General features: G+C 66.1%; 41 protein-coding genes and 1 tRNA gene (1 of these 42 only partly in view). 16 read left to right on the forward strand and 26 right to left on the reverse strand.

Annotated elements, in window-relative coordinates; translation table 11 throughout:
- From RXV90_RS04305 to RXV90_RS04335, 7 genes are all read right to left on the reverse strand, one after another.
- On the reverse strand, nucleotides 1-576 hold the 5' portion of the coding sequence (locus tag RXV90_RS04305; protein ID WP_316647097.1) for a hypothetical protein. Its footprint begins 246 nt before the window's first position; only the first 576 of its 822 coding nucleotides appear in the window; it begins with the start codon at nucleotides 574-576; its stop codon lies off the left edge, out of view.
- Between the two features lie 134 nt (nucleotides 577-710).
- Complete coding sequence (locus tag RXV90_RS04310; protein WP_316647098.1) at nucleotides 711-1,586, reverse strand: RDD family protein; 876 nt, start codon at nucleotides 1,584-1,586, stop codon at nucleotides 711-713.
- The gene (locus RXV90_RS04315; protein ID WP_316647099.1) at nucleotides 1,583-2,587 is read right to left on the reverse strand and encodes a stage II sporulation protein M; all 1,005 of its coding nucleotides are present in this window, start codon (nucleotides 2,585-2,587) and stop codon (nucleotides 1,583-1,585) included. Before RXV90_RS04315 ends, RXV90_RS04310 begins: the two co-directional genes overlap by 4 nt.
- Nucleotides 2,587-3,774: a DUF58 domain-containing protein gene (locus RXV90_RS04320; protein WP_316647100.1), complete on the reverse strand. Its 1,188-nt coding sequence runs from the start codon at nucleotides 3,772-3,774 to the stop codon at nucleotides 2,587-2,589. Before RXV90_RS04320 ends, RXV90_RS04315 begins: the two co-directional genes overlap by 1 nt.
- A gap of 92 nt (nucleotides 3,775-3,866) precedes the next feature.
- On the reverse strand, nucleotides 3,867-4,823 hold the full coding sequence (locus RXV90_RS04325; protein ID WP_316647101.1) for an AAA family ATPase: 957 nt from the start codon (nucleotides 4,821-4,823) through the stop codon (nucleotides 3,867-3,869).
- Entirely contained in the window at nucleotides 4,810-6,099 is a 1,290-nt protein-coding gene (locus tag RXV90_RS04330) for a hypothetical protein (RefSeq protein WP_316647102.1), read from the reverse strand. Before RXV90_RS04330 ends, RXV90_RS04325 begins: the two co-directional genes overlap by 14 nt.
- Entirely contained in the window at nucleotides 6,096-6,800 is a 705-nt protein-coding gene (locus tag RXV90_RS04335; RefSeq protein WP_316647103.1) for a DUF4129 domain-containing protein, read from the reverse strand. Before RXV90_RS04335 ends, RXV90_RS04330 begins: the two co-directional genes overlap by 4 nt.
- A gap of 165 nt (nucleotides 6,801-6,965) precedes the next feature.
- Here RXV90_RS04335 and RXV90_RS04340 point away from each other — a divergent pair, with 165 nt between their 5' ends.
- From RXV90_RS04340 to RXV90_RS04365, 6 genes are all read left to right on the forward strand, one after another.
- Nucleotides 6,966-8,147: an acetyl-CoA C-acyltransferase gene (locus RXV90_RS04340; RefSeq protein ID WP_316647104.1), complete on the forward strand. Its 1,182-nt coding sequence runs from the start codon at nucleotides 6,966-6,968 to the stop codon at nucleotides 8,145-8,147.
- A gap of 175 nt (nucleotides 8,148-8,322) precedes the next feature.
- Complete coding sequence (locus tag RXV90_RS04345; protein ID WP_410482342.1) at nucleotides 8,323-9,426, forward strand: ABC transporter ATP-binding protein; 1,104 nt, start codon at nucleotides 8,323-8,325, stop codon at nucleotides 9,424-9,426.
- A complete protein-coding gene (locus tag RXV90_RS04350) occupies nucleotides 9,423-10,349 on the forward strand; it encodes an ABC transporter permease (RefSeq protein WP_316647106.1) in 927 nt (308 codons plus the stop codon). The genes RXV90_RS04345 and RXV90_RS04350 overlap by 4 nt, the downstream gene beginning before the upstream one ends.
- Nucleotides 10,342-11,196 (forward strand): ABC transporter permease, encoded by an 855-nt coding sequence (locus RXV90_RS04355; protein WP_316647107.1) that lies wholly within the window; start codon nucleotides 10,342-10,344, stop codon nucleotides 11,194-11,196. The genes RXV90_RS04350 and RXV90_RS04355 overlap by 8 nt, the downstream gene beginning before the upstream one ends.
- Nucleotides 11,197-11,210: 14 nt before the next feature.
- The gene (locus RXV90_RS04360) at nucleotides 11,211-12,242 is read left to right on the forward strand and encodes an ABC transporter substrate-binding protein (protein ID WP_316647109.1); all 1,032 of its coding nucleotides are present in this window, start codon (nucleotides 11,211-11,213) and stop codon (nucleotides 12,240-12,242) included.
- A gap of 82 nt (nucleotides 12,243-12,324) precedes the next feature.
- Entirely contained in the window at nucleotides 12,325-13,983 is a 1,659-nt protein-coding gene (locus RXV90_RS04365; RefSeq protein WP_316647111.1) for an amidohydrolase, read from the forward strand.
- Nucleotides 13,984-14,404: 421 nt separating this feature from the next.
- Here the strand turns inward: RXV90_RS04365 and RXV90_RS04370 are convergent, their stop codons facing one another.
- From RXV90_RS04370 to RXV90_RS04430, 13 genes are all read right to left on the reverse strand, one after another.
- Entirely contained in the window at nucleotides 14,405-15,955 is a 1,551-nt protein-coding gene (locus RXV90_RS04370) for a TRAP transporter large permease (protein ID WP_316647112.1), read from the reverse strand.
- Nucleotides 15,952-16,449, reverse strand: coding sequence for a TRAP transporter small permease subunit (locus RXV90_RS04375; protein WP_316647114.1), 498 nt, complete (start codon nucleotides 16,447-16,449; stop codon nucleotides 15,952-15,954). Before RXV90_RS04375 ends, RXV90_RS04370 begins: the two co-directional genes overlap by 4 nt.
- 53 nt (nucleotides 16,450-16,502) lie before the next feature.
- Complete coding sequence (locus RXV90_RS04380; protein ID WP_316647116.1) at nucleotides 16,503-17,588, reverse strand: TRAP transporter substrate-binding protein; 1,086 nt, start codon at nucleotides 17,586-17,588, stop codon at nucleotides 16,503-16,505.
- 370 nt (nucleotides 17,589-17,958) lie between these two features.
- A tRNA-Pro gene (locus tag RXV90_RS04385) sits at nucleotides 17,959-18,035 on the reverse strand.
- Between the two features lie 49 nt (nucleotides 18,036-18,084).
- Nucleotides 18,085-19,047: a DMT family transporter gene (locus RXV90_RS04390; RefSeq protein ID WP_316647118.1), complete on the reverse strand. Its 963-nt coding sequence runs from the start codon at nucleotides 19,045-19,047 to the stop codon at nucleotides 18,085-18,087.
- Nucleotides 19,048-19,166: 119 nt separating this feature from the next.
- Entirely contained in the window at nucleotides 19,167-20,267 is a 1,101-nt protein-coding gene (gene leuB / locus RXV90_RS04395; protein ID WP_316647121.1) for a 3-isopropylmalate dehydrogenase, read from the reverse strand.
- Between the two features lie 48 nt (nucleotides 20,268-20,315).
- Complete coding sequence (locus RXV90_RS04400; protein WP_316647172.1) at nucleotides 20,316-21,368, reverse strand: endonuclease/exonuclease/phosphatase family protein; 1,053 nt, start codon at nucleotides 21,366-21,368, stop codon at nucleotides 20,316-20,318.
- On the reverse strand, nucleotides 21,365-22,222 hold the full coding sequence (locus tag RXV90_RS04405; protein ID WP_316647123.1) for a hypothetical protein: 858 nt from the start codon (nucleotides 22,220-22,222) through the stop codon (nucleotides 21,365-21,367). The genes RXV90_RS04400 and RXV90_RS04405 overlap by 4 nt, the downstream gene beginning before the upstream one ends.
- A gap of 313 nt (nucleotides 22,223-22,535) precedes the next feature.
- A complete protein-coding gene (gene leuD, locus RXV90_RS04410; RefSeq protein ID WP_316647124.1) occupies nucleotides 22,536-23,141 on the reverse strand; it encodes a 3-isopropylmalate dehydratase small subunit in 606 nt (201 codons plus the stop codon).
- Nucleotides 23,142-23,302: 161 nt separating this feature from the next.
- On the reverse strand, nucleotides 23,303-24,709 hold the full coding sequence (gene leuC / locus RXV90_RS04415; protein WP_316647126.1) for a 3-isopropylmalate dehydratase large subunit: 1,407 nt from the start codon (nucleotides 24,707-24,709) through the stop codon (nucleotides 23,303-23,305).
- Nucleotides 24,710-24,907: 198 nt separating this feature from the next.
- Nucleotides 24,908-25,171, reverse strand: coding sequence for a DUF7218 family protein (locus RXV90_RS04420; RefSeq protein ID WP_316647128.1), 264 nt, complete (start codon nucleotides 25,169-25,171; stop codon nucleotides 24,908-24,910).
- A gap of 75 nt (nucleotides 25,172-25,246) precedes the next feature.
- On the reverse strand, nucleotides 25,247-25,456 hold the full coding sequence (locus RXV90_RS04425) for a helix-turn-helix domain-containing protein (protein WP_316647129.1): 210 nt from the start codon (nucleotides 25,454-25,456) through the stop codon (nucleotides 25,247-25,249).
- Complete coding sequence (locus RXV90_RS04430) at nucleotides 25,456-25,980, reverse strand: DUF2975 domain-containing protein (protein ID WP_316647130.1); 525 nt, start codon at nucleotides 25,978-25,980, stop codon at nucleotides 25,456-25,458. The genes RXV90_RS04425 and RXV90_RS04430 overlap by 1 nt, the downstream gene beginning before the upstream one ends.
- An 85-nt stretch (nucleotides 25,981-26,065) precedes the next feature.
- Here RXV90_RS04430 and RXV90_RS04435 point away from each other — a divergent pair, with 85 nt between their 5' ends.
- Nucleotides 26,066-26,569: a hypothetical protein gene (locus RXV90_RS04435; RefSeq protein ID WP_316647131.1), complete on the forward strand. Its 504-nt coding sequence runs from the start codon at nucleotides 26,066-26,068 to the stop codon at nucleotides 26,567-26,569.
- A gap of 19 nt (nucleotides 26,570-26,588) precedes the next feature.
- Here RXV90_RS04435 and RXV90_RS04440 read toward each other — a convergent pair whose 3' ends face one another.
- The gene (locus RXV90_RS04440) at nucleotides 26,589-27,014 is read right to left on the reverse strand and encodes a hypothetical protein (RefSeq protein ID WP_316647132.1); all 426 of its coding nucleotides are present in this window, start codon (nucleotides 27,012-27,014) and stop codon (nucleotides 26,589-26,591) included.
- A 71-nt stretch (nucleotides 27,015-27,085) separates the two neighbouring features.
- On the opposite strand from RXV90_RS04440, the gene RXV90_RS04445 reads away from it, so the two are divergent.
- The 6 genes from RXV90_RS04445 to RXV90_RS04470 all read left to right on the forward strand — a co-directional run bounded on the left by RXV90_RS04445 (nucleotide 27,086) and on the right by RXV90_RS04470 (nucleotide 36,221).
- Nucleotides 27,086-28,447 carry a mechanosensitive ion channel family protein gene (locus tag RXV90_RS04445; protein ID WP_316647134.1) on the forward strand — a complete coding sequence of 454 codons (1,362 nt, stop codon included), beginning with the start codon at nucleotides 27,086-27,088 and terminating at the stop codon, nucleotides 28,445-28,447.
- Between the two features lie 63 nt (nucleotides 28,448-28,510).
- The gene (locus RXV90_RS04450) at nucleotides 28,511-30,316 is read left to right on the forward strand and encodes an autotransporter assembly complex protein TamA (protein WP_316647136.1); all 1,806 of its coding nucleotides are present in this window, start codon (nucleotides 28,511-28,513) and stop codon (nucleotides 30,314-30,316) included.
- Nucleotides 30,316-34,545, forward strand: coding sequence for a translocation/assembly module TamB domain-containing protein (locus tag RXV90_RS04455; RefSeq protein ID WP_316647137.1), 4,230 nt, complete (start codon nucleotides 30,316-30,318; stop codon nucleotides 34,543-34,545). The genes RXV90_RS04450 and RXV90_RS04455 overlap by 1 nt, the downstream gene beginning before the upstream one ends.
- A gap of 278 nt (nucleotides 34,546-34,823) precedes the next feature.
- Entirely contained in the window at nucleotides 34,824-35,198 is a 375-nt protein-coding gene (gene rsfS, locus RXV90_RS04460; RefSeq protein ID WP_316647138.1) for a ribosome silencing factor, read from the forward strand.
- The gene (rlmH, locus tag RXV90_RS04465; protein WP_316647139.1) at nucleotides 35,198-35,668 is read left to right on the forward strand and encodes a 23S rRNA (pseudouridine(1915)-N(3))-methyltransferase RlmH; all 471 of its coding nucleotides are present in this window, start codon (nucleotides 35,198-35,200) and stop codon (nucleotides 35,666-35,668) included. The genes rsfS and rlmH overlap by 1 nt, the downstream gene beginning before the upstream one ends.
- Nucleotides 35,669-35,699: 31 nt before the next feature.
- Nucleotides 35,700-36,221, forward strand: a complete 522-nt coding sequence (locus RXV90_RS04470; RefSeq protein ID WP_316647141.1) for a DinB family protein — start codon at nucleotides 35,700-35,702, stop codon at nucleotides 36,219-36,221.
- Here the strand turns inward: RXV90_RS04470 and RXV90_RS04475 are convergent.
- The 3 genes from RXV90_RS04475 to RXV90_RS04485 all read right to left on the reverse strand — a co-directional run bounded on the left by RXV90_RS04475 (nucleotide 36,212) and on the right by RXV90_RS04485 (nucleotide 39,825).
- Nucleotides 36,212-36,940 (reverse strand): metallophosphoesterase family protein, encoded by a 729-nt coding sequence (locus RXV90_RS04475; protein WP_316647142.1) that lies wholly within the window; start codon nucleotides 36,938-36,940, stop codon nucleotides 36,212-36,214. The genes RXV90_RS04470 and RXV90_RS04475 overlap by 10 nt on opposite strands.
- Before the next feature lie 38 nt (nucleotides 36,941-36,978).
- Nucleotides 36,979-38,571: a phosphoglycerate dehydrogenase gene (serA, locus tag RXV90_RS04480; RefSeq protein ID WP_316647143.1), complete on the reverse strand. Its 1,593-nt coding sequence runs from the start codon at nucleotides 38,569-38,571 to the stop codon at nucleotides 36,979-36,981.
- Between the two features lie 99 nt (nucleotides 38,572-38,670).
- The gene (locus tag RXV90_RS04485; RefSeq protein ID WP_316647144.1) at nucleotides 38,671-39,825 is read right to left on the reverse strand and encodes a phosphoserine transaminase; all 1,155 of its coding nucleotides are present in this window, start codon (nucleotides 39,823-39,825) and stop codon (nucleotides 38,671-38,673) included.
- Between the two features lie 113 nt (nucleotides 39,826-39,938).
- On the opposite strand from RXV90_RS04485, the gene serB reads away from it, so the two are divergent.
- On the forward strand, nucleotides 39,939-40,808 hold the full coding sequence (gene serB, locus RXV90_RS04490; RefSeq protein WP_316647145.1) for a phosphoserine phosphatase SerB: 870 nt from the start codon (nucleotides 39,939-39,941) through the stop codon (nucleotides 40,806-40,808).
- On the opposite strand, the gene mutS is transcribed toward serB, so the two are convergent.
- A complete protein-coding gene (gene mutS / locus RXV90_RS04495) occupies nucleotides 40,784-43,441 on the reverse strand; it encodes a DNA mismatch repair protein MutS (protein WP_316647146.1) in 2,658 nt (885 codons plus the stop codon). The two genes, serB and mutS, sit on opposite strands and share 25 nt — an antisense overlap.
- Before the next feature lie 179 nt (nucleotides 43,442-43,620).
- Between mutS and RXV90_RS04500 the strand changes: the two genes are divergently transcribed.
- The gene (locus tag RXV90_RS04500) at nucleotides 43,621-45,876 is read left to right on the forward strand and encodes an NADP-dependent malic enzyme (protein WP_316647147.1); all 2,256 of its coding nucleotides are present in this window, start codon (nucleotides 43,621-43,623) and stop codon (nucleotides 45,874-45,876) included.
- 76 nt (nucleotides 45,877-45,952) lie between these two features.
- Here RXV90_RS04500 and msrA read toward each other — a convergent pair whose 3' ends face one another.
- Nucleotides 45,953-46,624, reverse strand: coding sequence for a peptide-methionine (S)-S-oxide reductase MsrA (msrA, locus tag RXV90_RS04505; RefSeq protein WP_316647149.1), 672 nt, complete (start codon nucleotides 46,622-46,624; stop codon nucleotides 45,953-45,955).
- 139 nt (nucleotides 46,625-46,763) lie between these two features.
- On the opposite strand from msrA, the gene RXV90_RS04510 reads away from it, so the two are divergent.
- Nucleotides 46,764-47,477: a sulfotransferase-like domain-containing protein gene (locus tag RXV90_RS04510; RefSeq protein ID WP_316647152.1), complete on the forward strand. Its 714-nt coding sequence runs from the start codon at nucleotides 46,764-46,766 to the stop codon at nucleotides 47,475-47,477.
- The last annotated feature ends 140 nt before the right edge of the window (nucleotides 47,478-47,617 follow it).

The following is a 47,617-nucleotide window of genomic DNA, read 5'->3' on the forward strand; positions in this document are numbered from 1 at the left end:
GATCATCAGGCCGACGATCGGCCAGCGGTAATCCTTCGTCAGCGAGCGGCTGCGGCCCAGCGCCTTGAACCCGGCACGCTCGACGACGATCGCGGGCACGAAGACGCTCAGCATCGCGTAGATCCAGAGGCCCGGGATCACGAAGAGGAAGAAGCCGATCATCGCGATAACCGTGACGATCAGCGTCAGGATCGAAATCGGGATGATGTTGCTGAGGGCTGCCTTGATATAGGTGCCGGTCCGCGCGCTGCGGCCAAGCTTGGCGTCATAGGCCAGAAGCACCATGGCCCCGATCAGAAGGCCGTAGCCGGCGAACTGAAGCAGCAGCATCAGGAAGATGCCCACCACGTCCATCGCGCCGACGACCTCGGGGCCCGCCAGGGGATCGCCCGAGCCGGCCACCATGTCGAACCCGACGATCAGCCCCGAAAGGGCCATCGTCGCAAAGGTGATGATGAACCCCAGTGAAATGATCTGAACGATCCGCTTGAAGAATATACCGAACGTATCCCCGATGATTTTCCCGACGCCCAGGCTTTCGCCCGCACCGGCGTAATCTGCTGTCATATCTGCCATAACCTTGTCCTTCCGGTTCCCGATTGCAGTGCGCACCCCGCGCGCGGGCAGGGTGATCGCCGAAATGCGGCCAGAATGCGCACGGTCAGGCGCAGAACTGGCTCGGGACAGCCGGAGTTGCCTTCATACAACACTTACTCGCTCTCATCCGCCGTGGCGTGGTACTTGTCGCTCCGGCGGTCACCGAACAGCTGCCGCGCCTCCAGGTGGCGGCGCTGGGCGCGATAGAAATCCGACAGGAAGCGCCCGTGATCCTCGGGGTTCACCGCTTCGGCATAGCCGATCTTGAGCCGGATCGCCTCGACGATAGATGTGATTTCACGCACCAATGTCGCCGATTTCGCCTCTGGCCGTTCGATCTTGCGCAGTATCGCCTCAAGCGTCTGAAGCTCGAACGCCCCGTAATGGTCAAGCTGGTGGGTCTGGAAGCTGAAGCTCTGGCTTTCCAACTCCACCGGCGCCGTCGCGGCATCGGGAAGGAGGATCGCCACGGGCTTCCGGATCACCACGGTGCCGGCGAGAATGTCGCCGATCCGCTGCCGCTTCCGGTTCGTCATCGGCACGATCAGCGCGATCAGTGTCACAAGGCCCGAAACGATGGCCGACACCGGATCCTGCTGCACGTTCACCAGCAGGAAAAGGATCGGCAGAAACACCTCCGCCTCCTTCGTCAGGTTCCGCGCGACGACGGCATAGACGCTCAGCGTCCGCCCCTCCGCGCTGATCACCTGAAGCCCGAGCATCCGCTTGCCCAGCGTCGCGCCGTTCCAGATCAGTTCGGTGATCGTGTAATACGGGATCCGCACGAAGAAAAAGGCCAGCGAGGCAAAGCCCACAAGCCACCAGCCGAAGGTGAAAAGCTGGGCCAGAAGAAGCACAAGCGCCCCGATCGCCAGAAGCGTCAGCACGAGATCGAGAAGCTGCGCACCCAGCCGTGCGCCGAGGCTCGCCACCTCGAACCGGATCGGCACGCCTTCGGGCGGCGTCACTTCCATGACGTTCCCGATCACGTCCGCGCCCCCCGGCCAACGCCCAGAAGCCACAACAGCCACAGCGCCCCGATCCCCCAGCCGATGGTGTAGCGCAGCGTCATGTCCTGCACCGTCTGCCGCGCGAACCCTTCGAGAATCGCGGCGGCGAACAGCATCAGCGCGGCGATCAGCGCCAGTTTCACCGCATCGCGCCCCTGGTGGCGCAGCGCATCGCGCCGGGTCATCTGGCCCGGAAACAGCACCGCTGAGCCAAGCCTGAGGCCCCCCGCGGCGGCGATACAGATCGCCCCGATCTCGGTCACCCCGTGGATCGACAGCCAACCGCCGATATCCCAGCCCAGCCCCCGATCGACGTGAAGCGCCAGGAAGGCCCCCAGCAACGCGCCGTTATAGACGGTCAGAAGCACCGTGGGCAGGCAGAGGAACGCGCCCAGCCCGAACACGAAAATCGCGATCCGGGTGTTGTGGGAAAAGAGGAAGCTTGCAAAGCCCAGGAACCCGCCGCTGTCGTGATCGCCATAGATCCCTTCGCGCAGGGTCTCTGTCGAGGCGCCGGGCCCCCGTCCGCCGGCCAGTTCCGGCGGGACGAAGACGTGATACCAGCTTTGATCCTGCACATAGAGGCCATAGCCGATCGCAACGCCCAGAAGCATGCAGAAGACCGCCAGCACGATGTGAAGAAGCGAGGCGCGGAACGCCTGCGGCGCGCCCGATGCCAGGAATTTCTGCACCACGCCGCCCACCGTCGCCTGCGGCGCATAGACGGCAAGATAGGCCCGTGCCACCAGCGCATCGAGGTATTCCAGAAGGTTCTTGTCGAGGGAAATCTCGCGCGCCACCGACAGCGAATTCGCCGCCTGCTGATAAAGCCGCGCCATCCGCTGCGCCTCGGTCCAGCCCAGCGAACGCACGCCCTTCTGCTCGGATTTCCGCACCAGCATCTCAAGTTGCCGCCAATCCGCCTCGCGCTCCCGCCGGAAGCGAACGGATCGGATCGCCGCGGCGCTCACCGGATCCATCAGATCACCTCCCTGAGCTTGAGGTCGAGATAGGCGGAGATCACCCGCGTCGTCACCGTCCCCGGCGCACAGTCGAGCACGGTGATCCCAAGCCGGTTCAGCGCTTCAAGCACCCGCCGCCGTTCCGCCAGCGCATCGGCGCGGACCACGGCGCGGGCCACGTCGTCGAGGCCAACGGCTGCCCCCGCCCCGACCTTCGCCTCGTCCGGATCACGGATCGCAACGAAGAGGATCGCGTGCCGCCGCGCCAGAACGCCCAGATTCTCTACCAGAAGTTCCGCCGTCGTCGTATCCACGAAATCCGAAAAGACGACGAGAAGGCTGCGCCTGGGCGAGCGGGCGTTCAGTTCGGCGAAGGCCAGCGTGTGGTTCGCCTCCGCGCCCGCATAGTCGATTTCGGCGCTGAGCGACCGGATGCGCGCGAAGGCCAGCCGCCCCGGTTCGGGCGGCGCGTAGATCCGGGGCCGCGCGTCATAGGCGAAGAACCCCGTCAGGTCGCCGCCCACCGCCGAGGCCCAGGCCAGCGCCAGCGCGGCGTTGATCGCATGGTCGAGTTTCGGCAACCCGCCGATCTCTTCCCGCATCAGCCGCCCGCAATCGACGCAGACGACGACATGGTGGTTGCGTTCGGCGCGCATATCCTTCGCCACGAGCGATCGGTGCCGCGCGCTGCGCTTCCAGTCGATGGAACGGATATCCATCCCCGGCACGAAATCCCGAAGCTGGTGAAACTCCGATCCCTCGCCGATCAGGGCATTCTCCTTCACGCCGTAAAGCTCGGATTTCACCCGCACGGTGATCTCGCCGCTCTGAACGGGGCGGATATCGGGAACGACAGCCACGCTCAGTTCCGGCGTGACGCTCGGTACCAGTTCGAACAGGGCGAACCGGCTGGGCCAGGTCAGCCAGATCGCCCCGATCTCCCACATCCCCCGGCGCACGCCCCGGAACGGCACGCTGAGGAAGGCGCCGTCCATGCCCGCCTCGCGCGGCTCCGGCGTCAGCCCCCCGGGCCAGTCGACGGCGACCTCCACGCCCTGAAGTTCGCGATTGCATTCGATCGTCAGGGCCGCGGTCTGCCCCACGAAAACCTCCGCCGGCGCGTCGATCCGCACATTGGGGCGTACGCGAAGCGCCAGGACGAGATCCACCACCGCCGCGATGCCCAGCATCAGCCACAGGAACACCGGGCCCTGCCGCGGGATGTCCAGCGCGATGGCCAGCGCGGTCAGCGCCAGCGCCCCGGCGGTCAGCCAGAGCAGGCGGGGGGCGGGACGGATCAGCGCGGGGCCTCCACCAAGTTCAGGATGTTTTCCAGAACGTCCGCCGGATCGCGCCCCTCGATCTCCGCCGTCGGGCCAAGGACGACGCGGTGCCGCATCGCGGGCGTGAAGAGCTGCTTCACATCGTCGGGGATCGCGTAGTCGCGCCCGTCGAGCGCCGCGGCCGCCCGCACCGCACCGGCCAGCGCATCCGCCGCGCGGGTCGAGGCGCCATGCGCGATATCCGCCGCCTCCCGCGTCGCGCGCACAAGTTTCAAGATGTATTCGACGATATCGTCGCTCAGCCGGATCGTGTCGATCAGCGCCCGCGCCTCCGCCAGCCCCGCGCGGCTCAGCACCGTCTGGGCGGCGTTGGCGCGCTGGGTGAAGCCCAGGGGTTCCGCCGTGTGCCGCCTGAGGATCTCAAGCTCTTCCTCGAGCGACGGGAAATCCACCACCAGTTTGAACAGGAACCGGTCAAGCTGCGCCTCGGGCAGGGGATAGGTGCCCTGCTGCTCGATCGGGTTCTGCGTCGCGATGACGAAGAAATCGGGGCCAAGCGAATTGTCCGTCCCGTCGATCGTCACCACGCCCTCGTTCATCGCCTGCAGAAGCGCGGCCTGCGATTTCGGCGGCGCGCGGTTGATCTCGTCGGCAAGCAACACGTCGCAGAAGACCGGCCCCTTGGTCAGCCGGAATTCGTTGGTCTGAAAGTCGAAGAGCGACGTGCCCAGCACATCCCCCGGCATCAGATCGGGCGTGAACTGGATTCGCCCGAAATCAAGGTCGAGCGTCCCCGCCAGCGTGCGCGCCAGAAGCGTTTTCGCTGTGCCGGGTGGCCCTTCGAGAAGTACGTGCCCCCGTGCGAAAAGCGCGATCATCAGGTGATCGATCAGGTGCGCCTGGCCGTGCACGGTCTTGCCGATTTCGCCGCGCACCGTCTCGGCCATCTGTTTCAGGTCATCTAACGTCATGGGTCACCTGCTCGATATCTCGTTCAAATCGTTCAATCCGTTCCGCGGCGGCGCCTGCGCCCGATCCGCTTCGCAAGGCCGCGGCACTGGCGCGCAAGTCCCGCGCCGCCTCGGGTTTCTGCCGTTCGAGGAAGGCCCAAAGCGCCCGTTCCGACGCGCCCGCCTTCAGCCCGAACACCCGCTCCGCCAGCCTGAGAAGCCGCGCATCCGCATAGGCCCTCAGAAGGGCCGGCGTGTCGCCCGTCAGCCTCAGAAGCCGTGCCTGCGCCTCGACCGACACGCTGCGCGCCGCGCCAGGCCCGTCGCGGAACGGCCTGATCGGCGGGCCGAACCGCACGCCCGCACGCCAGAGCGACAGCACCGCCGCAATCACCAGCCCGAGCCAGAGCACCGCGAAGGGCCGCCCGAACAGCGCGAGGAAATCCGACCACGTGCGCGGCGTGGCCTCTGCCGTGTCGCCGCTGCGGGTCCAGAACCCCTCGGAATAGTCGATCAGGATGTCCTGGCCCCCGCTCAGGTCCTTCAGAAGCCCCGCCGCCACCTCTGCCGTCCCGCCCAGCCTCAGTCCGTGGGTGTTCAGAAGATCGGGGTCGGAGACCACGATCGCCTCGGCCTGCCAGTCGCTTTCATCCCCAAGCGTCACGGTGCAACGGCCTGCGATCATCGCGGGCCCCGGCCCGACGCGGGGTGCGGGTGCTTCGATCAGCGGGGTACAGCCCGGCGCGGTGAAACTGCGCGGCAAATAGATTTCGGCAGTGCCGTAGTCGCTCGGGATCGTAACGAATCCCCCCTGATCGGTGCGCAGCCGCGCCTCTTTGCCCAGCATCCTCTGCAACAGAAGCTCGGCCCGAAGCGGCGTGTTCAGGAAATCGGAATGCGCGGTGCCCGAAAGCCGCACGCTCGACTGCCACTTCGGCAGCACGATCACGGTCGGAATGGTTTCCGCCTTGCGAGCGACGATCTGCCAGTCGGTATTGCGCTCGTCTTCCTGCTTCAGAAGCGCATCCCGGGTTTGCGGCGGCGCGCGGTAGGTGCCTGGCTCCAGATCATAAAGGGGCAGCACCCTCAGCCCGATCTCGGATGGATCCAGCGGATAGCCGCCCCGGAACGTCCGTGCCGGCACCCCGCTTGCCAGAAGCTGATAACGCAGGCCCTCGAACCCTGTGGCCGACTGGATGAGATCGCGTTCTGACGACCGGATCAGCATCCCGATCCCCACGAGCGCCAGAACGATCGCCCCGCCGATCAGCATATTGGTGCTGTCGCGCCCGCTCATGCGCCGGCCTCCCGGAAGACCGGCACCATCGCCTGAAGGTGGCGTTCAAGCTGATCTTCGCTGATGGGGCGCCCGCCGAAATGGGCAAGCTCGGCATCGCGGGCCAGTTGCGAAAGCTGCGATCGGAACGGCCACGACGCCGGGATGCGGCGCATCGCGTCCCGCACCGTCCAGCTCGGGTCTAGCCGAAGGCCCGCCGCCCGCGCCGCAAGCGACAGCGCCGCGGCGAGCAGGCGGTTCAGCGCCTCGCCCCTGTCGGCAATCGCGCGGATCGCCTCCAGCGCCTCGATGCGGTCGTCGCCCATGGGCCGCCCGTCGCTCTGCCCGGGTGTAACCGTCGCTTCGCCATCCTCGCGCCTCAGCCCGATCACGCTGATCGACCCGAACTTCATGGTCAGCGCCAGGATCGCCAGAAGGATTGCCACGATGATCATGACAGTCGTCCAGTCGATTTCCCTCGGGTCGCCGCGCTCTGTATTTTCGGGCGGCAGTCTTGGGGTGACGGTCAGCTCCGGCGCAGGGCGGTCGGGATCGAAATAGGTGATCTCGGGTTGCAGCCAGCGCCAGCGCACCGTTTCCAGGTAGGCCGCGCCCGCCGGTTCCATCTCGACATCGAGCGGGCGCGCACGATCGGACTGTGCCGCGAGGGGCGGCGCCGCCAGGCAGAGCACGAAAACGAGGGCCAGTCTGCTCTTTATCATTGCGCGCGACGCTAGGCGCGGCGCCCCCGCCGATCAACGCCGCGTGTCGCCGGAGGGCAGAGTTTTTGCAGAACCGCTGCATTCCTGCTCCATCCCGCCTTGCGGAAGCGCGTCCGAGGCGACACTCTCGCCCCTGACCCACCCATTGACCACCGGAGAGAAACCATGTCCGACCCCGTCGTGATCGTTGGCGCCGCACGCACCGCCATGGGCGGGCTTCAGGGCGTGTTTGCCGGGCTCTCAGCGCCCGAACTCGGGGCAGCCGCGATCTCGGGCGCGCTCGAAAACGCGCGCGTCGCGCCCGACGAGGTGGACGAGCTTCTGATGGGCTGTGTCCTGCCCGCCGGTCAGGGACAGGCCCCGGCGCGGCAGGCAGGGTTCGGCGCGGGTCTGCCGGAAGGTGTGCCCGCCACGACGCTCAACAAGATGTGCGGCTCCGGCATGAAGGCCGCGATGATGGCCCACGATCAGCTGGCGCTCGGCAATGGCGAAATCGTCGTGGCGGGCGGGATGGAAAGCATGACGAATGCCCCATACCTCCTGCCCAAAATGCGGGGTGGCGCGCGCCTGGGCCACGGGCAGGTGATCGATCACATGTTCCTCGACGGGCTTGAGGATGCCTATGACAAAGGCCGCCTCATGGGCACCTTCGCCGAGGATTGCGCCGAGAAATATCAGTTCACCCGCGAAGATCAGGACAGCTACGCGCTGGCCTCTCTCGATCGGTCCCGGCGCGCGATATCCTCCGGCGCCTTCGCCGCCGAGATCACGCCCGTCACGGTGCGAAGCCGGGCGGGCGAAGCTGAGGTGGCCGAAGACGAACAGCCCGGCAACGCCCGCCCCGAGAAGATCCCGCATCTGAAACCGGCTTTTCGTGAGGGCGGCACGGTGACTGCCGCCAACTCCTCGTCGATCTCCGACGGGGCGGCGGCCCTTGTCCTGATGCGCGAGAGTACGGCGAAGGCCCGCGGCCTCACGCCCCGCGCCCGCATCCTCGGCCACGAAAGCCACGCCCAGGCGCCGGGCTGGTTCACCACCGCCCCGGTGCCCGCGATGAACCGGCTGATGCAGAAGGCGGGCGTTTCCGTCGGCGATATCGACCTCTGGGAAGTGAACGAGGCCTTTGCCGTCGTCCCCATGGCGGCCATGGCAGAGATCGGCATGGCGCACGACCGGCTGAACGTGATGGGCGGGGCCTGTGCGCTGGGCCACCCGATCGGGGCCTCAGGCGCGCGCATCGTGGTGACGCTTCTCAACGCGCTCGAGCGCCGCGACGCGACGCTCGGCATGGCCGGGATCTGCATCGGCGGCGGCGAAGGCACGGCGCTTCTGATCGAGCGAATGTAGCGGGACCGAAACTGCTGAAACAACATGCGGTTTCCCCGCTGTGCCGCGCCTTGCCGGGGCAGGCTGGCGCCCGTGAAGCATCATATTTGAGAATGGGCTTTCCTTGCGCTGTCGGAACGATCTAACATTTCCATGAAGATGGGCGCCTCAGAGCGCATAGTCCGGGGGATACAAACTGACCAGTAACGATGGCCGCAGTGCCAGCGTAGCGGTTAGCGCACGGTCCGTTGTCAAGGAATTCGGCAGCGGCAATTCGGTCGTGCGCGCGCTGGACGACGTCGATATCGATATCCGCGAGAACGAATTCTTCACGCTCCTGGGCCCATCTGGCTGCGGCAAGACAACGCTTCTGAGGATCATCGCGGGGTTCGAACTGCCGACAAGCGGCACCGTCCTTCTGGGCGGAAAGGACATCACCGCCCTGCCACCCAACGAACGGCCGGTGAACACGGTGTTCCAGTCCTACGCGCTCTTCCCGCATATGACCGTGGCGCAGAATATCGGGTTCGGGCTTCGGATGCTCGGCGAACCAGCCGGGAAAATCGACGAACGCGTGTCCCGCATGCTCCGCCTCGTCCAGATGGAGCCGATGGCGGACAGGCGCACCGATCAGCTTTCCGGTGGGCAGCAACAGCGCGTGGCACTGGCCCGCGCGCTGGCCCCTGCGCCGAAAGTGCTTCTGCTCGACGAACCGCTCGCGGCGCTCGACCTGAAGCTTCGGAAGAACATGCAGATCGAGTTGAAAAGCCTTCAGGCCGAAACCGGCATCACCTTCATCTTCGTCACCCACGACCAGGAAGAAGCGCTGACGATGTCGGACAGGATCGCCGTCATGCGCTCGGGCCAGATCCTTCAGGTCGGCAGCCCGCGCGAGATCTACGATGCCCCGACCCACCGGTTCGTGGCCGACTTCATCGGCGAGATCAACATCCTGAGCGGCCAGATCGGCGCGGCTTCGGGCGACCGGGCCAAGGTGACGCTGAAGGACGGCACCGCGCTCGAAGCCCGGACGCCTGAGGGCTGGACGGGCAGCGGCGAGGTGGCCGTCGCGGTCCGCCCCGAAGCGGCGCGATTGGCGGTGGGCGGCGAAGCGGCGACGATCGAGGGCACGCTTGAAAACCTCGTCTATTTCGGCGCGGCAAGCCATCTGCACCTGCGCCTCGGCACGGGCGAGGAGTTCGTGATCCGGCACTCGGGCGCGACACCCGGCCTGTCGCTGACGCCGGGGGCGCGGATCGGCGCCGTGATCCCGCCCGATCAGGCCCGGGTGCTCGAGTGAGCGAGGAAAGCCTCCTCCACGCCCGCGCCGTCACGGCCCGGCGCGAACGCCGGACACGGCAGTTCCTCCTTGCGCCCGCGATCGTCACGATCCTGGCGATCAGCGTCCTGCCGCTTGGCATCACGGTGATCTATTCCTTCCTGACGCCCGGCACCTATGGCGGCGTGACCTGGGAGTTCTCGGCCGACGCCTATGTGCAGTTCCTCTTCGAGGAAGACATCTTCGACGGCACGCTTGCCTTCAACGATGCCTATATCTCGATCTTCCTGCGCTCGATCGGTCTCGCCCTCGGGGCGACGCTGGGCGCGCTGCTCCTGGGCTTCCCGACGGCCTATTTCATCGCCACGAAGCCACGCGATCAGCGCAACTTCTGGCTTTTCGTCATCACCCTGCCGTTCTGGACGAACCTTCTTATCCGCACCTACGCGATGCTTCTGATCATCCGCGACGAAGGCTTCGTGAACATCGTGCTGATGGGGGTGGGCCTGATCGACCGGCCTCTGTCGATCCTCTACACCGACACCGCCGTCTTCATCGGGCTGATCTACACCTACCTGCCCTTCATGGTCCTGCCGCTTTACGCGAGCCTCGAAAAGCTCGATTTCCGGCTGGTCGAGGCGGCCTACGATCTTTACGGCAACCGCTGGCAGGTGCTGCGCAACGTCATCGTGCCGCTGGCGAAACCCGGGATCGTCGCAGGCTGCATCCTCGTCTTCATCCCCGGCCTCGGCGCCTACATCACTCCCGAGCTTCTGGGCGGCGGCAAGAAGCTGATGATCGGCAACATGATCGCGATCCAGTTCGGCTCGTCCCGGAACTGGCCCTTCGGATCGGCCGCCGCGCTGATCCTGATGGCGCTCGTGGTGATTGCGCTTCTGATCTATGCCCGCGCCGCCGGGCGGGAGGCGCGCGCCCATGGCTGAGATGACGGCCCCCGCAGCGCCCGCCTCTACCCGCCGCTACAAGGCGCGCGATCTGAAGGCCATGCCCGGCTTCAAGACAGTGGCCTGGCTTTGCATCTTCTGCCTTTACCTGCCGCTCACCGTGCTGGTGATCTTCTCTTTCAACGACAACCGTTCGGTCGTGAAATGGACGGAGTTTTCCTGGCGCTGGTACGCCGCCGCGATGGAAAACGACGGGATTCGCGCCGCAGCCTGGATGTCGGTGAAGGTCGCCGCCGTGGCGACGATCCTGTCGACCATCGCCGCCACCATGGCGGCCCTCGCCACCGCCCGCGGCGCGGCCTTCCGGGGCAGTGCGCTGGCCTACGGCATCATCAACCAGCCGCTCATGATCCCCGAAATCGTGACGGCCATCGCCACCCTTTCGCTCTTCTCGATCGTCAAGCAGGTCACGGGGATCACCGGCGTGGGTTATCTCATGGCCGCCCATACCGCCTTCTGCATCCCCTTCGCCTACATGCCCATCCGCGCCCGGCTTCAGGATATGACGCTGACGCTGGAACAGGCCGCCGCCGATCTTTACGCCACGCCTTGGCAGGCCTTCCGCCATGTCACGCTGCCGCTTCTCGTGCCCGGCATCGTCGCCGGCGCGATGCTTGCCTTTGTCGTTTCGCTCGATGACGTCATCATCACGCTGATGGTGGCCGGACCGGGCGAAACCACCCTGCCCATCTACATCCTCGGCGCCATCCGCCGCGGTATCACGCCCGAGATCAATGCCGTCTCGACCATTCTGGTCGGCGTCTCGGTGCTGCTTGTCGTCCTGCTCTTTTTCGTACAGCGCAGGATGCAGAAATCAGACGGCTGAACAGGAGAGGAACCATGAGTAAGACCATCAAGATACTGGTGCAGGCCTCGGCCGTCGCCCTGATTGCGGGCACCGCCGCCGCCGAGGGCGAACTGAACATCTACAACTGGGGCAATTACACGAGCCCCGAGATGATCGAGAAGTTCGAGCAGGAGTATAACGTCGAGGTCAACCTCGACAGCTACGACTCGAACGAAACCATGCTCGCCAAGGTGCAGGCCGGGAATACCGGCTACGATATCGTCGTGCCGGGCGACTACATGATCAAGGTGATGATCGAACAGGGCCTTCTCGAAGAGGTGAAGCCGAACGAGATGGAGAATTTCGGCAATGTCGATCCGAACTGGGTCGATGTCTGGTGGGATCCGGGCCGGAGTTACTCGATCCCCTACCAGTGGGGCACGACGTCCTTCACTGTCGATACCGCCGTTTATGACGGCGACATCAATACGCTCGCGCTCATGTTCGACCCGCCGGAAGAACTCAAGGGCCGCATCAACATGCTCAACGACATGAACGATGTGATCAACGCAGGGCTCCGCTACCTCGGCTATTCCCGCTGCAACGGCAACGAGGAAGAGATGCGCGAAGTGCTCGATCTTCTTCTCGAGGCCAAGCAGCACTGGCGCACGATGGATTATTCGACCATCGAAAAACTGACCTCGGGCGATGTCGACCTGTCGCAGAACTGGAACGGGGCCGCCATGCGCGCCCGTGCCCAGCGCCCGACGCTGGAATATGCCTATCCGAAGGAAGGCTTCACGGGCTGGATGGATAACGTCGCAGTTCTGAAGGGCGCGCCGAACCTCGAAAACGCAAAGCTCTTCATGAACTTCATGATGGATCCCGAGAATGCGGCGATGACCTCGAACTTCGCCCGTTACGCCAATGGCATCAAAGGATCTGACGAATTCATGGATCCCGAGATGCTCAGCGCCCCTGAAATCGTGATGCCCGCCGGCGCGCCGGCGCCCGATTTCGTCACCCCCTGCCCGCAGGAGGTCGTCGACCTCTACAACCGCGTCTGGACGCGGCTGAAGCAGTAAGAGACCGGGCCGGCGCGGGGCACTCCTGCGCCGGGCACCCCTTCTTTCCCAGACATAGGCGTGCGGTCGAAGGAGACAGGCCATGACGGCTGAAACCATCATCGTGAACGGTGCGGTGCGGACGATGGATCCCGCGCATCCCGTGGCCGAAGCCGTTGCGATATCGGACGGCTGCATCCTCGCCATCGGCACCACGGCCGAAATCGAGGCGATGGCCACCGGCGGCACCGCCCGCATCGATGCAGGCGGCGGCAGCGTTCTGCCCGGCTTCATCGAAAGCCACGCGCATCTCTTCATCGGCGGGGCCGAGCTTGAAAACCTGCAACTCGACAATTGCGCCGACGCGAAGCTCATGGGCGAGATGATCCGCGATTTCGCGGCCGCCCATCCCGACCGCCCGATGGTCGTCGCACAGGCCCCCGATTACGGCGTCTTCGGCGACCGCGCGCCCCGCCTTCTTCTCGACGAGATCCTGAAGGACAGGCCGCTCGCCCTTGTCGCGCACGATCACCACACGGTCTGGGCCAACACCGCCGCGCTCGAGGCCGCGGGCGACCTTCACGGTCGGGCCACGTCGCCCGGCCACGAGGTGGTGATGGGCGACGACGGCCTCGCCACCGGCGCGCTTCTCGAACCCGAGGCGTTCGGACCGGTGATGCGCCTGTCGGGGCAGGAGCGCACGACGCTCGGCCTCAGAACCGGCGGCGAACCCGACAGGCCGCCCACGGACGCCGAACGCGAAAGCGATCTCGCCCATCTTGTCCGGGGCCTCGCCCATGCCGCGCGGCTGGGGGTCACGAGCATCGTGAACATGGATGGCAACGTCTACACACTCGAACTGCTGGAAGAACTGAAGCGCCGGGGCGAACTCATCGCCCGCGTCCGCGTTCCTTTCCATTTCGTGCCCGAGATGGAGGCGGGCGATCTCGACACCGCATGCGAAATGGCCGAGCGCTGGAACGACGAATGGCTCTCCTCGGGTTTCGTCAAGATGTTCATGGACGGCGTGATCGACAGCCGCACCGCCTTCATGAAAAACGACTATCCCGGCCAGTCCGGCTACCGTTCCCATGGCCGCTTCGAGGCGGATCGTTTCGCCGATCTCGCCACCCGCATCAACGCCATGGGCCTGTCGATCGCCGTGCACGCGATCGGCGATGCCGCGATTTCGCGCACGATCGATGCCTATGCGGCCTCGGGCGCGGCGAACGGCGCACACGGGATGCGCAACCGGATCGAACACCTCGAACTCGTGGCGCCGGAGGATTTCGCGCGCATCGGTGATCTGGGCATCACCGCCTCGATCCAGCCGCCGCACGCGCCGGGCACCGCCGGCCTGCCGCTTCAGCCGACGCTCGATAACATCGGGCGGGCGCGCTGGGCGGATGCCTTCGCCTGGCAGCGCCTGGTGGAAGCGGGTGCCCCCATCGCGCTTGGCTCCGACTGGCCGGTTGCCGATCTGAACCCCCTCGTCGGCCTTCACGCGGCCACGACCCGCGACGCCTGGGCCGATGACGTGCCCGATCACCGCTTCACCCTTGATGCCGCGCTTTCGGGCTGCACGATCGGCGGCGCCTGGGCCGAGGCGACGGATGACATCAAGGGCAGCCTCACGGCGGGCAAGCTTGCCGACCTCACGATCCTCGACCGCGACATCGGCAGGATCCCCAATGCGGCGATTCCCGACGCCGAGGTGGCGGCTACCATCGTCGGCGGTAAAACGGTGTATCGCAGGCTCTGATCGGGCCCGGAAGCGTTCCCGATGATGTTCTGAAATCTGGTCGGAGCGAGAGGATTCGAACCTCCGGCCCCTGCCTCCAGAAGGCGAAAAGGCGGTGGATCTGAGTTCAGGAGCCGCTGTCTTGTTCAGTTTGAGATCAGTTGAGATCGCTTCAGATCATTTGAACCGTTGCGGTATCGTTGCAGATTTCACCGGATGCCTGCCGGGGGACAGTGTCTCAATAGAAGTGCCGGATGACCGCTTCGAACCGCGAAGCAGAAACCAACCCGACGATCGACCGTTCATCGATAAAGGAAGTGATCGGAGGCCGGTCAGGGCCTCCACGGGGTGAGGCCACCCACTGTCCATCCAGCGTTGATGTCCGCTGCTTCGTCAGAGCGCGACAGTCCTCGCAAGCCAATGTACAATCACGGGTCTCCGTTCAGAATATGGCGGCGGGAAGCCAAGTCGCGAGCGCAGGAAAGAACCAAACCAGAGCGACGCCGAGTGCCTGCAAACCAATGAAGGGGATCACACCGCGATAGATATGACCGGTCGTGACTTCCTTGGGGGCTGCGCCCCTGAGGTAGAAGAGCGAAAATCCGAAGGGTGGCGTCAGAAACGAGGTCTGAAGGTTGATGGCGAGGATGATGCCCAGCCAGATCGGATCGTGCCCAAGCAAAATGAGCGACGGCGTGACCAGGGGCAGGACGATCACGGAGATCTCAACGAAATCGAGGAAAAAGCCCAGGAAGAAGACGATGAGCATCGTCACGAGCAGAGCACCGGTTGCGCCTCCAGGCAGGTTTGCCAGCCAGTGCGCGATGCGCTCCTCCCCGCCGAGGCCGATGAAGACGAGCGAGAACATGCCCGCGGCAAGGATGGTCGCGAAGATCATCGCCGTCATCGTGAGGGTCGAGGTGACTGCGCCGTGCATGATGCGTGTCCCAAGGGTATTCCGCAGCGCTGTGAAGACACCGACGAGGCCGATAACGGTCAGAACGACATACAGGCCGCCCATCAGGGTTGCGGGTAGGGTGATGTCCGATCTTTGCAGTCGGACGGGAAACAATCCGGCGGCAATGGCCAGTGCGATGAGGCCCGCGGCACCGACGAGGATGAGACGTCGGTTCTCGGGAGACCTCGCCCCCGCCATCAATAGCGCGCCGATCGCACCGACGGACGCGGCTTCCGTCGGCGTGGCAATGCCACCGAGGATGGAGCCCAGCACCGCGAAGATCAGGAGGATTGGCGGGATGACCGCGCTCAGGACCTCGGCCCTGTCCGGTCTTCTCCCCTCGGTGGAAATCCCAGGCATCTCGTCCGGTCGAATCCACCCGCGAAGCAGGACGTAAACGAGATAGAGGCAAACGAGCACGAGGCCCGGAACGAGCGCGGCGGCAAAGAACTGCCCGACCGAAAGCGCCTCGACGGCAAACTTGCCCTGTTCGTACTGCGCCTGCTGGTAGGCGTTCGACATGACATCGGCGAGGATGATCAGAAGTGTCGAAGGTGGAATGATCTGTCCCAGCGTTCCCGCCGTGCACACTATCCCGGACGCCACACGAGGATCATAGCCTGCACGCAGCATCGTGGGCAGCGCGATCAACCCCATCGCGACCACCGTTGCACCGACGATCCCGGTGGATGCCGCAAGAAGTGCGCCGACCAGTATGACCGAGATGCCAAGACCGCCATGCAGCTGACCGAAGGCCCGGCCCATGGTGTCGAGAAGCTCTTCCGCGATCCGGCTCTTTTCCAGCAATGCGCCCATGAGAACGAAAAGCGGGATCGCGATAAGAACCTGGTTCGAGATCAACCCGAACACACGCTGACTGAAGGCGCCCAGAAGCGTGATATCCATCGCACCGAGCGCCCAACCGAAATAGGCGAAGACGACGGCTACGCCGGCGATGCTGAATGCCACGGGAAACCCGAGCAGGATCACCGCAATCAGCGCGGCGAACATGATGAGATCGAGATTTTCCATCATTGCGGCGGTCTTTTGCTCAGGAGCCGCAAGAGGGCGGCGATGGACTGCAGGGCCACCAATGCGCAGAATGCCGGAATCAGGGATTTCAGAAGGAACACGGCCTCGATCCCGCCGACAGAGATCGGCCCTTCGAGAATCTTCCAGGAGTTTCGAACCGAGGCCCAGGACCACCACGCGAGAGCGGCCATTGCTGGCAGCAGCAGTAGCAGATGACCCGCGATGTCAATCGCCCTTCGCTTTCCGGGAGACGCCTTTGCGTAGAATATGTCGACGCGGACATGCTTATCGACCAGGAGCGTGTATCCCGCCCCCAGCATGAACAAAGCCGCGTGCAGATAGAGAACGCTTTCCTGTACGGCGATCGAGTTGATGCCGAACACGTACCGGCCGATCACGATACCGAATTGAATCAGCGCCATTGCCAGAACGAACCACCGTACGACGACGGCAATCTTGGCATTGACCGAGTCCAGGTGATCCGCGAGGCGCAGCATCCGTTGGAGTGATCAGGACGGCGCGCGCATGGATCTGCACGCGCCGAACCTGTTCAGTAACCCATGACCGAAGCGCGGGCGTTCATCTGGCCGTTGTCGGCATAGGTCATGTAGGCACCGATGCTGTCGCGGTAGGCAGTGAAGCTCTCGGTAATCCGTCGGACCAGCTCGTCTTCGTCCGCTCCGAGTTCCTCCATGACTTCCGCCGCTGCCGCTCCCATCGCCGAAATGACGCTTTCCGGGAACATTCTGACCTGCACGCCGTCTTCTTCGACCAGCTTCTTGAGGGATGCGGCGTGCTTGGTCGTGTACTCCGTCCAGACCGGGTTGTAGAGGCTTTCGCAGGCGAGCGAGACGGCTTGCTTGAGATCGTCGGGAAGCGCTCCGAAGACTTCCGCATTCACCCCGCATTCCTCGGCCGACGACGGTTCGCCCACGCCCGGCCAGTAATAGTTCTTCGCGACCTGCTGGTAGCCGAGAGCACTGTCGGTCCAGGGGCCGATGAATTCGCCGGCGTCGAGCGCGCCAGTCTGAAGCGCCTGGAACATGGCAGGGCCGCTCATTGCTTCGGCGGCCATGCCCATCTTGCTGGCCATTTCCGACGCCAGTCCCGTCGTTCTGAACTTCAGGCCCTTGAGGTCGTCGACTGAATTGATTTCTGTCCGGAACCATCCGCCCCACTGAGGGCCCGAATTGCCGCATAGGAACGGCTTGATGCCGAAGCGGCCGTACATTTCATCGTAAAGCGCTTGTCCGCCTCCGTGGTACATCCAACCGAACTGCTCATCCGCGCGCAGGCCGAAAGGCTGCGATCCGAACAACAGGATTCCCTTGGACTTCGAGCCCCAGTAGGCCGGCACCGCGTGATAGAGTTCGGCGGTTCCCTCACTTACGGCGTCGAAGACGCCTCTGCCCGGAACAAGCTCACCCGCAGCGAACAGCTTGACCTCGAGGCGCCCGCCGGAGAGGGCGGTAATGCGATCTGCAAGCGTTTGGGCGGCCACACCGGGGCCCGGCAGGTTCTTCGGCCAAGCAGTGACCATCTTCCATTGCTGAACGCCCTGTGCCAGTGCGGGGGCCGCTAGGGTCGTTGCCGCGACTCCGATCGCACCGGCTCTCAATAATTCTCTTCTTTGCATGACGTCGACTCCCTGTTGGTGGCACTATCGCTCCGAGTTTCGTTTCCAAAGTCTTCCACGTAAACAACTTTCCCCGGAGCTCGCGGTAGAGCCGGGGATCGATGTCAGATCGCGGTCACGGCCGCCGCACCAAAGCCGGAGGGAATCGGTCCGATCGTGCCTGGATCCAACCACTCGGTTATTGGGTACGGAGATCGAGGCCCGGCGCCCGCCTTGTCTGCTCTGAGGACATGGATGCTTGCGTGCCAATAGTCTTCACCAAGGCAGCAGCAGACTCGTTTCATTGCAGCGAGGCAGTGCTCAAGAACGCCACTGCGAAGACCGATCCCTATCGCCCACAGCAAATTAACGCTCTGATTTCCTTGTAAACTGGTCGGAGTGAGAGGATTCGAACCTCCGGCCCCTGCCTCCCGAAGACAGTGCTCTACCAGGCTGAGCTACACTCCGACCGTGCCGGGGGGCGTAGCGCCATTGCGCATCCGATGCAAGGGCCGTGTCATTCGATGGGCACGATCTTCTCCAGCGGTTTCGTGCGCGGGCTCGTGCCCGACGAGGCCCGTGCCTTCGTGCGCAGAACCGGGGTCGTCGTCGACCGGCCGCCGAAGGTTTCGCGCAGCACGATGTAAAGCCCGCTTGCGATGATCAGCCCCGCGCCGATCCATGTCATGCGGTCGGGCGTCTCGGAAAACAGAAGCGTGCCATAGATCGCGGCCCAGATGATCTGTGAATACTGCATCGGCGCGACGACGGCCGCTGCCGCCGTGCGATAGGCCGAAATCAGAAGCATCCCCGCGACGAAGGCGAGGATCGACATGAAGGCCAGCCCGCCCAGATGCTCCACCGGCATCGGTTCGTAGACGAAGGGCATCAACGCGCCCATCACCACGAAATTCGCGAGCATCGGGAAGAGCATCAGCACCGCGCTCCGCTCGTCCCGCCCGATCTTGCGCACGACGACCGAGGCCATCGCGCTGAAGAGTGCGGAGGCCACCGCCGCGGCATGGCCAAGCCCGATCTCTCCCGATCCGGGGCGAAGCGCGATCAGAACGCCGGCAAGCCCCAGGATCACCGCGCTCCAGCGGTGGATTCCCACACGCTCGCCCAAGATCGGGATCGACAGGATCGTGATGATCAAGGGCGCGGCGAAAAGCGCGGCATAGACCTGCGCAAGCGGCACCGTCGAGAAGGCATAGAACGCGCAGCTTCCCGAAATCAGGATACAGACGGTGCGCAGCGCGCTCCACCACGGGTGCACGGGCCGCAGCGTGCCCTTCTCTGCATCGCCGATCAGCGAGAAGATGACCCAGGGAAAGGACATCAGCACGCTGAAGAAGATGATCTGGAACGGCAGATACGACTGACCGAGGCTTTTCACCACCACGTCATGGGTGGCGAAAAGCGCGAAGGCCACGAGGGCCAGACCTGCGCCGCGCAGGTTCGATTTTCCGGTATCGGTCACGGGAGATGGCCCGTCAGTTTGAACTGTTACCGCTAAAGCATCGGCCCGGGGCCGGGACAATGTCAAATACCGAAAGGCACCGTCCCGGTCAGGTCATGGCTTGGGCCCGGGCCCGGGGATCAGGCCCCGAGCTTCGCCACGATCGCGTTGCCCATCTCGGCGGTCGATACCGGCGACCCGCCTTCGGGGCCCATCAGATCCGCGGTGCGCAGCCCGTCGGCCAGAACCGCTTCGACGGCCTCTTCCAGCTTCGTCGCCGCGTCGCCCGCATCGAAGGAATAGCGCAGCGCCATCGCGAAGCTCAGGATGCACGCGATCGGGTTCGCCTTGCCCTGCCCCGCGATATCTGGGGCCGAGCCGTGGACGGGCTCGTAAAGCGCCTTGGGCCGGCCGTTCGCCATGGGGGCGCCAAGGCTCGCCGACGGCAGCATGCCAAGCGATCCGGTCAGCATCGCGGCCAGATCCGACAGCAGGTCGCCAAAGAGGTTGTCGGTCACGATGACGTCGAATTGCTTCGGCCAGCGGGTCAGCTGCATCGCGCCCGCATCCGCGTACATGTGGCTGAGCTCCACGTCGGAATACTCGGCGGCGTGCACTTCCGTCACCACCTCGCGCCATAGAACGCCGGATTCCATGACGTTGGCCTTTTCCATCGAGCAAACCTTGTTCTGCCGCCGCCGCGCCAGTTCGAAGGCCGACCGCGCGACCCGGGCGATTTCGCTTTCGGTGTAGCGCTGGGTGTTGATCCCCACCCGCTCGTTGCCTTCCTTGATGATCCCGCGCGGCTCGCCGAAATAGACACCCGAGGTCAGTTCGCGGACGATCATGATATCAAGCCCGCCGACCACATCGGCCTTCAGCGACGAGAAATCCGCCAGCGCGTCAAAGCACTGGGCGGGCCGCAGGTTGGCGTAAAGATCCATTTCCTTGCGAAGCCGCAGAAGCCCCCGCTCGGGCTTCACCGAAAAATCGAGAGCGTCGTATTTCGGCCCGCCCACGGCACCGAGCAGAACCGCGTCGGCATCCTGCGCGCGGGCCATGGTTTCGTCCGACAGAGGCACGCCGTGCACGTCATAGGCGGAGCCGCCCACCAGATCCTCGGATACGTCCAGCACCGGGCCGCCATTCGCGCCGAACCAGTCGATCACCTTGCGGACCTCGACCATGACTTCGGGTCCGATCCCGTCCCCCGGAAGGATAAGAAGCGATGGATTGCTCATGGCCGCGTGTCCCCTCGAATTATCTCGCGCGCCTCGCCTATCCCGGGGTTAACGGGGGGTCAAGTCGGCCCAGACAAGGCCATGGCGGCTTGCCCCCTCGCCCGGCGTTTCGGGCCAGAGGATCCCGGCCGCGGCAACGTTCCAGTCGGCGGACGGGATCACGTAATCGACCCTCAGGTTGCCGGGCCCGCCCTCGCCATCGGCCCAGTCCGCCGTGTCGCCGGCCGGGTCGCCGCCGTGGGAAAGATTGGCGCCTTTCTGCGCGTCGGCGGCCAGAGCGCCATAGGGGCTTTCGGGCTGCGGATCCTGAAGGCGCGGGTCGGACAGAAGCCAGCCGATCCCGCCCTTCAGCCCCTCGCCGTCCGACGGATCGGAATTGGCGACACCGGCCAGAATGAACCGCGTTTGCGGCGGGTCCGCGCCCAGTGCACCGTCGAGGTAGGCCCGCCAGAGCAGCGTTTCGTCGCGGTTGCGCCGCCCGTTCAGATCCTCCGGCCCATCGAAAACCGGCGGGGTGGCGTGCCATGTCATCAGGGTGATGGGCGGCCTGTCATTCGGCGTCACGGTCAGAACCCAGTGCGCCACCGAGGACAGCCGCCGTGTGCCGGCCCCGGGGTCTTCCGGTGTCAGCCCGGCCTCCGGCAGATCGGCCCAGCGGAGTGCGGTGAAATCGCTGCGAAGCGCGATCGGCCAGCGCGACAGAACGGCCATTCCGCCCTGCCCGGCGAAGCGGCCGTAGCCATGGGCGTCGCGCGCGCCGTCGCGCTGCCCGTTGCCGTCGAGATCCATCCCGCTGCGCAGTCCCGCATTGGGCACGGCGCTGAAGAGATGGGTATAGCGGGGACCATCGCGGGCGATCCGGTCGCGGAAGGCGACAAGGGCGTGATTGCCGTAGTCGTAGTCAAAGCCCTGTAAAACAACGATATCTGCATGCGCCAGAGCAATCAGATCGCGGGCGGAGGTGATGTCGGGCGCGGCATCCTTCAGAAGGTCGCGCAGAAGAAGGCCCGGGCCCTCGCGGGCCAGTTCGGCGTTGAAGGTGGCGATGCGGATCGTCTCTGCCGCCGCGCCGGGTGCGGCGGCGAGACAGGCTAGGATCAGGCCGGTGCGAAGGTGCTCTCGCGCTCGGCCTGATCGCCGTTCAGCTTGCGCTTGTGTTCGATCATCGCGGCGATCCGACCCATGGCGATGCCGCGCATGAAAAGAGAAGCCGGCAAGAAGGCCCATGCCGCAACCGTCCAGATCAGAGTTTGCGGGTTCATCAGCGAGACCGACCCGAACGTGGCCGCCGCCGCCTTGATCACCGCGGGTGTCAAGAATGGCAGCAGAAACCCTAACGCAATGTTAAAGCGGGCGTCGCGCTCCAGCCGGTCCACCACGTCGCCGCCTGCGGTCGGGTCGAAGGTGGGCAGGTTGACCCAGACGTTGAACGCGCCGGTCTGCTTGGGCCATCCCTGAATTCTGAGGATAATCAAGAAGATAGCCAACGTCAGAAGCGAAACGAGATAGGCGATGCCCGCCGAGGTGCGCACCAGCGCGATGTTTTCGGTGCTCGTCCCCGGCGGCAGCATCAGCACGACGAGGCGCACCGGGCTGTAGGGAAAATCGATGGCGTGGCCGATCAGCGTGCCCACAGCCGCGATCAGGTTCGTCAGTGTCGAGGGCGCGTAGGCCCCGCGCACCAGAAGCGTCAGCAGAAGAACCGTGACGAAGAGCGAGGCGAAGCGGATCCTGTTGAACGGCGGCGCATCGCGGAATTCGACGAGACCGGGATAGGTCGAGGCATATTCGAAGATGACAAGCGCGGCGGCGAAGATGCCCACAAGGGCCACGATCTGCGCGGCATCGGAGTTCACGCCCGGCAGCATCAGCGAAGGCAGGGCAATCAGGAGGATCACCAGAAACGCGCGCGCAAGCGTACCTGTCAGACGGGAAATCACCGCTTTCTGCCCCATTTGCACGCGCTCTGCCGCAGACCGGCCAAACGCGCAATTTGTTCTTTGTCCCGCGAATTGTGGCGGGTTGCCTTATTTTCGCCCAATTTCTGTCACCTTTCCCCAGATCCGGCAACGACCCGTTAACCATGGTGTGACTCTTGGGCATTTTCGTGGACAAAGTGGTGCGGCATTGCATCAATTTCGTAGCGAAATCAGGATATTCCGTTAACAGATCCAGATATTGTGGGTGCGGGCGGCCAGGCACACAAATGAAAATGGCCGCGCATCGGGTCATGCGCGGCCACTTTGCCTGAACAGGGTTAACGGGGTGTCAGACCCAGGGGCGGGCCTCCGCGGCCTTCGCCTCGAAGGCGTCGATCGAGGCGGCTTTCTCCATCGTCAGACCGATATCGTCGAGGCCGTTCAAAAGGCAGTGCTTCTTGAAGGCGTCGACCTCGAAGGTGATCTCGCCGCCATCGGGCCCCGTGATCGTCTGGTTCTCGAGATCGACGGTGATGACCGCATTCGCGCCGCGTTCGGCATCGTCCATCAGCTTGTCGACGTCTTCCTGCGGGAGCGCGATGGGCAAGATCCCGTTTTTGAAGCAGTTATTGTAGAAGATATCGGCGAAACTCGTCGAGATCACACAGCGGATGCCGAAATCGAGAAGCGCCCAGGGGGCGTGTTCGCGGGACGATCCGCAGCCGAAATTGTCGCCCGCGACAAGGATCTGCGCCTCGCGGTATTGCGGCTTGTTCAGCACGAAATCGGGGATCTCGTTGCCGTCGTCGTCATAGCGCATCTCGTCGAACAGGTTCACGCCGAGACCCGAGCGCTTGATCGTCTTCAGGAACTGTTTCGGGATGATCATGTCGGTGTCGATGTTCATCAGCGGCATGGGCGCCGCGATGCCGGAAAGCTTGGTGAATTTTTCCATGTCGGAGGCTCCGTCAGCGGGGTGTTGCGCGAAAGGTTAACGGCGAAAGGCCGGAGTCACACGGCGTACACAGCGCGTACACACCCCGTACACAAAAATTCGCTGTTAACCATTTCACGCCGTTCGCGGCGTTAAGAGTGAATCGGGCGTTCGATGCCCTGTCAGACGAGATCCCGCACATCCGTCAGCCTCCCCGTTACGGCCGCCGCCGCCGCCATGGCGGGCGACATCAGGTGGGTGCGTCCGCCACGGCCCTGCCGGCCCTCGAAGTTGCGGTTCGAGGTGGCGGCGCAGCGTTCGCCGGGCGACAGCTGATCGGGATTCATGGCAAGGCACATCGAGCAGCCCGCAAGGCGCCATTCGAAGCCGGCCTCCTTGAAGATATCCGCAAGGCCTTCTTCCTCGGCCTGAAGCCGGACGAGGCCCGAGCCGGGCACGACCATGGCGCGCAGGCCATCCTTGATCTTCTTGCCCTTCAGAATCTCGGCGGCGGCGCGCAGATCCTCGATCCGGCCATTGGTGCAGGAGCCGATGAAGACCGTGTCGATCTCGATTTCCGAAAGCGGCGTGCCGGGGGTGAGCCCCATATAGTCGAGCGAACGCTTCGCGGCCTCGACCTTGCCGCCCTTGAAATCCTCGGGCGCGGGCACGGCGCTGGTGATCGGCAGCACATCCTCGGGCGAGGTGCCCCATGTCACCACGGGCGCGATATCCTCGCCCCGGATGGTGATCACCTTGTCCCAATGGGCGTCGTCATCGGAATAAAGCGTCTTCCACCAGTTGAGCGCCGCTTCCCACTGTGCGCCCTTCGGGGCATGGGGGCGGCCCTTGACGTAGTCGAAGGTTTTTTCGTCCGGGGCGATCAGGCCCGCGCGCGCGCCGCCCTCGATCGCCATGTTGCAGACGGTCATCCGGCCTTCCATCGACAGCGAGCGGATCGCCTCGCCGCAATATTCGATGACATAGCCGGTGCCGCCCGCCGTGCCGGTCTTGCCGATGACCGACAGCGTGATGTCCTTGGCCGTGACGCCCGGGGCAAGCTGCCCCGTGATCTCGACCTTCATGTTTTTCGATTTCTTCTGGATCAGCGTCTGGGTGGCCAGCACATGTTCCACCTCGGACGTGCCGATGCCGTGGGCGAGCGCGCCGAAGGCGCCGTGGGTGGCCGTGTGGCTGTCGCCGCAGACGACCGTCATGCCCGGCAGCGTCCAGCCCTGTTCGGGCCCGACGATATGGACGATGCCCTGGCGGATATCGTCGACCGGGTAATAGTGAATGCCGAAATCCTTCGCGTTCTTGTCGAGCGCGGCCACCTGGATGCGGCTGTCTTCCGTCATGTTCTCGGGGTTTTCGCGGCCGGGCGTGGTGGGCACGTTATGGTCGGGGACCGCGATGGTCTTTTCCGGCGCGCGCACCTTGCGGCCGGCCATGCGGAGGCCTTCGAAGGCCTGCGGGCTGGTGACCTCGTGCACGAGGTGGCGATCGATATAAAGCAGCGAGGTGCCGTCTTCGGCCTCGTGGGCGAGGTGGGCATCCCAGATCTTGTCGTAGAGTGTCTTGCCGGACATGAATGTCTCCCGGGCTTCTGAATGTCGGATGTCGTAAACGGAGGACGGGCGCGCGGCCTCAGCCCCGCGCGAGCGCGCTGTGCGCGGCGCCGTAGAAGCGCCAGGGCAGGCGGGCGCGATCGCCGATATCGAAGATCCGTGTCATCGCCGGAGTTCTATCCCCGGCGGGAGGGCCGCGCAAGATGGCGGCAGAGGCCGTCAGTGGTTGCGCAGCGCCTCGATCAGCTCGTCCTTCGTCATGTCGGAGCGGCCGTCGATCCCGATCTCCTGCGCGCGGTCGTAAAGATCGTCTTTCGTCCAGTCCTCGTAAGGCGGGGCCTTGCCGCCCTTTTCCGAGGGATCCTGATCGTCGGAGGCCTGGGCATTCGCGATGCGGGCGGCCTTTTCCTTCGACGCGCCGTCGTCGCGCAGGCTTTGATAGGTTTCGTCGTCCTTGATCGAGGGGCCGTGGTTCTTGGCCATGGTATGCTCCTGCTTTCCGGTCGTCGGGAGGACAACGCGGATGCGGGGCCCCGCGTTCCAAGGTGGTGAGGAAGGTCAGGCGTCGGGGACCGCTTCGAGCAGGTCGCCCGGCTGACAGTCGAGCGCGGCGCAGATGCGGGCGAGCGTTTCGAAGCGCACGCCCTTCACCTTGCCGGATTTCAGGAGGCTGAGGTTCTGTTCCGAGATCCCGATCTCGGCGGCGAGATCGCGGGAGGTTTTCTTCCGAAGCGCCAGCATCACGTCGAGGCGGACGACGATCTGCATCAGACGAAGCCCGCGTTGTCTTCGGCGATGCGGGCGGCATCGGCCATGACGGCGCCGATCACCAGCATCAGCCCGCCGGAGAGCAGGAAGCCCACATCGGAGGAGGCGATGTGGAACGCGAGGATGCGTTCGCCCGGCGGGTTGGCGGCGGTGAGCGCGAGGGCCTGAAGCGTGCGGGCGGCGAGCGCGAGGGCCGCGGTGGCGAGAAGCCCCGCGCCGATGCGGCGGATCTGGCGGGCGGCGCCGTGGCCGAGGGAGGCGCCGCGGCGGTAGAAATCGAAGAGCCCGCGCATCTGCCAGAGGACATAGGCGACCGCGAGGGCGGGCAGGAGCCCGGCGGCGATGCCGGCGGCGAGAAGCGGCGCGGGGAGGCTGGCCGGCACCGCGAGACCGGGGAGTGCGGTGGCAAGCGCGCGGGGGCCCGAGAGCCAGAGGGGCAGGGCGATGACGACGGGCAGGGCCGCGAGCGCGGCGGTGGTGGCCCAGTAGAGGGCGGCGGAGAGGCGGAGGGCTTTGGGCGACATGGGCAGACCGGGGCTTGTCAAGTGATTTTTCATGTTTAAAGATAAACATTAGTCGAATCAAGTAAAAGAAATCATGTAGAAATATATGCTTCCGCTGGCCGTTGCGGCCTGCGGGTCGGTCGATCTCGCCACCATGGCGGGGCTTCGCGGGATCTCGCCGCTGGATGCGGATCCTGCGGCGATCCTCGTCAGGGCCGAGTTGCCCGATGGCATCGCGCTTTTGCCCGAGGGCACCTTCCTGGAGCTTGGCGCAGAGAGGCCCGGCGGGGCCGTGGCAGAGGGCCGGTTCGCGCTGGTGCCCGATCCGGCGGTGCCGGATGGCTGGCGGATCGACCCGGGCGAGGTGGCGGAGCTGCGCGCGCTGCAGGCCGAGATCCGGGGCATGAAGGCGGCGGCGCCCGGGGCGACGGTGGGCACCCTCGCGGTCCGGACGGCACCCTGCGGCGCAGCCGTGGCGCCGGACGACACCCTGTCGGTCTGGCTGCGGCTGATGCCCGATGCGCCGCTGCGCCCGATGCTGAGAGACGTTCCGGTGGCAGACGTGCTGGAGGAGATCGGGCTTTCCGCCCTGCCGCCCTGTCCGGCCTAGCGTGCGTTTCCCTGACGGCTCAGGGCAGAATGAGCTTCGGCCAGCGGACGAACATCATGAGGAAGGCGGCGATCGGGTAGGCGGCGAGACCCCAGACGATCAGGGTGCCGTAGGGCGGGTGGCGCGAGAGGTCGCCGCATTCCATTGTGGCGAGCATCCCGATGGCGAGGGTGAGGAAGACGGGAACAAGGGCGAGTTCGCCCAAGCCGATATTCCTTCCCAGGCGCAGAAGGCGGATGAGCGCGGGGACGGCCATGACGACGATGAGCTGCACTGATAGGTCCGCCTCGGAGGCATTGGTGGGGACGTCGCGGCAGAACTCCCGCGGATCTAGGCCCGTGGTGAGCCCGCCCGTCAGCGGGACCCAGAACCCGCCGATCAGGGAGATGCCGCCGCAAGCGGCGATGATCACGAGAGAAAGGGCGAGGCGCAGCCGGTCTTGCATCGTCGGATCCTAGCGCAGGGGGTTGTTGCGGAACACCTCTCTGCCTGCCATGATTCCGGCGGGAGGCGCGTATGGAGCAGGAAACCCCTCCGGCCGATCTGATCGATCAGGCGCAGGAGATTGCGGAGCTGGGGCAGGGCCTTCTGGGCCGGGCGGAGATTTTCCTCGGCCAGCTTCTGAGGCCCTGGGTGGCCTACCAGTTCGCGATCATCGTTGCGATCTTCGTGCTTGCCTTCCTTCTGAACCGGTATTTCAAGCCGAAGCTGCACGAGTGGATGCGCAGCCGCGAAGGCTGGCCGAAATGGCGGCTTCGGCTGCTGGTGGTGGTGCACCGCCGGCTCTGGATGATCTTCCTCGTCCTGCTGTTCTGGATCGTTCTGCAGATCATGCGGGAAGTCACATGGCCCAGCCGATCCTACCTGATCGCGATCGGCGCGAACCTTGCGACGGCCTGGCTGGTGATCGCCTTTGCCTCGCGCCTGATTTCCAACACCGCGGTGCGGGGGATCGTGCGGACGGCGGCGTGGGCCTGGGTGACGCTGAACATCCTGGGGATCACCGAGGAAACCGAGGCGATCCTCGACGGGATCGCGATCTCGCTGGGCGGGATGCGCCTGTCGGTCTGGCTGATCCTGCAGGGGATCGTGCTGGTCGCGCTTCTGTTCTTCGCCGCGCGGTTCATCTCGCGCACCAGCGCCTCGCAGATCGAGAAGATGGAGGATCTGTCGCCCTCGATGCGGGTGCTGGCCGTCAAGGCGCTTCAGCTTCTGCTGTACGGCACCGCCTTCTTCATCGGTCTGAGGGCCATCGGCATCGATCTGACGGGGCTTGCGGTTCTGTCCGGCGCGATCGGCGTGGGCCTTGGCTTCGGCCTTCAGAAGGTGGTGTCGAACCTTGTCTCGGGCGTGATCATCCTGCTCGACAAGTCGATCAAGCCCGGCGACGTGATCAGCCTCGGCGACACCTTCGGGTGGATCAATTCGCTGGGCGCGCGCTATGTCTCGATCACCACGCGGGACGGCAAGGAATACCTGATCCCGAATGAAGACCTGATCACCGGGCAGGTGGTGAACTGGTCGCATTCGAACGATTTCGTGCGGCTGGATATCTATTTCGGCACCGCCTACGGGGATGATCCGCACCTTGTGCGCAAGATCGCGATCGAGGCGGCGGCCAGCGTGCCGCGGGTTCTGGCCGACCGCGCGCCGGTTTGCCATATCGTCGGCTTCGGGGACAGTTCGGTGGATTACATCCTGAGATTCTGGATCCGCGACCCCACGGGCGGGCTGACCAATATTCGCGGAAATGTGTACCTCGCGCTTTGGGATGCGTTTCAGGAGCATGACATCTCGATTCCCTTCCCGCAGCGGGAGGTTCGTATGCTCAACGAGGACGGCGGGACACCGCCCGGCGCGGCGGTGGCCCCGGATTGACGGTGGTCCTTCCCCGCACATCGCACTAGGTTCGATGATGCGGTGAGCATCTTGGGGCAGAGCGTGACAGTCAGACAGATATGTGCCGGTGCGATTTTCGCGGCCGCCCTTGGCATGGGCGCGGCCGGGCCGTCGGCTGCGCTTGAACCCGTCAGGATCTTTGCGCCAGGGGCCAGCAGGGATCTGGCCAGCGCGCTGGAGCAATCCTCGCTTGTGGTGGCGGCCTGGCGTGACGGGGTGACCGCCGCGCCCGATCTTCTGGCGGCGGCGCGGGCGGATTATCCGCGCTTCGTGGGGGCGCTGTATTCCGAAGGTTATTACGGCGGCACCGTATCGATCCTGATCGACGGGCAGGAGGCGGCCGATATCAGCGGGCTGAACGCGCCCACCCGCATCGACCGGATCGTGGTGCGGGTGACGCCGGGCCCGCTGTTCCGTTTCGGCCAGACGCGGGTGGCCCCGGCGGGCGGGTTCCGCGACATGCCCGAAGAGTTCCGCCCCGGCGCCCCGGCGCGGTCGGAACTGATCCAGGAGGCGGTGACGGAGACGATCACCGCGTGGCGCGATATCGGCCATGCGAAGGCCGATGTGGCAGCCCAGCGGCTGGTGGCCGATCACGATCGCGCGCGGCTTGATGCGGATGTGGAGATCGACCCGGGCCCCCGCCTGCGCTTCGGCGACCTGCGGATCGAGAAGCAATCGCGGATGAGCGAGCGGCGGATCCGCAAGATCGCGGGCCTGCCCACCGGCGAGGTGTTTTCGCCCGCCGATCTTGACCGGACGGCGCGGCGCCTGCGGGATACCGGTGTTTTCAGCACTGTCGCGCTGAGAGAGGCGGAGCGGCCCAACCCGGACGGCACGCTCGACATCACGGCGCGGATCGTCGACCAGAAGCCCCGGCGCTTCGGTGTCGGCGCGGAATATGCGACCGACGAGGGCCTGAGCCTGTCGGGGTTCTGGCTGCACCGGAACCTGCGCGGGGAAGGCGAACGGCTTCGGATCGGCGGCGAGGTGTCGGGCATTTCCGGCGAGACCGGGGGCGAGGATTACGAACTGACCTTCGACCTGACCCGCCCCGCGACGCTTGATGCGCTGACGGATGCCTATCTGTCGGCCCGGCTGGCGCAGGAGAACGAAGAGGATTTCCTGCAGAAGGGCGGAAGCCTGGAGCTTGGCTTCATCCGCCGGCAGACCGACGACCTGACGCTTCAGGCGGGCATCGGCTACAGCTATGCCGATGTGTCGGACGACCTGGGTGAAGAAACCTACGAGCACCTCTATTTCCCGATCGGCGCGACGCTTGACCGGCGGGAGGATCTTCTGGACACCACCGACGGGTATTACGCCGATTTGCAGGTGACGCCCTATTTCGGGCTGGGCGGTTCGGAAAGCGGAACGCGGATCACCGGCGACATCCGGGCCTACGAGGAGTTCGGGGCGACGAAAGGCACGGTTTTCGCCGCACGGGTGCAGTTCGGGTCGATCACCGGCGCGTCGCTGACCGGCCTGCCGAACGACCTGCGCTTCTATTCCGGCGGGGGCGATACGGTGCGGGGCCATTCCTATCAGTCGCTGGGTGTCGATCTGGCGCCCGGGGTGACGACGGGGGGGCGGAGCTTCCTTGGCCTGCAGACGGAACTGCGCCAGGAGGTGCGGGAGAATATCTGGATCGTGGGCTTTGCGGACTGGGGCATGATCGGGGCCGACAGCGTGCCGGGCGTCGATGGCGACAGCCATGCGGGCGCGGGAATCGGGCTTCGCTACAACACAGGGATCGGGCCCATTCGCGTCGATGTGGGCGTGCCGGTGAGCGGCGAGGACGACGGATCGAGCTTTCAGATTTACATCGGCATAGGGCAGGCATTCTGATGCGGTGGCTTGGGATATTCCTTCTGGGATGGATGCTGGCCGGGCCGGTTGCGGCGCAGGGCTTTCTTGAAGGCACGCTGGAAGAGGCGCTGTCGGGCGAAGGGCGGATCGTCGAGGTCGAGGGGTTCGAGGGCGCGCTGAGTTCGACCGCGCGGCTTGACAGGATGACCATTGCCGACGATGCGGGCGTGTGGCTGACGCTTGAGGATGTGGAGCTTGACTGGAACCGCTCTGCCCTTCTTCGGGGCCGGGTGGAGGTGGAGCATCTGAGGGCCGCGGAGATCGTGATCGCGCGCCCGCCCAATGCGGCGGAAGGCGGGGCGCCGCCCGCGGAGGCATCCGGCTTTTCGCTGCCGGAGTTGCCGGTGTCGATCGAGGTGGGCGAGATCTCGGCGGCGCGGGTTGAACTTGGGGCGCCGGTGATCGGCGTGGCGGTCGACCTGTCGCTTGAAGGCATGCTGAGCCTCGAAGGCGGCGAGGGCGCGGGCCGGATCGCGGCGGAACGGATCGACGGGGCGCGCGGGACGTTTCTTGTCGAAGGATCCTATTCCAACGAGACGCGCGTGCTGGCGCTTGATCTGACGGTGGACGAGGGCGCGAACGGGATCGTTGCGACGCTTGCGAACCTTCCGGGGCGGCCGAGCCTTGAACTGACGGTCGCGGGCGAGGGCCCGGCGGCGGAATTCGGAGCGGATCTGCGGCTTGCCACCGACGGGGAGGACCGGCTGACGGGCCGGGTGCAGTTGTCGCGGCAAGGCGAGAACGGGCTCGACACCGGGTTTCTGGCCGAAGTTTCGGGCGACGTCTCGCCGCTGTTCCTGCCCGAGTACCAGGCGTTCTTCGGGCGCGACGTGGCGCTGACCCTGTCGGGCGCGAAGCGGGCGGACGGGGTGCTGAGCCTGTCGGAGTTCGCGCTGAAGGGCGCGCAGCTTGAGCTGCGGGGGGGCCTCGTGATCGACGCGGACGGGCTGCCCCTTGCGATCGATGTCGCGGGCGAGATCGCGGCGCGGGACGGCACGCCGGTGCTTCTGCCCGCCGCGGGCCCGCCGACGCGGGTGGGGCGCGTCGACCTTGATATCTCCTATGACCGGGCGGCAGGGGACCGCTGGACCGGAGAGGTGGCCGTGGAGGCGCTTGACCGCGAGGGGTTCGCCGCGGAACGGCTGACGCTGAACGGCAATGGCCGGATCGAGGCGGAGCCGGTGGCGCTGGTGACGGCGGAGCTGGATCTTTCCGCCGAAGCGCTCGATTTCGGGGATGCGGCGACGAAGGAGGCGCTGGGGCAGGCGGTGACCGGGCGGATGTCGCTGGGCTGGCGGGCGGACAACCCGCTGGAGATTTCGGCGCTGTCGCTCAGGGGCGAAAGCTATGAAATTGCCGGTGCGGCCACGGTGACATTCGAGGAGGCGGGCCCCCGGATCGTCACGGATCTTTCGGCGAGTGCCGAGAACCTCGCGAATTTCGCGGGGCTTGCGGGGCGGCCGCTGACCGGCGCGATCGACGCCGATCTGAAGGCCGATGTGACGCCTGCGGCCGGGTTCATCGATGCGACGCTTGCCGGCACGGGCCGGGGCCTCGGGATCGGGATCGCGGAGGTCGACAGGCTTCTGGGCGAGGAAACCGTGCTCGACCTCGCGGTGCGGCGGAACGAGACCGGCAGTTATCTCGACCGGCTGGAAACCCAGAGCGTGGCGGCGGAGATTTCGGCGCGCGGACGGATCAATTCCGAAGGTGGGGCCGCGACGGCGACGGCGCGGCTTGTCGATACGGGCGTGATCGCCGAAGGCGTGCCGGGGCCGATCGACCTGAGCCTGGAGGCGGAGGGCGCAGGCGAGCTCTGGCAGATTGCGCTCGAGCTTGACGGTGCGGCGCTGAGTTCGACCTCGAACCTGACGGCGGATCTTTCGGGCGATGTGCCGCGGGTGTCAGGGACGGCCCGGCTTCGGGCCGATGACGTGGCCCCCTTCTCGCCCCGGGTGGGGCGCGAGATCGGGGGCGGGGTGAACCTGGCGGTAACCGGGTTCGCCGATGCCGATCTTGCGGCATTCCGCGCCGATGTGACGGGAACCGTGACGGATCTGAAGACGGGGGTGGCGGAGGCCGACGCGCTTCTGACCGGCCCGGTGGAGGTTGCGCTTGAAGGCGGGCGGGATGCCGAGGGCTTTGCCGTGCCGCGCCTGACGATCCGGGGCGAGGCGCTGGTGGCCGAAGGATCGGGCACCTACCGGGAAGACGGATCGGGCGACGTGACAGCGCGGGTGACCTTGCCGGAGCCGGGACGCGTGGCACCGGGGCTTCCGGGGCCGGTGAGCCTTGCCGGAAGGGTGGCGGGCGGCCCGACGCTTTGGGAGGTCGAGGCCGATCTGACCGGTGAAGGGGCGACGGCGCAGGCCGACCTTCAGGTGACGCTGGGCGAGGGCGCGCCGGCGGCGGAGGGAACCCTGCGCGCCGATGTGGCCGACCTGTCGCCGTTTTCCGAGATCGCGGGGCGGAGCCTTGGCGGCGCGCTCGACCTGCGGGCCGCGGGATCGGCGCGGGCCGATCTTTCGGCCTTCGATGTGGAAGCCGAGCTTGGCGGCGAGAGCCTGCGGACCGGGATCGCGGAGGTCGATGCGCTGCTTCGCGGTACGCTGACCGCGGTGCTTGACGCGGCGCGGGCGGGCGAGGTGATCGAGATTTCAACCGCGCGGGTCGAAACGGCCGCTTTGCAAGCCACGGCGGAGGGGCAGGTGGGGCGCGAGGCCAATGCGCTGACCTTCGATGCGCGGCTTGCCGATATCGCGCGCTATGTGCCGGGTGTTTCGGGGCCCGCGACCGCATCGGGCCGGGTCGAACAGGCGGCGGGCGGCGACTGGACGCTGGATGTTTCGGTCGAGGGGCCGGGCGGCGTGGCGGCCGATATCGAGGGCACGGCGTCCGAGGCCTTCGATGCGCTTGACCTTGCGGTGCGGGGGGCGGCGCCCCTGGCCATCGCGAACCGGTTTATCGCGCCCCGGGCCGTGACGGGCACGGCGCGCTTCGATCTGGCGGTGAACGGGCCGCCCGCGCTTCAGAGTGTTTCGGGGCAGGTGCGCGTGGCCGATGCCCGCGCGGTAGCGCCGACGCTGGGCGTGACGCTGACCGGGATCGACGCGACCGTGGCCCTGTCGGGCGCGCGGGCCAATCTTGATGTGACGGGGGCCTTCGCGGAGCGCGGGCGGCTGGCCGTTGCGGGCGGCATCGGGTTGACCGGCCCCCTGCCTTCGGATCTGGAAATTCGTCTGATCGGGGCCGGGCTGCGCGACCCCGAGCTTTACGAGACAACCGTCGACGGCACGGTTCGGATCGACGGGCCGCTGGCCGGGGGCGCCACGATTTCAGGGGCGCTGAGGCTGAACGAGACCGAGATCACCGTGCCATCGGGCGGTGTGGGGGCCGTCGGCTCCCTTCCCGATATCGTGCATGTGGGCGAGCCGCGGGACGTGCGGGCGACGCGGCGGCGGGCGGGCCTGATCGGCACGCCCGGCAGCGGCGGGGCGTCGGACGGCGGGGGCCCGGCCTATCCGCTTGACCTGAGGATCGACGCGCCGGCGCGGATCTTCGTGCGGGGCCGCGGGATCGAGGCCGAACTGGGCGGGTCGATCCTCGTTCGCGGAACCACGGCCAATGTCATTCCCGCGGGCGAGTTCGAGCTGATACGCGGGCGGCTCGACATCCTCGGCAAGCGGCTGACGATGGACGAGGGGCGCGCGACGCTTCAGGGCGATTTCGACCCGGTGGTGCGGCTGGTGGCGAGCACCCAGGCCGATGACACGCGGATCCTGATCATCGTGGACGGCCCGGCCTCGGCCCCCGATATCCTCTTCGAATCGAATCCGTCCCTGCCCGAGGACGAGGTGATCGCGCGGCTTCTGTTCAACCGGGGGATCGACACGCTGTCGCCCTTGCAGGCCGCGCAGCTTGCTTCGGCGGTGGCGACCCTTGCCGGGCGGGGCGGCGGGGGGATCGTGTCGCGCCTGCGGCAGTCGACCGGGCTCGATGACCTCGACGTGGCCGGCGATGGCGAGGGCGGCACCAATGTACGCGCCGGGAAGTACATTTCGGACAACATCTATACCGATGTGACCGTGGGCAATCAGAACACCAGCGTGTCGATCAACCTTGACCTCACCCCGTCGCTGACCGTGCGGGGCACGACCGAAAGCACCGGGGGCACCGGTGTGGGGATCTTCTTCGAGCGGGATTACTGAAGGCCGGCGCCGGAGGGGGCGCTGCCCCCGCCGCCCGTGCCGGGCGGCCCCCCGGGATACTTGTGGCCACATGAAGCCATTGGGATCACAAGATGTTGGGGGCGACCTATCCGCCACAGGGGTGAGCCGCAAGATGTGGTGTCATTGAGATTTCATGTGCGCGTTGCTACATTTAGGGTGTTCCGCGCCGGGTATGTCGGCGCTCAGAGAAGGAGGACAATGTCCTGTCTCAGCTTCACGATGCGGTCCGTGACCAGACCGCCGAGGACGGCCGTGTGATGGCCGGACCCACCGAACCCTCAAGCCGGTTGCTTGATCTCATTCTCACATCGCTTGACGACGACAAGGCCGAGGACGTGACCGTCATCGACCTGAAGGGAAAGTCCGAGATGGCCGATCACATGGTGATCGCGTCGGGCCGGTCGACCCGGCAGGTCGTCGCGATTGCCGAGAAGCTTGTCGATCGCCTGAAGCAGGAGCTTGGCGTCCTGTCGAAGGTGGAAGGCAAGGAGGCGGGCGACTGGGTGCTGATCGACATGGGCGACGTCGTCGTTCATGTCTTCCGGCCCGAAGTGCGCGAGTTCTACCAGCTCGAAAAGATGTGGCTGGCGCCGAACCAGACATCGGGCCAGCCCGCCGCCGCCACGACCTGATGCGCGTGGCGATCGCCGCAGTGGGTCGCCAGAAGGGCGGCCCCGATCGGGCGCTTGTCGAGGATTACCAGGCCCGGTTCGACCGGACCGGCCGGGCCCTGGGCCTCGGACCCCTGACCATCACCGAAGTCGATGACCGGAAGGGCGGCGGACCCGCCGGGGAGGCCGCGCTTCTGCGCCGCGCCGTGCCCGAGGGCGCGGCGCTTTGCGCGCTGGACGAGCGGGGGACGGTGATGTCGTCGCCCGATTTCGCCGCCTGGCTGGCGAAGCTGCGCGACGAGGGGCGGCAGGATGTGGCCTTTCTGATCGGCGGCGCGGACGGGATCGACCCCGCGCTTCGGGCCGAGGCGGATCAGCGGCTGTCCTTCGGGGCGATGGTCTGGCCCCATATGCTGGCGCGTGTGATGCTGACCGAGCAGCTTTACCGTGCCGCCGGCATCCTGGCCGGCACGCCCTATCACCGGGCGTGAGACGCGCGCGGGCCGAGACGGAGACCGAGCGATGGCGCGTGACCCCTATCTTGCGATGGCCCTGAACAACGCCTGGGCGAATGCGACGCTTTACGGGGCGCTCGCCGGCCTTGCACCGGGCGCGTTCGCCGCGCCGGCGCCCGGCTTCTTCCCCTCACTTGCCGCGACGCTGAACCATATCCACGAGGTGGACCTTTACTACATCGATGCGCTCGAGGGTGGCGGCGCGGGTCGGTCGGTCTACGAGCGGGAGATGGAGGCGGATCCGGTGGCGCTGGGCCGCGCGCAGGCGGAGGCCGATAGGCGGCTCGCCGCCTTCTGCGGCGGGCTGGGCCCGGCCGCCCTCTCCGCCCGGCGGGCGACCGAACGCCCGGGCGGCCGTGTGCTCGAGGAGCGTGTGGACGCGCTTTTACTGCATCTCTTCCAGCACCAGATCCACCACCGTGGCCAGGCGCATGTGCAACTCCAGGCAGCGGGCCTTGCCCCGCCGCAACTGGACGCGTTTCACCTGGATTTCGAGCGGGCGCCGTCGGCGGCGGCCTATCACCCCTGACGGGGGCGGAGCGGCACGCGCCCGGCCTCGCCCAGAACGAACACCTCGGTCCCTTCGAAGACCGCCGCGGTCAGGGCGCGGCCATAGCCCGCCCCGGTGTCGAGGTTGATGCGGTTACCCCAGTGTTCGGGCGTCTCGCAGGGTGTGTGACCGTGGACGATCACCTTGCCGTGGTCGCGGGGATCGCCCAGAAACTCGTGCCGGATCCAGATCAGATCCTCCTCGATCTGTTCGGTGAGCGGCAGGCCGGGGCGGATGCCCGCGTGCACGAAGATATGGGTTTCGGTTTCGTGGAAGAGGGGCAGCGATTTCAGGAAGGCGTGGTGGGCCTCGGGCACCGCGCTGCGGAACTTGCGCGCGGCGAGGCCCGCGAATGTCCAGCCCGGAAGGCTGACGCCATAGCTTTCGGCGGTGGCGAGACCGCCCATGCCCGGCGAGGTCCAGAACCGGAACGGCGCGCCCGGCGCATCGTCGAGCTGATCGAGGAAAACGCGGTCGTGATTGCCCCGGAGCGTGATCCAGGGCGCGCCGCGGGCCTGTCCGTCGATCAGGAACTGAAGCACGCCGCGGCTGTCGGGCCCCCGATCGCAATAATCGCCGAGATGAATGACGGGCGCGGCGGCATCCCCCGTGCCGCGCCGGTCGGCCGCGATGCGGGCATGGGCCTCTTCGAGCTTGTCGAGATGGCCGTGGATATCGCCGATGGCGTAAACGCGCATGCCCCCAGCCCTAGCGCGGGCCGGGGGCTTTGAACAGGTCAGGCAACCTCGAACCGAAGCGGGCGGATCGACTGGAACAGCCCGGTCTTGTCAAGCTGATCGATCACGGCCTGGGGGATCGGATCATCGACATAAAGCAGCGCGATGGCATCCTTGCCCCGGGTCGAGCGCCCGAGGGTGAAGTTCGCGATGTTGACGCCGTTCTGGCCCATCGTGTTTCCGAGGGCGCCGATGATGCCCGGCACATCCTCGTTCGTGGTGTAGAGCATGTGTTCGCCGATCTCGGCATCGATGGTGATGCCCTTGATCTGGATGAAGCGGGGCTTGCCGTCGGAAAAGACCGTGCCGGCGATGGAGCGTTCGCGTTCCGCCGTGACGACGGTGACCTTGATATAGGCGTCGAACACCCCGGTTTTGCCCTGCGTCGTCGTCGAGATGTCGATGCCGCGTTCTTTCGCGATCACGGGGGCCGAAACCATGTTCACATCCGGGTTGGTGGCCTTCATGACGCCGGCGATGACCGAAGCGTTGAGGGCCGCGGTGTTCATCGCGGCGACGGCGCCGTTGTAGAGGATGTTGACGGCGTTGATCGGCTCGTCCGTCATCTGGCCGATGAAGGCGCCGAGGTGGCCGGCGAGCTTGACCCAGGGGCCCATGACCTTGGCCTCTTCGGCGGTGACGGACGGCATGTTGAGCGCGTTCGTCACGGCGCCGGTCAGCAGGTAATCCGACATCTGTTCGGCGACCTGGAGGGCCACGTTTTCCTGCGCCTCGCAGGTTGACGCGCCGAGATGGGGGGTTACCACCACGTTGGGCAGGTTGAAGAGCGGGCTGTCGGTGGCCGGTTCGACGGCGAAGACATCGAAGGCCGCCCCCGCGACGTGGCCGGATTTCAGCGCTTCGGCCAGCGCCGCCTCGTCGACGAGCCCGCCGCGCGCGCAGTTGACGATGCGCACGCCCGGCTTCATCCGCGCGATGGCCTCGGCCGAGAGGATGTTGCGCGTCTTGTCCGTGAGCGGCACGTGGAGCGTGATGAAATCGGAGCGGGCCAGAAGTTCGTTCAGGTCGACCTTTTCGACGCCGAGCTTGGTCGCGCGCTCCTCCGACAGGAAGGGATCGTAGGCGACCACCTTCATCTTCAGGCCAAGCGCGCGGTCGATCACGATCGCGCCGATATTGCCCGCGCCGATCACCCCCAGCGTCTTGGCGGTGAGTTCGACGCCCATGAAGCGGGATTTTTCCCACTTGCCGGCATGGGTGGACGTCGAGGCTTCGGGGATCTGGCGCGCGACGGCCATCATCATCGCGATGGCATGTTCCGCGGTGGTGATCGAGTTGCCGAAGGGCGTGTTCATCACGATCACGCCGCGGCGCGAGGCGGCGGGGATATCGACATTGTCGACGCCGATGCCGGCGCGGCCGATCACCTTGAGGTTCGGGGCGTGTTCCAGCACCTTTTCGGAGACCTTGGTGGCGGAGCGGATGGCGAGGCCGTCATAGTCGCCGATCACCTCCAGGAGCCTGTCCTTGTCCTTGCCGATGGAGGGATCGAAGGTGACGTCGATGCCGCGATCGCGGAAGATCTGGACGGCGGTTTCGGAGAGCTTGTCGGATACGAGTACTTTGGGCATGGGTTCGCTCTTTGTGGTGGGGTGCAGCCCCGGACCTGATCCGGGGCCTCTTGCGATCGAAGGGAGAGGTCCCGGGTCAAGCCCGGGACGGCGCGTGTCTCAGGCGGCTTCCGTCAGTGCCGCGATCTCTGTCGCGAAGGCCCAGTCGAGCCAGGGCAGAAGCGCCTCGATATCCGAGGTTTCCACCGTGCCGCCGCACCAGATCCGAAGCCCCGGCGGCGAGTCGCGATAGGCACCGATGTCGTAGGCCACGCCTTCGCTTTCCAGCCGCTTTGCGACGGCCTTGGCGAAACCCGCGCCGTCGGTGATGCGGGGATCGGTGAACTTGAGGCACACCGAGGTGTTCGACCGCGTGGCGGGATCGGTTGCCAGGAATGCGATCCAGTCGCGGGCGGCCACGAAGCCTTCGATTGCGGCGGTGTTGGCATCGGCCCGGGCGATGAGGCCCTGAAGCCCGCCCACGGAGCGCGCCCAGTCGAGGCAGAAGAGATAATCCTCGACCGCGAGCATCGAGGGCGTGTTGATGGTCGCGCCCTCGAAGATGCCTTCGATCAGCTTGCCGCCCTTCGTCATGCGGAAGAGTTTCGGCAGGGGCCAGGGCGGGGTGTAGCTTTCCAGCCGCTCCACCGCGCGGGGGCTGAGGACGAGCATGCCGTGCGCCGCCTCGCCGCCCAGCACCTTCTGCCAAGAGAACGTCACGACATCGAGCCGGTCCCAGGGAAGATCCTGCGCGAAGGCCGCCGAAGTGGCGTCGCAGATCGTCAGACCGCCGCGTTCGGCCGGAATAGACACTGTTTCCGGGACGCGGACGCCCGAGGTGGTGCCGTTCCAGGTGAACACCACGTCGCGGTCGAAATCGACCTCTGCGAAATCGACGATCTCGCCATAGTCGGCGGTGCGGACGGTGGCGTCGAGCTTCAGCTGCTTGACCGCATCGGTCACCCAGCCCGCGCCGAAGCTTTCCCAGGCCAGCATCTCGACGGGCCGGGCGCCCAGAAGCGACCACATGGCCATTTCGACCGCGCCGGTATCGGAGGCGGGCACGATGCCGATGCGATAGTCGTCGGGGATGCCGAGGATTTCTCGCGTGCCGTCGATGGCGGCCTTGAGCTTCGATTTCCCGATTGCCGCGCGGTGCGAGCGGCCAAGCGCGGCATCGGACAGCCTATCGAGCGTGAATGCGGGGGGTTTGGTGCAGGGGCCCGACGAAAAACGCGGGTTTGCCGGCCGTGTGGCCGGAAGGGTCTTTTCCATGTTCCATATCCTTCCAGATACATGCCCCTCGTTGGGGAGGGGTGTCCCACGGACCGCATTAGTGGCGTCTTCACCCTTTCGCAAGCGCGAAGTTGCCGCTATGGGCCGGGGCCATGAAGATCGTGTCTCTGATTGCCGCGCCGGGGGCGCTTGTGCCGGATCTGGTTGCCTCGCTTCGGAATGCCTGGGGCGGGGGGGATGCCCAGTGGCTGTCGCCCGACGAGGCGGCGGAGTTCGCCGTGGAGGCGGTGCCGGGGAATGTCGGCGAGGTGCAGGCCGAACTGGACGGGATGGGGGTGGATCTGAATGTTCTGCCCTCCGCCGGGCGGCGCAAGCGCGTGCTTCTGGCGGATATGGACAGCACGCTGATCGAACAGGAATGCATCGACGAACTGGCGGATATGGCCGGGGTCGGCGCGCGGGTGGCGGAGATCACCGCGCGGGCGATGAACGGGGAAATCGGCTTTGAAGGGGCGCTTCTGGAGCGTGTGGGGCTGCTTCGGGGCCTTGACGCGGGCGTGATCGGGCAGGTTCTGGAAGAGCGGATCACCTATCGCGCCGGGGGGTGCACCCTGGCGCGGACGATGCGGGCCCATGAAGGCGCGCTGTCGTTCCTTGTTTCCGGCGGGTTCACGGCCTTTGCCGAAGCGGTGGCCGGGGCGCTGGAGTTCGACCGGTTCCGGGCGAACACGCTGCTGGTCGAGGGGGGCAAGCTGACCGGCGATGTGGCGCGGCCGATCCTGGGACGCGAGGCGAAGGTTGCGACGTTGGAAGAGCTGGTGGCGGAATTGGGCCTTTCGGAAGCCGATGTTCTGGCCGTGGGCGACGGGGCGAACGATCTGGGCATGCTGGGGCGTGCGGGCCTGGGCGTCGCGATGCACGCAAAGCCCGCCGTGGCGGCGGAGGCGCAGTGCAAGATCAACCACGGCGATCTGACGGCGCTTCTGTACCTGCAGGGCTATTCGCGCGACGCGTTCGCGTAGGCCTCTTTCAACCGGTAGATCGCATCGAGCGCTTCGCGCGGCGTCATCTCGTCGGGGTGGAGCGCATCGATGAGTTCCGCTGCAATCGTGTCTGTTTTTGCGGGTTCCGGCGGCGGTGGCGGGGCCGAGAAGAGCGGCAGATCATCGATCAGCGCCTCGCGCCCCGGGCCGCCTTCCCGCGCACGGCGTTCGAGGGTGTCGAGCACCTGGCGGGCGCGTGTGATCACATTTGCGGGCAGGCCCGCAAGGCGCGCGACCTGGACGCCATAGCTGCGGTCGGCCGCGCCCATCGTGACCTCGTGGAGGAAGATCACGTCGCCTTCCCATTCCTTGACCGCAACGGTGGCGTTGGAGACACCCGGCAGCGTTTCGGCCAGTGCCGTCAGTTCGTGGTAATGCGTGGCGAAGAGCGCGCGGCAGCGGTTCGTCTCGTGCAGGTGTTCGAGCGTTGCCCAGGCGATGGACAGCCCGTCATAGGTGGCCGTCCCGCGCCCGATTTCATCCAGGATGACAAGCGCGCGGTCGTCGGCCTGGTTCAGGATCGCGGCGGTTTCGACCATTTCGACCATGAAGGTGGAGCGCCCGCGGGCCAGATCGTCGGAGGCGCCCACGCGGCTGAAGAGCTGGCTGACAAGCCCGATATGCGCGCTTTGGGCGGGCACGAAGCTGCCCGCCTGGGCGAGGATTGCAATGAGCGCGTTCTGGCGCAGGAAGGTGGATTTACCGGCCATGTTGGGGCCGGTCAGAAGCCAGATCGCTGCGCCCTTTGCCGCGCTCAGGTCACAATCGTTTGCGATGAAGGGGTCGCCCGTGTCGCGGCGGAGCGCGGCTTCGACCACCGGGTGACGGCCCGCGTCGACGCGGAAGGCGCGGGTTTCGTCGATTTCGGGCCGGGTCCAGCCGTCTTCCTCGGCGATCTGGGCGAAGGCACAAGCCAGGTCGATTTCAGCGAGCGCCCGGGCGGCGAGGCCGATGGGGCCCGCGTGATCGAGAATCTGGCGTTTCAGGCTGGAATAGAGACTGTTTTCGATCTCGATCGCCCGTGCGCCCGCGTTCAGGATACGGGTTTCGAGACCGCTGAGTTCCACGGTGGTGAACCTCACCGCGTTGGCCGTGGTCTGGCGGTGAATGAAGGTTTCCGACAGGGGCGCCGACAGCATTTTCTCGGCATGGGTTGCCGTGGTTTCGATGAAATAGCCCAGCACGTTGTTGTGCTTCACCTTGAGCGAGGCGATGCCGGTCTCCTTCGCATAGGTCGCCTGAAGGCCGGCGACGACGCCCCGGCCTTCGTCGCGCAGCGTGCGGGCCTCGTCGAGATCCGCATTGGCCCCCTCGGCGATGAACCCGCCGTCGCGGGCGAGAAGCGGGGGTTCGGCGACGAGCATGGCGTCGAGCGTGTCGGTCAGCGCGTCGTGGCCCTGAAGATCGCGGGCGGCGGCTGTCAGGAGGGCCGGGGCCTCGCCCGGAAGCGTCGCGGCGAGGGTGCGTGCCTGGGCAAGCCCGTCGCGCACCGCGGCCAGATCGCGGGGGCCGCCCCGGTCGAGCGCGAGGCGCGACAGCGCGCGGTCGAGATCGGGCACCTGGCGGAGCGCGGCGCGCAGATCTTCGCGCAAACGCCTGTCGTCCAGCAGCCAGGCCACTGCCTCGTGGCTTCGGCTGAGTTTTTCGAGGTCGCGGGAGGGGCTCGACAACCGACGGTCGAGCAGGCGGCCGCCCGCCGCCGTCACCGTGCGATCGATCGTCGACAGAAGCGCGCCCTCGCGGCTGCCCGAAAGGCTTCGCGTGATTTCGAGGTTGCGGCGGGTGGCGGCGTCGATGGCCATCGCGCTTCCCCGCGCCTCGCGCTGCGGCGGGCGGAGGAGGGGAAGTTTGCCGCGCTGGGTGATGTCGATGTAATCGGCCAGCGCGCCGAGGGCCGCGATATGGGGCCGCTCGAACGCCCCGAAGGCATCGAGCGAGGCCACCTTCCAGAGATCGAGAAGCCGCTTTTCCCCCGCCGTGCTGTCGAAGCTGGTGCGCGGGCGTTCGGTGACAGATCCGCCGAAATCAGACACTGTTTCGGCCAAATCCGCCTCAAGCCCTTCGGAGACGAGGAGTTCGCTGGGCGCAAGGCGCGCGAGATCCGCGGCAAGGCGGGCGGGGCCGGTATCGGTGACATGAACGTCGCCGGTGGAGATATCGGCCCAGGCCAGCGCCAGCGTGCCCCGGATCTCGGCGAGGCTGGCGAGGAAGTTGTTGCGCCGGGCGTCGAGCAGGGTGTCTTCCGTCAGCGTGCCCGGCGTCACGAGCCGCGTCACGCCGCGTTTCACCACCGCTTTCGATCCGCGTTTCTTCGCCTCGGCCGGATCTTCGAGCTGTTCGCAGACGGCGACGCGAAAGCCCTTGCGAATGAGCGTCAGCAGATAGCCTTCGGCGGAATGCACAGGCACGCCGCACATCGGGATATCTTCACCCAGATGCTTGCCGCGCTTCGTCAGCGCGATGTCGAGCGCCTGAGCGGCGGCCACGGCATCGTCGAAGAACAGTTCATAGAAATCGCCCATCCGGTAAAACAGGAGCGCATCCGGGTAGCCGGATTTGATTTCGATGAATTGTGCCATCATCGGCGTGACGGCTGCGCGCGGATCGCTCATGACCCACCCCCCGGATATAGTGTCTGGCGAGGTTAACCTGCCCCGGATGTTGTGTGAAGGGCGCGCAAGGGGTCTTTCGCAAAGGTTTCTGTGGAAAACTCGGGGCGCGCGGCCCGACAGAAGCGGTTGTTGCCGTCATGGCCCCCCGCTAACAATCTAAGACCGGCGGGAGGAACCACATGCCCAGAATGAAGATCAGACCCGAGGACGCGCTGCAGTTTCACATGGAGCCGCAGCCGGGGAAGTGGGAGATCATGGCAACGGTGCCGATGACGACCCAGCGCGACCTGAGCCTGGCCTACAGCCCCGGTGTGGCGGTGCCCTGCGAGGCGATCTTCGAAACCCCCGAAACGGCCTATGACTATACCAACAAGGGCAATATCGTGGCGGTGGTGTCGAACGGGACGGCGGTGCTGGGGCTTGGCAACCTCGGCGGGCTGGCCTCGAAACCGGTGATGGAAGGCAAGGCCGTGCTGTTCAAGCGGTTCGCCGATGTCGATTCGATCGATATCGAGCTCGATACCGAGGAGGTCGACGCCTTCTGCAACGCCGTGCGGCTGATGGGGCCGACCTTCGGGGGTATCAACCTCGAAGACATCAAGGCGCCCGAATGCTTCATGATCGAGCAGCGCCTGAAGGAAGAAATGGATATTCCCGTCTTCCACGACGACCAGCACGGCACCGCGGTGATCTGTGCGGCGGGGCTGATCAATGCGCTGCATCTGACCGGCAAGAAGATCGAGGATGTGCGAATCGTCCTGAACGGCGCGGGGGCGGCGGGAATCGCCTGTATCGAACTTCTGAAATCCATGGGCGCGCGGCCCGAGAACTGCATCGCCTGCGATACGAAGGGCGTGATCTACCAGGGCCGCAAGGACGGGATGAACCAGTGGAAATCGGCCCATGCGGTAAAGACCGACCTGCGCACGCTCGACGAGGCGATGAAGGGGGCGGACGTGTTCCTGGGCGTCAGCGTCAAGGGTGCGGTGACGGCGGAGATGGTGGCCAACATGGCCGACAACCCGGTGATCTTCGCCATGGCGAACCCCGATCCCGAAATCACCCCCGAAGAGGCGCAGGCGGTGCGGGCCGACGCGATCGTGGCGACCGGGCGGTCGGACTACCCCAACCAGGTGAACAACGTCCTGGGCTTCCCCTATCTTTTCCGCGGCGCGCTCGACATCCACGCGCGCGCGATCAACGACGAGATGAAGATCGCCTGTGCGGAGGCGCTGGCGGAACTGGCGCGCGAGGATGTGCCCGACGAGGTGGCCATCGCCTATGGCCGGAAGCTTCACTTCGGGCGGGATTACATCATCCCCACGCCGTTCGACCCGCGCCTGATACACCGTGTGCCGCCTGCCGTGGCGAAGGCGGGGATGGATACGGGCGCGGCGCGGCGGCCGATCGTCGACATGGCGGCCTATGAGCTGACGCTGAAGGCCCGGATGGATCCGACGGCGAACATCCTGCAGGGCATCAACGCGCGGGCGCGCGCCGCACAGGCGCGAATGATCTTCGCCGAGGGCGACGATCCGCGGGTGCTGCGCGCCGCCGTGGCCTACCAGCGGAACGGGTTCGGCAAGGCGATCGTCGTCGGCCGCGAGCCCGATGTGAAGGCGAAGCTCGAGGCCGAGGGGCTGGGCGACGCGGCGCGCGAGCTGACGGTGGTGAACGCGGCGACGACCGGCAACCTCGAACAGCTGAAATCGTTCCTCTACGAACGGCTGCAGCGGAAGGGCTTCGACCGGCAGGATGTGCACCGCCTGGCGGCGCGCGACCGGCATGTCTTTTCCGCGTTGCTTCTCGCCCACGAGGCGGGCGATGCGCTGGTGACGGGCGCCACGCGGAAATCGGCGCAGGTCCTGCAGATGATCAACCATGTCTTCGACGCCCGGGCCGAGGACGGCGCGGTGGGCGTGACGGCGGTTCTGCACAAGGGCCGGATCGTGCTGATCGCCGATACGCTCGTGCATGAATGGCCCGACGAGCACGACCTGGCCGATATCGCCGAACGCGGGGCGGAAGTGGCGCGGATGCTGGGGCTCGAGCCCCGGGTGGCGTTCCTCAGCTTCTCGACCTTCGGCTATCCCGTCAGCGAGCGGGCAACGAAGATGCACGAGGCGCCCAAGGTGCTGGACGCGCGCGGCGTCGATTTCGAATACGAGGGCGAGATGACGGTGGACGTGGCGCTGAACATGCAGGCCGCGGCGCAATACCCGTTTTCGCGCCTGACGGGGCCGGCCAATGTGCTGGTCGTGCCCGCGCGGCATTCGGCCTCGATCAGCGTGAAGCTGATGCAGGAAATGGCGGGGGCCACGGTGATCGGGCCGATCCTCGCCGGCGTCGACAAGCCGATTCAGATGTGTTCGACAGTGTCGAGCGTGAATGACATTCTGAACATGGCGGTGCTGGCGGCCTGCAAGGTGAGCTGACGGCAGAGGGGGCGCTGCCCCCGCCGCGCGTGCCGCGCGGCCCCCCGGAGTATTTTCGCCAAAATGAAGGGGCGGGTTACGACTTGCCGCCCGCAAAGGGCGCGTCGCGGCCCCAGAGTTCCTTCACGCGGGCATCACGGCCGCAGGCGGTGCGGTAGAACTTGTAGGCCTCGGCCTTCGATTTCGGCCCGCGGCGGGTGAGGACGAGTTCGCTCTTCTTGTAGTAATCCTGGTGATACGCCTCGGCCTCGTAGAACGGCTTTGCCTCGAGCACGGGTGTCACGATCTTCTGGCCGAGATCGCGGCGCGCTTCGGCGATGGCGGCCTCGGCGGCGGCGCGCTGTTCGGGCGTCTCGACGAAGATCGCGGTGCGGTAGCTGTCGCCCCTGTCGCAGAACTGGCCGCCCGCATCTGTGGGATCGATGGAGCGCAGGAAGAGATCGAGGATCTGTTCATAACCGATGACCGAAGGGTCATAGGTGATTTCCACCGCCTCGTAATGCCCGGTGCCGCCGCGGGTGACCTGTTTGTAGGTCGGGTTCGCCGTTGTTCCGCCGGTATAGCCGGAGACGACCTCGCTGATCCCCCGGACGCGCTCGAAATCCGCCTCGACGCACCAGAAGCATCCCCCCGCCACGACGGCGGTGGCGCGATCCTGGGCGCGCGCCTGGCTGCATTCGACAGCGAGGCCGGCGAGGATGGCGAGGGCGAGCACGAGGGGTTTTGCGGTCGGGAACGAGAAGGTCATCGCATATCTCCTTTGCAGCGGAGTTGTCTCAGGGAAAGCGTGGGCCGGCAATTCACCGGGCCGTGAGGTCACGAACAGGTGACACGCGTTACAGCTGGCGATAGCGTCGCGGACGAATCGCCGGCAGGGAGGGTCAGGGATGCGCATTGCCATGTGGTCGGGGCCCCGGAACCTGTCGACCGCGATGATGTATGCCTTTGCCGCGCGGGGGGATTTCGCGGTCTGGGATGAACCGTTCTACGCCCCGTATCTCAGGGCGACCGGGATCGATCACCCGATGCGCGACGAGATCCTCGGCTCCCATGAATGCGATCCCGCGGCGGTGGCGGCGCGCTGCGCGGGGCCGATCCCGGGGAAGAAGCCGAACTTCTACATGAAGCACATGGCCTTCCACATGCTCGAAGGTTTTCCCATGGGCTGGGCGGAAGGCGCGACCCATGTGCACCTCATCCGCCACCCGGCGCGGGTGGTCGCGAGCTATGCAGCGAAGCGCGAGCGCCCGACGCTCGCCGATATCGGCTTCGAGGCGCAGGCGGAGATCTTCGCCCGTTGCCCGGGCCCGGTGATCGACAGCGCCGATATCCGGCAGGATCCGGAGGTGGCGCTTGCCGCGCTTTGCGCCGAGATCGGGCTTCCCTTCGATCGCGCGATGCTCAGCTGGCCGCCCGGCGGGCATCCCGAAGACGGGATCTGGGCCGCGCATTGGTACGGGGCGGTGCACCGCTCCACCGGGTTTGCCGGGGCCGAGGGCCCGCTGCCGGAGCTCGACGGCGCCTATGCCGATCTCGCCCGCGCCGCGATGCCGTTCTACGAAGCGATGTCGGCCCGCGCCCTCACCTTCATGTGGCCGTAAATATCCCGGGGGTCCGGGGGCAGCGCCCCCGGCCGGGGGGGGGGGGGGGGGGGGGGCGCCCCCCGCGACGCGCCCCACCTGTTCCGAAAACGTCTTTCCGATCGCCGGCGCCTTGAGGCGCAGGGCCGCGAGCGCGGCGG

Origin of the sequence: Ovoidimarina sediminis, from assembly GCF_032586175.1 — a bacterium.
Lineage (GTDB): Bacteria > Pseudomonadota > Alphaproteobacteria > Rhodobacterales > Rhodobacteraceae > Ovoidimarina > Ovoidimarina sediminis.

Bases quoted from the DNA above. Each gene is read 5' to 3' on its own strand.
- RXV90_RS04510 (WP_316647152.1), top strand. From the start codon at position 46,764: ATGCGCATTGCCATGTGGTCGGGGCCCCGGAACCTGTCGACCGCGATG.
- leuD (WP_316647124.1), bottom strand. From the start codon at position 23,141: ATGGAAAAATTCACCAAGCTTTCCGGCATCGCGGCGCCCATGCCGCTG.
- RXV90_RS04315 (WP_316647099.1), bottom strand. From the start codon at position 2,587: ATGGATCCGGTGAGCGCCGCGGCGATCCGATCCGTTCGCTTCCGGCGG.
- msrA (WP_316647149.1), bottom strand. From the start codon at position 46,624: ATGACCTTCTCGTTCCCGACCGCAAAACCCCTCGTGCTCGCCCTCGCC.
- RXV90_RS04425 (WP_316647129.1), bottom strand. From the start codon at position 25,456: ATGCAGATCGTCGTCCGCCTCGACGTGATGCTGGCGCTTCGGAAGAAA.
- RXV90_RS04500 (WP_316647147.1), top strand. From the start codon at position 43,621: ATGCCCAGAATGAAGATCAGACCCGAGGACGCGCTGCAGTTTCACATG.
- leuC (WP_316647126.1), bottom strand. From the start codon at position 24,709: ATGTCCGGCAAGACACTCTACGACAAGATCTGGGATGCCCACCTCGCC.
- rsfS (WP_316647138.1), top strand. From the start codon at position 34,824: ATGGCCGGACCCACCGAACCCTCAAGCCGGTTGCTTGATCTCATTCTC.
- mutS (WP_316647146.1), bottom strand. From the start codon at position 43,441: ATGAGCGATCCGCGCGCAGCCGTCACGCCGATGATGGCACAATTCATC.
- RXV90_RS04430 (WP_316647130.1), bottom strand. From the start codon at position 25,980: ATGTCGCCCAAAGCCCTCCGCCTCTCCGCCGCCCTCTACTGGGCCACC.
- RXV90_RS04325 (WP_316647101.1), bottom strand. From the start codon at position 4,823: ATGACGTTAGATGACCTGAAACAGATGGCCGAGACGGTGCGCGGCGAA.
- RXV90_RS04455 (WP_316647137.1), top strand. From the start codon at position 30,316: ATGCGGTGGCTTGGGATATTCCTTCTGGGATGGATGCTGGCCGGGCCG.
- leuB (WP_316647121.1), bottom strand. From the start codon at position 20,267: ATGAGCAATCCATCGCTTCTTATCCTTCCGGGGGACGGGATCGGACCC.
- RXV90_RS04440 (WP_316647132.1), bottom strand. From the start codon at position 27,014: ATGCAAGACCGGCTGCGCCTCGCCCTTTCTCTCGTGATCATCGCCGCT.
- RXV90_RS04405 (WP_316647123.1), bottom strand. From the start codon at position 22,222: ATGGGGCAGAAAGCGGTGATTTCCCGTCTGACAGGTACGCTTGCGCGC.
- RXV90_RS04370 (WP_316647112.1), bottom strand. From the start codon at position 15,955: ATGATGGAAAATCTCGATCTCATCATGTTCGCCGCGCTGATTGCGGTG.
- serB (WP_316647145.1), top strand. From the start codon at position 39,939: ATGAAGATCGTGTCTCTGATTGCCGCGCCGGGGGCGCTTGTGCCGGAT.
- RXV90_RS04340 (WP_316647104.1), top strand. From the start codon at position 6,966: ATGTCCGACCCCGTCGTGATCGTTGGCGCCGCACGCACCGCCATGGGC.
- RXV90_RS04470 (WP_316647141.1), top strand. From the start codon at position 35,700: ATGGCGCGTGACCCCTATCTTGCGATGGCCCTGAACAACGCCTGGGCG.
- RXV90_RS04360 (WP_316647109.1), top strand. From the start codon at position 11,211: ATGAGTAAGACCATCAAGATACTGGTGCAGGCCTCGGCCGTCGCCCTG.
- RXV90_RS04355 (WP_316647107.1), top strand. From the start codon at position 10,342: ATGGCTGAGATGACGGCCCCCGCAGCGCCCGCCTCTACCCGCCGCTAC.
- RXV90_RS04485 (WP_316647144.1), bottom strand. From the start codon at position 39,825: ATGGAAAAGACCCTTCCGGCCACACGGCCGGCAAACCCGCGTTTTTCG.
- rlmH (WP_316647139.1), top strand. From the start codon at position 35,198: ATGCGCGTGGCGATCGCCGCAGTGGGTCGCCAGAAGGGCGGCCCCGAT.
- RXV90_RS04365 (WP_316647111.1), top strand. From the start codon at position 12,325: ATGACGGCTGAAACCATCATCGTGAACGGTGCGGTGCGGACGATGGAT.
- RXV90_RS04435 (WP_316647131.1), top strand. From the start codon at position 26,066: ATGCTTCCGCTGGCCGTTGCGGCCTGCGGGTCGGTCGATCTCGCCACC.
- RXV90_RS04420 (WP_316647128.1), bottom strand. From the start codon at position 25,171: ATGGCCAAGAACCACGGCCCCTCGATCAAGGACGACGAAACCTATCAA.
- RXV90_RS04380 (WP_316647116.1), bottom strand. From the start codon at position 17,588: ATGCAAAGAAGAGAATTATTGAGAGCCGGTGCGATCGGAGTCGCGGCA.
- RXV90_RS04330 (WP_316647102.1), bottom strand. From the start codon at position 6,099: ATGAGCGGGCGCGACAGCACCAATATGCTGATCGGCGGGGCGATCGTT.
- RXV90_RS04445 (WP_316647134.1), top strand. From the start codon at position 27,086: ATGGAGCAGGAAACCCCTCCGGCCGATCTGATCGATCAGGCGCAGGAG.
- RXV90_RS04475 (WP_316647142.1), bottom strand. From the start codon at position 36,940: ATGCGCGTTTACGCCATCGGCGATATCCACGGCCATCTCGACAAGCTC.
- RXV90_RS04375 (WP_316647114.1), bottom strand. From the start codon at position 16,449: ATGCTGCGCCTCGCGGATCACCTGGACTCGGTCAATGCCAAGATTGCC.
- serA (WP_316647143.1), bottom strand. From the start codon at position 38,571: ATGCCCAAAGTACTCGTATCCGACAAGCTCTCCGAAACCGCCGTCCAG.
- RXV90_RS04335 (WP_316647103.1), bottom strand. From the start codon at position 6,800: ATGATAAAGAGCAGACTGGCCCTCGTTTTCGTGCTCTGCCTGGCGGCG.